Origin of the sequence: Parafrigoribacterium humi, assembly GCF_040227205.1 — a bacterium.
GTDB lineage: Bacteria > Actinomycetota > Actinomycetes > Actinomycetales > Microbacteriaceae > Parafrigoribacterium_A > Parafrigoribacterium_A humi.
In genome coordinates this window covers 1-43,759 of the sequence record NZ_JBELOA010000005.1, presented here as the reverse complement: position 1 = coordinate 43,759, position 43,759 = coordinate 1, and the positions used below count along the sequence as shown (strand labels likewise).

Below are 43,759 nucleotides of genomic sequence, written 5' to 3'. Positions count from 1 at the left end.
AGGGAACGCCTCACCACTGGCGACATACACAACCGGCACCCCCGGAGCAAACGACGCCGCAGAAATAGCCGCAGACGTCGCATACCGATCCGCACCAGCGCCACGCGAGATGGGCGCCGAAACCGAATCAGTTGAAACACTCGAAAGCGACTTGGAGACGTATCCGACCTTGATGCCGGTCACCGTGACCGTGACAACCGACGACACGTCGGCGGGTACCAGGGTGTACGTGTTCCCCGTTGCGCCATTTATCGCTGCGCCGTTCCGTTTCCACTGATATGACAGATCCACTGCCCCAGGCCCCCAGACCTGCGAGTTCGCTGTCAGGACCTGTCCGCTCACCATGGTGCCGGACACACTGGGGACGCTGGAGACCAGCGCGCCCGGGCCGATGGTCACACCGTCGCTCACCTCTGTCACAGCATCAAACCCTGTTCGCGTCCCGGTCACAGCGACGGTGACGGACTTACCAAAATCCGCGACGGTGGGCATAAAGCTCGAGCTCGTCGCCCCGACAATGGCCACACCCCCACGCATCCACTGATACGTCAACGACACCGACCCCGGACCCCACGCCCCCGCAGACACAGACACCGCGCCCCCCACCACAGCCGAGCCACTGATTTCCGGCGCAGAGGAAGTCAACGTACCTCCAGTGACCATCGTCGCGGCGCTGGATTCGGACGTCGGCAGGTAATAGTCCGCCGATCCGGTCACCGTGACACTGAGCAGCGAGCCGGCATCAGTATTGACCGGCACATAAGTCGACGACGTCGCCCCGGCAATCGGCTCACCATCACGCATCCACTGATACGCGAAAGCAACCGTCGCAGGACCCCACGTGCCAGGGGAGACTCCCACGGTCTGCCCAACCTTCACACCACCCGTGAGCACAGGCGTACTCGAATCCAGATCAACCGGTTCGTGCATGCGAGTCTGGATCTCGGCCAGGCCGATATTGACGGTGTTGGCCGAGACCGAGTTCACCGTGAAGAGCACACTACTGGTGGCTCGCGGCGAGAAGGATATGGGGACAGCACTGCCGTCATTCGTCAGGGCGGGAACAACAACGGTCGATCCATCAGAAAACGTCAGCGTGCCTCCCGTCACCTGATCAGCGGTATTGGGTCGGTCAAATAGCACAACTTGGTCGAGTACGACCGGGCTTGCCCAGCTGAGACTCAGCCAACTCCCCGCGCCCCCTCCGAGGGTCGACCACTCGTTCGCGGAGTCATCCGGATAGCCTCCGACGACGCCGTCGACAGCCGCAAGAGCCGGTTGCGTAGGATCCTGTGAACTCGCCTGCACGACTGCGGATCCTGCGATATTCGACCCCGGAACAAAAATTGGCGGGGTGGCCTCATACTGGCGCTGTAACCACGACGCCTCCGCCCGGGCGGCACAGGCCGGAACGGAGTCGCAGGTCTCAGGATCGAAAGCGGCATAGGTGAAGAAGATGGCCTGTTTCTGCGCGATTTGAGACGGCGTCAAATTAGCGGGCTGACTCTCGATAACGTAACCCCGATAGCCCGTGAAAGTGTGCGGTGCCGCATATTTCGCCTGAGCCTGAAGTGTCAAATATGCAACGGTGTGATGATCACTGTGGTCACTGTCGCCGTAGTGACCCACGAAGTCCTGGGTGTTGATGCTCGTGGGCTGAAAGTTGGTCATCAGCTCTGTCAGCGTGTTCCTGAGCTGGTCAATCGTGTAGCTCTGGATGGGAGACGCGATCGAGTGAATCGTGGGGACCGTGTTCTCGAAGAGCCCCTGCAGACTTTCACCGTTGGCGTTGTTGCCATACCAGCCATTTACATAACTGTCGGGCAGGCGCATGAAGACCAGAGATATCTTGGGTGCGGCAACCAGTGTCTCCATAGTGATCGAATAGCCAGCTACTCCGGCATCAGACGTGGTCCAGTCGTCTGCGACACCAGCCATCTGCGCATACGCCGCCTTGGAACCAGCCTCTCGCCCCTGCCAATAGGCGGCGTCAGTATGATCGGCCTCACCAGCCGTGACGAAGACCGTACGCACACACAGTCCGGACTCGATGTCACTCACCAGCGTCGTGGACTGGAAAAGGAGATCATCGTCTTCGTGCGCGACGACGTTCAGCGCCGCTCCCGCTGAGCACAACTCGTCCGCCGACACCGATTGGGGTGAACTGAGCTGGACCGCGACAAGCAGCGTGGCAATAGCCGCGACGCTGGCGATCACCCTGCGTGCGGGTACACGCATGCGTCCAATGTCAGTCACAATTCTTCCATCACTCGGGTACGGGGAAGACATATCTATTGCGGGGAGACGTTGCGTCCAGCCTGAGGGGGTCGTTTTGTAGCTTTACGCAAACAATAGATACGCCCTCATACTAAGTTGAAGCGTCGCACAGTCCAAACAACGGATACGCGCTGACGGAGCGCGTGAAGAGTCTCAACGAGTTCGTCCGGCACTCAAAAGAATCTGCTCCAACCGGGCAATATGTGCGTCGTAGGGGAAGCGCTCCTCGACGAGTGCGCGTGCTGCGCGCCCAAGCTCGGGCTCCCTTTGCCGCCACAGCAACACGCCACGAAGGCCCTCGGCCAACTGTGCCGAATCGCCCACCGGTACCAGGAATCGTGACATCGACCCCAGCAATATCTCCGGGATGCCACCGACCCTGGACGCAACAACCGGCCGCCCCGTGGACAGCGCCTCGATGACAACCCGTCCAAAGGCCTCTTCAATCATGGACGGCACCGCCACTACATCGGCGGCATGAAGATAGGGAACGACATCCTCCTGGCCGGGAAGCCAGCGATACGAGCCCGCGGGCAGGCTTTCGAGGGCGTGCAGGATGTCCTGCTGCTCTTCATCGGGCGCCCAGCCGATGAGCAGAAGCAGGCCCTGCTCCGGACCGAACCCCAGCTGCCGCCACGCCTCTATCAAGGTCAGGACGCCCTTGATAACGGAAACTCTCCCGTAATACATGACGACGGGAATGTCCCTCGGGATCTCGAGTTCCTGACGAACGAGCGCCTTCTCTTCCGACCCGCCAAAGGGATATTGCTCGAGCGACACCGCATTGTGAACCACGGTTATCTTGCTCGGCGGAATTCCGCGAGCAATCCACGAGTCACGAATGAACTCTGACACGGCGACGAAGCTCGTCACCCCCGTGTAGAGGAACCGCGTGAGGCGGAAATTGGGGAGCTGGTGAACGTGACAAACAATGGGAACCCCCGCCACTCGCGCGACAAACTGTGCCCAGATGATGTGCTCAGACCGGTTCAGCCAGAGGACATCCGGTTTCAGGCGCCTCGCCATTCGTGCTGCCCGCCAGTAGTTTCGGATGATCCTCCTGGGAGCCAGCCCGAACACGACAGGCCCGAAGATCTTGACGCCCGCCCTCTCGTATTCAGCCCGCTGCGGTCCGTCTTCTTCGTAGAGAAGGAAGACTTCATGGCCGCGAGAGCTGAGCATCGCGGTGTCTTCAACGGTTGACTTCTCGATGCCGCCGTACTGCGTGAGCCATCGAGCGTCCGTCACGATGCGGAGGCTCGTCTGCCCCGCACTCTTTTCATTGTTGTCGGCGCGCAGATCCGGATTCTGGCGGGCGCTCTTCAACCGCATATACGCCCATGGAAGGCAGCACAATCCGATCGCGAAGCGCGCGATATTCCACTCGAGCGTTTGGGGCAGGAGAACAGACCCGGCGGTCAGAGCGACGGTCACAATGATGCCGACGACAAGTCTCGACGATGGGCCCTGCCATTCCGGGGACTTCGGAAGCACCCTGAGCTGCAGGAAGGCCAGCAGGCCGTACGAGACCAGGGTCGCGAGAGCAGCGCCCGCGACACCGAACTGCGGTACCCACAGGATGTTGAGAACGATATTGACCACCGCGACGACACCGGTGATCGCACCGATGGTCTTTCCACGTCGAAGTGTGATCAATAAGCGCCCAGTACCGACACTTGCCGCAAAGGGGAACGCGGCCAATGCGACCAGGAAGACGACGAGCGTGAGCGACTCCGGACGAAAACTCGGCGGCGCCACTATTCGCAGAAGCACGGGTGATGCCAGAGTAAGCCCCAGAACGATGGGCATCAGAATGCGGTACAGCTCGTCTCGCGCCTCGGCCGCAAGGAGCCAGCGCTCCTTCTCGCTGTGTACTGCAGCAAAGCGCGGCGTCCATGCCGTGCTGGTAAATGTCAGAAGAAGGATCACGGTCGAGCCCACGACATAGGCGACCTGGTATCGACCGACTTCCTCCACACCGAGCATCCGCTGGATGACGATGCGATCGCCTGCGTTCAGTACGAAATAGGCGAGTCCGCCCAGCGCCAGAGGAACGCCGAGTCTGATCGCGCGCCACGTGACGGGCCAGTTGATGAGGCCCCGCAGCGCCGGTCTGACCGCAATGATTCCCAGGAGCATCGCGACCGTCTGACTTCCGACGCATCCCCAGACGTAGATGACCGGGTTGTTCTCCACCAGAACAAGCAACAGCACGCCGACGACCTGACCGCCGACGGCCGCGATGACGCTCACGATGGCGAATGGCCGGAGTCGATCCTCGGCGAGGAGGAGCGCAAGGGTGAGCTGCACGCCGGCGGCAGGCATTGCCCAGACGCTCACGGCGAGGACGAGCCCCTCGTTATGCGAAAAACCGAGAGATGCCTGCCAGAGGGGGGAAGTCAGAATGAAGATCGCCGTGACGATAATCGAAATGACGATCCCGACCGTGACCAGGCCTTTGGCCGCGACACCTCGCTCGCCGTCCTCGGCGTGCTGGAGTACGAGTGCTTGATCGATTCCGAGTATCGCTAGAACGCTGAGCACCTGGAACAGTGCAAGAGCAGAGGCAAGGGAACCAAACTCCGCCGGCCCCATGACATAGGCGAGTATCGGGGAAACAACGGTGCCGACCACCAACTGCAGCGACCAGATGACGACGTACAACAAGCCGCGCCCGAAGAGTCGCGATCTGACGTGTGATCCCTGATCCGCGGAGTCCGGGTCTAGGGCAGACACGAAACGCTCATAATCTCGGGAATGATCGAGGAGCCAGTAGCTATTTGCACGCTATCTTCTCCTCGGCGGGCGCAAATTCACGAGACGGTTTTGCCACCATTGCGGGACCGGGTGAACTTGCGGCACTTCTCCACCCCGCAAATCGCACAGTCCGAACCTTTTCGATAATGCTCGTGAGCGCTGAGTTCATGCCCGCATTCGCACCACACCTCACCGGCATGTGCTTTCTGCCAGGCCCAAATACTCCTACGCCTCTTCACAACGACCTACTGCTCCCCACAGTCGCTGACGTCGCGGGGCCCGGCCCCGGGTGCAAACTCGTCCGCGACCATCACCGTCATACTATCGTCACCCGCGACTCAAACGGCTTGCCATTCGCGTCATTCAGGCCCTAGAATTGCGATTGTCCTACCCCATGAATCGCTTACCCCGATTCAAGGACGGTTGTCCCACCCAGGCAACGTGCAGTACCCCCGACCCGAACGGAATAGTGCTATGCCCGAAATTGTCCAGCTACATCAGCGCGCCCTCCCGCGAATTTCCATCGTGATTCCGGCTATGAACGAAGCCAAGAATCTTGAGGTAATCCTCTCTGAGCTTCCTCCCGTCCACCAAGTGATTCTGGTTGATGGCAACTCTGTTGACGACACGGTTGCGACGGCTCGTCGCGTCATGCCCGGCATAGAAGTTGTTCACCAGACCCGCACGGGTAAGGGCAATGCGCTCGCGTGTGGTTTTGCCGCGGTCACCGGCGATGTCGTCGTCATGTTTGACGCAGACGGTTCTGCCGACCCCACTGAAATCCCCGCATTCGTGGACGCGCTCATGGCTGGCGCCGACGTTGCCAAGGGAAGCCGCTTTTGTGCCGGCGGCGGAAGCGAAGACATCACCGTCTTCCGCAGGCTCGGCAACTTTGGCCTGAACGTGCTCACGAACCTCCTTCTCAAGACTCGCTACACGGACCTGTGCTACGGCTACAACGCCTTCTGGGCCAGTGTGCTTCCGTACCTGGATCTCCCCGATGTCTCGCTCCCGAAGCTCGCCGACGGACGTATGCACTGGGGCGACGGCTTCGAGATCGAGACCGTGCTCACCTGCCGTGTCAAGGCGGCGAATCTCACTGTCACCGAGGTGCCCAGTGTCGAGCGTCTTCGGATCTTCGGAGTCAGCAACCTGAATGCGATCAGTGACGGATTCCGTGTTCTTCGTACGATCCTGCAGGAGCGGTCCCGCGTGGTGAAGGTACCAGGCGTCGTTTCCGCGCGTCCGGCTCACACCCTTCACAAGCCAAGCAAGTCCACGGACCTCTCGCTCAAGTCAGCGTGACCGAGCACCCATCGGTCAGTGTTGTAATCTGCGCGTTCACTCTGCGACGTTGGGATGACCTCGTCGCGGCGGTGACGTCCGCGCGCGCGCAACCTGATGCGACCGAGGTCCTCGTGGTCATTGACCACGAGGAAGAACTCCTCGCCCGCGCCCGGAAGCAATGGGAGACGACCGAAGTCACAGTGGTCTCCAATCGCTATAGACAGGGGCTCTCCGGGGGGCGTAACACCGGACTCGAATTGGCGACGAGCGAGTTGGCTGCTTTTCTCGACGACGACGCTGTTGCCGCAGATGACTGGCTTCGCCTGCTGATCGAATGCTTCGACGATGACGACGTGGTCGGTGCGGGTGGAGCTGCAGTCCCCGTATGGCCCACCGGCAAACCTTCGGCCACCCTGCCACCGGAATTGCTGTGGGTGGTCGGATGCACGTACCGAGGTCAACCCACCGAACGCGCCGAAGTGCGCAACGTTGTGGGGTGCTCGATGCTTTTTCGCAGAGAGCCTCTTCTCGCCATCGGCGGTTTCAACGTCGCCACCGGGCGAATCGGGCAGATTCCCCTCGGCGGCGAAGAAACCGAGGCGTGCATCAAGCTGCGTCAATTGGATCCTCGCAACAAGGTGATCTTCGAGCCCCGAAGCATCGTTCATCACCGAGTGACTCCGGATCGTACGACCTGGCGCTACCTGCGTCGACGGTGTTTCTTCGAAGGGGTTTCCAAGTCCGCGTTGAGCCGGGACCTTGGCCGTCAGGACGCCCTGTCGAGCGAACGAAGCTACGCAGTTCGCATCCTGCCCGAGGCCATGTTCCGCGAGCTGTTCCACGGGCGCTTCGCCTCCGCCTACGCCGTTGTGCTCTCTCTTGCGGCGGCCGGGTTCGGATATCTCTACGGAATCACACGCTCTCGATCACACGCTTCGGTAGTGTCTGAAAGCGAGGCGGCCAGGACGTGACCGTGTATCCAGGACCGATCAGGACAAGGCCGCAGAGTGTCAACAATTGAATTGTCTCCCGCGATGCCAAGCACGCAGGGGCCGGAGTGGCCAGCGGCGTCGTGGGTGGGCAGTGTGGATGCCGCGCTCATCGCGGGGCACGAACGGGTTCACCTACAGGATGCAGAAGGCTACACGCAGGCTCGGCTGCTGGTGAGAGACGCGTCGCAGGTTCGAGGCTTCGTCGACGTCGAAGTGACGGACGGCTTCGTAGACCCGGCCACCCTGGTGCGTGAAATCGATTCGCTTCCGGAGTGCGCTCCGCGAACTGGCACCATACGCCTTCCGCACGTCACCGTGGTCATCTGCACTCGCGACCGCGCTTCTCATCTGCGCGGAGCACTGAAGGCCGCGGTCGAGCTCGACTACCCACACTTCGATGTCGTCGTCGTAGACAACGCGTCACGCACCACGGAGACCGCTGACCTGGTGCGCAACGAGTTCGCGATGCCCTCGGTGACCCTTATTTCAGAACCTGTGCCGGGGCTCTCGAACGCACGCAATCGCGGTCTCAACGCCGCCAGCGGCGAGATCGTTGCCTTCACCGATGACGATGTCATCGTCGACCCGCATTGGTTGACCGAGCTGGCCGCGGGTTTCGATCGTGTACCGGGCGTCGACTGCGTCGCGGGACTCGTGCCGAGCGGCGAGCTTCGTACACGCACGCAGGGCTATTTCGACGGTCGTGTGAGCTGGTCGAAGAATCTGGCGCCCCGCGTGTTCTCCCTCGAAACCCCGCCCGCAGACCTTCCGATGTTCCCGTTCTCGATCGGAGAGTTCGGCACCGGTGCAAACTTCGCACTCCGACGCACCGCGGCACTCAGCCTAGGCGGATTTGATACGGCTCTCGGCGTCGGCACGCGCACCGGCGGCGGCGAAGACATCGACATGTTCACTCGCGTGTTACTCGATGGTCGTACCCTCGTCACGCAGCCGTCGGCCGTTGTCTGGCACCGACACAGGGACGACCTTGCCGCCCTGCGCGTACAGGCCAGGGGGTATGGAACCGGACTCGGTGCCTGGCTCACGAAATTGGCAATGAATCCCAGAACGGCACGCATGGCCTTCGTGCGGAGTCCCCACGCCGTCGGACGCCTCATCTCCCTCGCCTGGCGCAAGCCTGCTCCCTCCGCGGTGGCGCGGGTCGAGACGCCCGATGAGTGGGATCGCGAGGTCTCTCGAGTGGGATGGCTCGAGTTGTTCGCCGTTGCCAGGGGGCCGGCCAGCTACCTCTTACAGCGACGGTCCGACAAGAAACGACTCCGTGCACTCCGTGAGCAGCCAATACCTGAATAGTCGACCTGTTTTGCACGTTATGTGCTTCTCGGCAACTATGGTGTTGACGACGACGACGCAAAGCGGAGCTCACGATTGCCCGCACCGCAAGAATCATGCAATCCGGACGGCAGCGAGAAGCGTGTGATCGGAGAGAGTGCAGGGCGATGAACACACTCGCAGACGACTCCGTCTCTCTCAGCGGTCGAAACGGTCGAAACTGGCTGGCGTCGCGCCGCTTCGAGCTCGCCCTCGCGATCTGCGGGGCCCTGGCCGGCCTGCTGGTGATTCTTGATATCGGCGTCCCTGTATTTGCGGTGTTCATCGTTCTGGCGTGGTTCACTGTTCCGGGCTGGACCTTGGCGCGGCTCACACCCATCAAGAGCGCTTTGGGGCTCCTCTTCGTCGCGATAATCAGCAGTGCGGTGGTGACCGCAGTGCTGAGCCTCATCATGGCGTGGACGGGGTGGTGGGCTCCACAGCCGACCGCCGTCGTCGTCTTGCTCGCGACATCCATCTTCACCGCCGTCACTCCGCGGCTGCGTCACAAGCCCGTCGAACCGCCGGCCACTGCCGCGACCGCGCAACGAACCACCGCGGAGCGACTCAGTGGGCTGGCTCCCGTTGTGGTGGGGATTGTCGCGATCAGCCTGTGGCTCGTGTCGCTGGCGATCACGGATGAAGGCAACATGGGGAAATGGGGCCTGCTGCCCGTTCTCCCCGTCACCTGGTATCTCTCGGTCGGCATCATGCTGGCCCTATGTATCTGGGGACTCCTCTCGCAGAAGAGATTCCCCACCTGGTACATGGCCGGGGCAGTCGGCAGTCTCGTCCTGATGATCTACGGCTCGGCCAACTTAATCGAGAGCTCACCGCGCCTCGTCTGGACATATAAGCACATTGCCGTCACGAGCTATATCGACGCCTACGGCCACATCGATCCATCACTGGACATCTACAACCGCTGGCCAGGCGTGTTCGCAGTCAGCGCGTTCGTGGGCCGAATCGCCGGATACCCGGATCCGTTGTCCTATGCGACCTGGGCAGAACCGTTGTTCGCGCTCATCGACGCGGCTCTCGTCTTCGGGATAGCGCGCGCACTGACCAGTAATTCGCGGATGGCCTGGACCGCCACGCTCGCGTTCTCGCTGTGCAACTGGGTCAACCAGAACTACTACTCACCCCAGGCGTTCGCGTACACCCTGTACCTGTCGATGTGCCTGATCGTGATGACGTTCCTGAGGAGCACTCCACAGCCGTGGATCTCCCTGCTCGAGAATCCCATAACCCGTGCCTTTACACGCTCAACCACGCAAAGGAAACGAAGGGAGAAAGGCACTGCGTCCCGTCAGCGCACCAAGCAGAAACGATGGTCGCTCCGCGAAGACCAATCCCAGCGACGCCTCAGAATCGCCAGCATAGTCGCCGTTCTCGTGCTCCAGGCGGTCATCACGGCCAGCCATCAGCTGACCCCCTATCTCGTCATCCTCGGGCTGTTCCCGCTGATCTTCACGGGCTACGTTCGACCTCGCTGGCTGAGCGTGGGCATCGTCGTGATTCCACTCCTCTACCTCCTACCGAACCTGGGATTCGTCCAGTCCAAGTACGGTCTCTTCAGCGGTTTCAATCTCTTCGCCAACGTGGCCTACACGCCAAGTGCGGCGGTCCGTGTCACCGATGCCGCGGTGTTCGGCGCACGAGCCGCAACGATTCTGTCGATCATCACCGTGCTCCTCGCTGCCCTGGGATGGATACGCAACCTGCAAAAGGGGAACACCGGAACGACCGTCATGGTCGCCTGGCTGGCGGTGGCACCGATCCTCGCGCTCTTTGGACAAAGTTACGGCGGCGAGGGACGGCTTCGAGTGTTCCTGTTCGGAGCGCCCTGGTACGCGATCAGCATCGCGTGGCTGTTCTGGTCAGAGACTCGACACTATCGACGTGTCGTGATCGGATTGTCCTCCGCGCTGGCCGTCATGGTCGCGCTCTTCGTGATCATCTACTTCCAACCAGAGGCAGACTATGCCGTCCCCAAGAGGGAGATCACAGCGGCGCAGTGGCTGGATACACACATCTCGAACGGTGACGCCGGGGTGCAGATGATCGGCAACTTCCCGCTGCTGATCGGGCCGCATTACTCATACTTCAACTCGTGGGCGTCAGGTACACCGATTCTGACGTCACCGATTGGAAATCCGCCGTCGAAGCTCACCGGGCAGACGATCGAGAGATATCTGACACCCATCGAGGTTCCGCACATCTACCTGATCTTCTCGGATGCCCAGACGCTGTACGCGGTGAACCACGAGATGCTCTCAGCCAACGAGATGCGGCGAATCGAGACGAGCGTTGAACACAGCTCCGCATTTGTTCGAGTCTTTGACAACTCGGAAGTACGCATCTACCAGTTCCTGCGGCCCTGAATTACTGGACGCGGGCCATTACTTGATGCGGGGCAGAACGCTTCCACGCCGCCGTGCTTGAACAGAGACACAGAGTGCCGTGCCCGCAGCCAGCAGGCCGATGGCCAGAATCAGCACTCCACCCTCATCGGCCGGGCCGGTAAAGGGAAGCGTCGTCAATTGGCCACAGATGGCCGCGTCGACTGCACCAATCGTGACCGTCCATGAGGACGGCTGTACGCCGTCGCCGGCTACTCGCGGCTTCGCAGTGACGGTGTAGGTGCCGGGCGCCATGTCAGTGCGACTGCTGGTCAGTTCTGTCGCGCCGACAAAGTACTGGACGCGATCCTGGAATCCGGGCTCCTGCACGAAATCCACCGAGATGTAACCGCTCGCGACACCGCCGGCGCTGCAGCTCTGGCTCGTCGCACGTGCGTTCGCCGTCCAATCAGCATCCGTGGGGAGCTGCTGGTTGAACTCGCAGGTGCCAGCGAACGGCTGGACCGTGCGCAGCCAGGGTCCGCTGTCGCCGTCGATCTGCTTTCCTGATTTCGACGCAACCGTCACGCGATATTCACCGGGGGGTACAACGGACTTGGCCGGCGCATTCGGGATGTTGATGAAGGTGTTCGGGGCGGTACCCACGATCGTGTAGGTGATGTCGCTGGTGCCGTTCGTGGCGATATAGCCGTCGACCAGCAATCCCTCGCTGGAACACGTCTGTGCGACCGCTGTTGGCGGAGTCACGGTGGTCGAGTCGAGCGTCGTCACGGGGCCCCCGGGCGAAGGGCTCGCCGGAGGGGTGGTTTCGGCACTCGCAGAGGTTGTGACGCCGGCGAGGGTCATACCGCCAGCCAGCGCCAACGCGGCAGCCATGACGACTAACCTGCGCGACACCGCACGCTGAGTCACAGCGTGATTCGGCAAGAATCGAACGACACGAGAACGCAGCTCGGCGCGCGCATACCTGGGCAGCCAGGGTCGGGACATACGGGTATCCAGACATACTTCATGGCACAGTCGGGGTCAGCGTGAAGATTCGGGTTTCTCCAGCTCAAGTACCGCAGACAACCCTATCTGTCCCCCCATCTGCGGACAAGTGACCACTTGGGGGGGTACATAATCAGTGCACGAACTCCAGAAGGTCATAGCCGATCGTGCGCATCGCGTCCAGTACTCGCAGGCGCGCCGGCAGCCCTGAGTCGGCGAACTGCACCGTGACGGCGTACGCGACTCCGGTGCGCGGGCCACGCAGGAGGCCGACATCCGACCGCACTCCGACATCGGTTCCCGTCATGTTGACGACCTGGATGCCGTGGTCGATCGTGCGGTGCGAGAGCGGATCGAGACCGAACGCACTCGCCACCATCGACAGGTCACTGTGCAGTGAGAGCCAGCCGAGCACGCGCTGGCTCGTGACGTAGTCGACGACGTTGCCTCGGTAGAGCGCGGAGAACAGCCATGCGAGCTCCGCGGTGGATCCGACCGAGAGCTGGGGAGCGTCATCCGGGCCTCGGCGTTCGCGCACGAGATCGAGCAGCGCCGTGCGCGCGAGTCCGAACGATTCCGTTCTCGTGCGCACGGAGTCGAGCCCCACCTGGCGCAGCAGCACATTGGTCGCAAGGTCGTCACTCGTCGCACCGACGAGAGCGGCGAGGTCGGTCACCGGGAGCGCCGGTGCCTGGAGGCTCTGCCAGAGACCATCGCCACCCGTGACATCCGCCGGTGGCTTGTCGAGGATGCCGTAGCCGCCGGCGTCCTGCTCGGTGATGCGAGCAGACACCTCGATGAGCAACAGCGCCTTTCCGATGCCCGCGGTCGGCAGCACGATCCTGTCGTCTATCGAGAGCAGCGTGGCCCCGGTCTGCAGGTCGACGACGTTCGCAGAGACCTGCGCGCCGCCGTATGCGAGGTTGCCGAGCGCGGTGAAACTGCTGGTGAAGTTCTCCGCTCCCACAGCTCCGCGATGGCGCCCCGTTCTGGGCAGGCGCAGACGCTCGCGGCGTTCCTTGTCTCGGGCAACTACCAAATGGTCACTCGTTCGCTTGGGTCGAGCCACAGGTCATCGGCCCGGGTCACACCAAAGGTCTCATAGAACTCACCGATGTTGCGAACGATCTGGTTGCACCGGAACTCGTTGGGGGAGTGCGGGTCGATCGAGATCAGCCGGATGGCCTCCTCGTCACGACTCTTCTGCTGCCAGGCCTGTGCCCAGGAGAGGAAGAAGCGCTCGGCACCGGTCAGGCCATCGATGATCGGAGATTCCGCGTCGCCGAGGGAGATCAGGTAGGCCTTCCAGGCGATTCCGAGCCCACCGAGGTCGCCGATGTTCTCGCCGATCGTGAGCGCCCCGTTGACGTGGTGCTCGGGGATCTGTCGGGGCGCGAGCGCGTCGTACTGCGCGATGAGGGATGCCGTGAGCTTCTCGAACGCGGCCCGATCCTCCTCGGTCCACCAGTCGGTGAGCCGTCCGTCGCCGTCATACTTCGACCCCTGATCGTCGAAGCCGTGCCCGATCTCGTGCCCGATCACCGCACCGATCGCGCCGTAGTTGCCCGCGGCATCCCGGCTCTCGTCGAAGAAGGGGTACTGCAGGATGGCCGCGGGAAAGACGATCTCGTTGAAGCCGGGGTTGTAGTACGCGTTGATGGTCTGCGGGGTCATGAACCACTCGTCGCGATCGAGCGGCTTGCCGATCTTGCCGAGCTCGCGCTGGAACTCGAACTCGTTGGTCGCGCGCACGTTGCCCAGCAGGTCGCTCGCGTCGATCGACAGTGAGGAGTAGTCACGCCACTTCACCGGGAAGCCGATCTTGGGGGTGAACTTGTCAAGCTTCTGCAGGGCGCGCTCTCGGGTGGCCTCGGTCATCCACGACAGCTCGCGAATGCTCTGCCGGTACGCCTCGATCAGGTTGGCTACCAGCACGTCCATGCTCGCCTTCGCCTCTGGCGGAAAGTGCCGCTTGACGTAGATGCGTCCGATCGCCTCGCCCATCGATCCCTCAACCAGGGATACACCGCGCTTCCATCGCGCACGCAGTTCCGGGGTGCCGGTGAGGGTCTTGCCGTAGAAGTCGAAATTGGCGGCGACGAACTCGCTCGACAGGTATGCAGCGTTCGAGCGGATGACCTGCCAGCGCAGCCAGTCCGTCCAGGCCTCGAGGTGGTCGTCATCGAGCAACGACGCAAGCCCCGTCACGAAGCTCGGCTCCCGTACCACGAGCTCGGCGAGCGCGCCATCCGGAACGTCGAGGGCGGTGAGCCAGAGGTCGAAGCCGTCGACCCTGTCCCAGGTCGTGAGGTTGTAGGTGGCCTCACTGTCACGGGTCTTCACGTTGTCCCAGTGCCGCGCGGCGATCTCCGTCTCCAGCGCGACGATGCGGGCGGCGCGAGCGGCGGCATCCGTCACTCCGGCGAGCGCGAGCATCTTCTCGACAAAAGAGAGGTATGCGGCGCGAATGTCCGCGAACTTTTCTTCGCGGTAATAGGACTCGTCTGGCAGGCCGAGTCCGCCCTGCTCAAGAAAGACGAGGTAGCGCTCCGGGTTGCCCGGGTCGTTGTCGACGAACAGTTGGAAGAAGCCGTTGGTGCCCTGCCGCTCGAGCCGGCCGAGGGTGGTCAGAAACCCGTCGACCGCGCCGATCGCATCCACCTCGTCCAGCAGCGGCTTCAACGGTTCGGCACCGAGCTTCTCAATGCGCTCCTCGTCGAGGAAACTGGCATAGAGGTCACCGAACTTGCGTTCTTCGGTTCCCGGCTCGGCGGTCTGCGCCTCGACGATGATGTCGCGCACGGCCTTCTCCGCTTCCTCGGCGAGGATGTGGAAGGAGCCGTAACGAGCCTTGTCGTCCGGAATCGCGGTGCGCTCGATCCACTTGCCATTCACATGACGAAACAGGTCGTCCTGCGGGCGGATGTCGGGGTCGAGTTCCGCAAGGTCGATTCCGGAGCCGAGTGGCACATCCCGGGTCGCGTCGTTCTGTCGGTTCGAGGCAGCGTCAGGACTCATGGACCCAGCCTAAATGCTCGGCGGCGGCGGCCGCCGGACCACCTGCCGCATGCCCGGTTCAGGTCGGAGGACGTTTGGTCGGATTGGCCGGGATTGAAGGAAGTTTGCCCGCGATTCGCGCCAGAACTCCTTCAAGCTGTCACGCCCGCGCCCGCGAGCCGCTGACGCATGGAGGTCGCCGGGCAATACTCTCTGGCAAAGCCCACCAACGCAAAGGAGCTTGAATGGCACTCCCCTGGAAGTTGCACGGAGATGGCAAGAATGTCGCCGCCTCCGAGATCGTCCTGCCCGAAGAACGGTTGAGCTGGCCGAGAACCATCGGATTCGGCGCCCAGCACGTCGTCGCCATGTTCGGCGCGACCTTCCTGGTTCCGCTGCTCACCGGCTTCTCGCCGAGTACTACCCTTTTGTTCTCCGGTATCGGGACACTGCTGTTCCTGATCATCACGCAGAACAAACTGCCCAGCTACCTCGGTTCGTCGTTCGCGTTCATCGCGCCGATCACCGCGGCAGTGGCATCCGACGGGAAGAGCGTGGCCCTGGGTGGCATTCTCGTCGTCGGTGCACTGCTGGCCGTGGTGGGAATCATCGTGCACGTGGCCGGAATCGGCTGGGTCAATGCGACGATGCCGCCGATAGTGGCGGGAACCATTGTGGCGCTCATCGGGTTCAATCTGGCGCCGGCAGCGAAGGGCAACTTCGAGAAGTCACCACTGATCGCGGTGATCACGCTGCTCGCGATCATCCTGATTACGGTGTTGTTCAAGGGGATGATCGGGCGACTCTCGATCGTGCTCGGCGTGGCGGTCGGGTACCTGGCCGCGGTGCTCATGGGCGAGATCGACTTCAGTGGTGTCGGGAAGGCGGCCTGGATCGGATTGCCGGAGTTCATCACGCCGACGTTCAACTTCGCGCACTTCCCGGTCTACCTGATGTTCCTGCCGGTCGTGCTCGCGCTGATCGCCGAGAACGTCGGGCATGTGAAGGGTGTAGGCCAGCTCACAGAGCGCGATCTCGACCCGGTGATCGGTCGCGCGCTGTTCGCCGACGGCCTCGCGACCGTCATCAGCGCGATCGGCGGTGGTTCGCCAACAACGACCTACGGCGAGAATATCGGCGTCATGGCGGCGACTCGGGTCTTCTCGACGGCGGCGTACTGGGTGGCCGGCATCGTAGCCATCCTGCTCGGTCTGTCGCCGAAGGTCGGTGCCGTGATCTTCACCATTCCGCCGGGGGTGCTCGGTGGTGTGACCACGGCGCTGTACGGCCTCATCGGGATCATCGGCGTGCGCATCTGGGTCGAGAACAAGGTCGATTTCAGCAAGCCGAAGAACCAGCTCACCGCGGGTGTAGCCCTGATCATCGCGATAGCGGACTTCACCCTCCATGCCGGCAGCGCGAGCTTCAGCGGCATCATCATCGGCACGGTCGCCGCGCTCGTCGTGTACCACCTCATGAACGGGCTCGGTAAGTGGCGTGGCACGGATGTGAGCACGATCGCGGGCAGCCGAGACAAGGAGACCGTGAGCAGTTAGTCTCCCCGATTCACGTCAATGGCCGGATGTGCGATGTCGCATCCGGCCATTGTCATCCGCCCGACTTTGCCCGTAGGATTTTGCAGGAGTTCTATCATCTAAATACCTGCGCCGATCAGGCGCAGCTTTCACACCAGGAGACCCCATGCCCGACGCATCGTCCGAGTCCACCGACCTCGATGTGCGCGAACTGCCTCACGGCGCGCGCCACAACATCATCTTCGGCAAGCTTGGCGAACTCGAACCGAACGGCCAACTCGTGATCGTGAACGACCACGACCCGCTTCCGCTGCGCTACCAGAGCGAGTCGCTGTGGCCGGGGCGCTACGAGTGGAACTACCTCGAAGAGGGCCCGGTCGTCTGGCGCGTGGCGATCAGCCGTGTCGGCTGAGCACGAACACCATCACTCGGACGACGAGGCGGATGTCCGAGACGCCGATCCGACGGATGTGGTCGACGGCCTGACCCGCGTGCTCGCGAAGGCGTGTCGTGCGCTCGCCGACGCCGGACAGCCGCGCGCGGCCGGAAAGCTCGCCGCCGACGGATGGGTGCTGTTGCGCGAGACGCACGTGAAGCAGGCCGACCGCCTCGACGGCACGATGCACTACACCGCGCGCCTCGAGGCCAAGCCCAAGTAGTAGGCGGGGTCGTCGGTGTTCGCACCAAAGGCTCCGCCCATAGAGGCCCACCACGCCCCCGCCTTCGGCGCGAACACCGACGTACCTCAGTAATCAACGGTAAGAAAGACGGGTCGAGAAGCGCGCGAGGAACGAGCCCGCGTATCGAGACCCTCCTCTCGTTACGCAGCAGTCATGTCGCGCCGCCGCAGAATCGCCAACCCGGCCCAGCCCGCAATCATCGCGAGCAGCGCGATCACGACGATCGGCAGGGCGGTGAAGTCCGCACCCACGCGCGGCACCGCGGTGAACGGCGTGTTCTGCGAGATCCAGTCCGGCAGCCGGAACAGGTCACCGAACATCGACAGGAGAACCGCGACGCCAAAGAGTGCCCAGGTGATCGTTGCGGCGGCCCTCGGGATCGCCGCGGCACAAAGCACCACCACGCCGATCACGAGGAGCACCGAGGGCCAATAGGCGAGAGAGGCCGCGAAGATGCGCCCGGCCTGGCTGGAATCTCCGACGGCCGCCCCGTAGCTCCCCCCGATGGCGAGGCCGCTTAGGCCGAGCAGCACCAGCGAGGCAATCACGGGCACGAGCATCCGCGATGCAGCCCAGCGCACCCGGGAGATCGCAGATGCCCATTGCAGCTCGGCGCGACCATCCGCCTCTTCCGCCCGGATCGTGTCCGCGCTCTGCAGCGCGAACGCGGCGACGAGCAGGGCGTTCGCCATCGTGAAGTACCCGAGCAGCCCGTTGAGCGCATCGCTCGAGTGACCGGTGAACGCCTTCGCGATTGCGGTGTCGGGCGAGAGCAGGTGGAACATCGCGTTGGCCACGCCGCCGAAGAAGAAGGCGAAAACGATGATTCCGAGCATCCAGCCGATGATGGAGCCGCGCTGGAGTCGGAGCGTGAGGCCGATCGGAGTACGAACGAGAGCGGATGCGCCGCGCGGGCCGACGCGTTCGGGCAGGAGTCCCGCACCGAGATCCCGTCGGCGCTCGAGGGCGAGCGCGACCCAGCAGAGCATGACCGCCGCGGCCAGGCACAGCAGGAGTGGCCACCACTCGTTCTCTCCGTAGGAACGCGTCTGCTGGCCCCAGCCGATCGGCGAGAGCCAGGTCACCCAGTTCGCGCGTCCGCCTGTGGCACCGACGTCTGCGCCAGCGCGAAGCAGGTAGGCGACAGCCAGCACGACCGAGGCGAGGCCGTTCGCGCCGCGGCTCGACCTGGTGATCTGGCCGGAAACCGCGGCGACTCCGACAAACACAAGAGCGACGCCGGTGAAGGATGCGCCCATGAGCAACGCGCCACTACCGGGAAGCCCTTGGCTCACGGCAGCACCCGCGCACGCGAGCCCCACGACCGCGGCGAGCGCGGCAGACACGATCCAGTTCGCGAGGGAGTATGCGTGTTGGCCGAGCACTCCGGCGCGCAGCAACTCGGTGCGTCCGTTCTCTTCTTCCGCGCGGCCATTGCGGCTGACCAGGAAGATCACGGCGAAGGACAGCGCAACGGCGACGGTCATCCACAGCTTGATATTGAGGATGCCGCCCAGGGTGCCTGCGGCGTAGGGAAGTCCGGTGAGCGCGGCGATTGCCGGGGTGTTCGCGACGGCGGCGTACGCATCGCGCGCGGCCTGCGTGGGGAAGAGCTCCCGCTGCGAATCGATCACGAGCGGCACCATGCCGGCGAGCACGATCAGCCAGACGAGCATCCGCAGCCAGTTTCGGCGCACGATGAACCGGATCATGGTGCCGAGCCCGGCGTACGGGTTCCGCACCGCTCCGCTGCCCGGTGCCACCGAGGGCGCGGACCGCGCGGGCGACTCGAGCGTGACGCTCATGACGCCACCTCGGCGTCCATCAGTGCGTCCGAGGCGTGCACCCCGTAGTGCCGCAGGAACAGTTCCTCGAGCGACGGCGGGGTGGAGACGAGTTCGCGAGGCGCAAGCGGGGCGAGAGCCGCGAGCACGGCCGGCAGTGCGGCGCTGTCCACTGTGAACGTTGCGCGTGCACCGTCGATGACGAGGTCGTGCACGCCGTCGATTGCTCCGAGTGCGCTGGCGTCTGCATCCAACGTCACTCTCACGGTCGAGCGCTGGAGGTGACGCAACTCTGACAGCGTGCCGGATTCGACGGTGCGACCGTCGCGAATGATCGTGACGGTGTCGCACAGCTTCTCGACCTCGGCGAAGATGTGGCTCGAGAGCAGCACCGATCGCCCTTCGTCTCGGGCCTCTTTGACGCATTCGGTGAACACCTCCTCCATGAGCGGATCGAGGCCGTTGGTGGGCTCGTCGAGGAAGAGCAGCTCCGCGCGGCTGGCAAAGGCCGAGACGAGGCCCACCTTCTGGCGGTTGCCCTTGGAGTAGCTGCGCGCCTTCTTCGTCGGGTCGAGATCGAAGCGCTGGAGGAACGAGTCCACCCGCTTCCGGTCGTGGTCTCCGCGCAGAGCGCCGAGGATGTCGATGGCCTGGCCTCCGGTGAGGTTCGGCCACAGGGTCACGTCGCCCGCGACGTAGGCGATGCGCCGGTGCAACGCGACGGCGTCCCGCCACGGGTCGCCGCCGAGGAGTGTCGCACGGCCGCCATCCGCCCGGAGCAGTCCGAGCAGGATACGGATGGTCGTGGACTTTCCTGCGCCGTTCGGCCCCAGGAATCCCGCGACCGTTCCCGTTCCGACCTGGAGGTCGAGGCCACGCAGCGCGTGTGTGATGCCGTAGTTCTTCTGCAGTCCGTGGACATCCACGGCAAGCGAGCTGGTCATGATGTTTTCTCCGATGCTGGTGAAGTGGTGGGGGTCTGGGGTCTCGCCCGGGTCTCGCCCGGCGGCGCGGTGCGGAACTGCAGGTATTCGTCGAGGAACCGACGGTCGGCGAGCACGCCTTCGGTGTAGACCTCGAGGGTCGGCAGGGTGATCTCCTCGACGAGGCGTCGCACCGTCGGGCCGATGTCGGCCAGGTCGAGCGCGGGTTGCAGCGTGAGCTGAAGCAGAAGTCCGCCCAGACTGGACGTCACCAGGAATCGGGCTCTGGCGCGCGGGTCTCGGCTGGGCCGCACCATCCCGTTCGCAACGCCCTCCTCGGAGAACGCCACCGCCTCCTCAATCATGTTCTCCAGGAACACGACCCCTGCCTCTCCCCCGTCACGCACACTGCGGAGGATGTAGACCATCAGGGGCGCGTAGTCGTCGAGTTCGGTCAGCAACGTCATGGTCTGTGTCGGAGACATGGAGATGCCGTCGACCTTGATCGTGCGATAGCGGCGCAACGCCTCCGCGTCGCACTCCTCGCGCAGTTTCTGCTTCGAGCCGAAGTGGTGGGTGATGAGCCCGGCGCTGACTCCTGCGTGGGCGGCGATGTCGCGCACGGATGCGCTGAATCCGCGGAGGGCGAAAACCTCGAGAGCGGAGTTGCGCAGCCTGGCGCGAGCGCTCAGATCATCGGTTGAGACATTGGATGCTATACGCACGCATAGGATGCTACACACTTGTATAGCCATCGTCCAGCACAATTCGCGCCGGGGTCTCGATACGCGGGCTCGTACCTCGTACGCTATTCGACCGGTGTGAGCGCGGATAGAGTCGAGGATCAGCGTTTTCAGCCCCCGCCCCGTCGATCGCGAGATCCTGCGCCTGGCCGTGCCCGCGCTCGGCGCACTCATCGCCGAGCCGTTGTTCCTGCTCGCAGACTCCGCCATGGTCGGCCACCTGGGAGCAGAACCGCTCGCCGGGCTGGGGCTCGCGAGCGCGGCGTTGCAGACCATCATCGGGCTGATGGTGTTTCTCGCGTACTCGACCACGCCATCCGTCGCCCGCTGGCTGGGTGCAGGTGATCGCCGTCGCGCGATCGCGGTGGGCGTTGACGGAATGTGGCTCGCGCTCGGTCTCGGCGCAACGCTCGCCGCCGTCGGCTGGCTCGCGAGCCCCGCGCTCCTCGGCGCCTTCGGCGCGACCCCGGCCGTCACGGCAGAAGCGCTCGCGTACCTGCGCATCTCAATGTTCGGACTGCCCGCGATGCTGCTGGTGTTCGCCGCGACCGGCCTGCTGCGCGGCCTGCAGGACACCCGCACCCCGCTCTACGTCGCCGGCATCGGGTTCGGGGCCAACATCCTGCTCAACCTCCTCTTCATCTACGGTCTCGGGCTCGGCCTGGAGGGGTCCGCGGTCGGCACGGTCTGTGCCCAGTGGGGCATGACCGTGGTGTACGTTGCCGTCGCGGTATATCACGCGCGAGCGACGGGCGCGAGCCTGCGGCCTCAGCGAGCGGGGATGGCGATCGGGGCGACATCCGGCGGATGGTTGTTCCTGCGCACCCTCAGCCTGCGCGCCGCGATGCTGCTTGCGGTGTTCGTGGCGACCGGCCTCGGCTCGAACGAGCTCGCGGCGTACCAGGTGGCGATGACGCTGTTCGCCACGCTCGCCTTCGCCCTGGACTCCCTCGCGATCGCGGCCCAAGCCCTCATCGGGCAGGCGCTCGGCGCGAGTGATCTCGATGCGGTTCGCGCGGTTCTGAGGCGCTGCCTCGAGTGGGGTGTGCTGTGCGGCGTCGCGCTCGGCATCATCGTCATAGCCACGAGCGACGTGCTCGGGGGACTGTTCACGAGTTCGCCAGAGGTCGTGAACCTGCTCCCGGCGACCCTGGTCATCCTCGGCCTGTCGGTTCCGCTCGGCGGGGTGGTGTTCGTGCTCGATGGCGTGCTCATCGGCGCGGGAGACGCCCGCTACCTCGCCATCACCGGAGTCGTGAACGTTGCGGCGTTCGTACCTATGGCGCTGGCGGTTCTGGCCTGGGCGCCCGCGGATGCCACGGGCCTCGCCTGGCTCATGGTCGCGTTCGCGTTCGGCTACCTCGGTGCCCGCGCGGTCACCCTCGGCTTGCGTGCCCGGACAGCCAGGTGGATGGTCGTCGGCACCGGTTAACCCTTGACGATGCGCCATTTCGTCAACGATGCGCCTGCCATTGCATCCGCATCGTTGACGAAATAGCGCATCGTTCGATCGCCGGCACCTCGCAAGGTCTCGGTGGCGACCGGGCTAGACGGGAACTGGCCCGGTCGTGTTGCCCAGATGGAACCGGCTGACGAACGACATCGCCTCACCCGGTTCGTCGTTCAGCAGCGCCACGACACCGCGACCGGCCGCCCGACCCTTCTCGACCGCGGGCTGCACCATCGTGGTGAGGTCGTGCTCACCCATCCCGTCGAGCCGAACGCCGTCGAAGCCGACGACGCTCACGTCTCCGGGCACCCGCAGTCCGAGCTCCTCCGCCGCGAGAATCACTCCCCGGGCGAGCAGGTCGCTCTGGGCGATGATCGCGGTGGGGCGGGCATTCGCTGGACGTGCGACTCCATCGGCACCCAGCAGGGAATGCCCGGCGATCCTGCCCTCCTCCGGGAGGCTGCCAACGCTCACCCAGCCGGTCGCGTCGGGGAAGACTCCGCGCACTCCACTGATACGCGCGGATGCCGTATAGCCCGTGCTCGCCGCCTCGAGTTTCGGGGTGAGCGGCCCGCGCGTTCCGTTCGGCACGAGCGGCAGCGCAACGATGGCGACCCGCTCGTGCCCGAGGTCCCGCAGGTGTACTGCGAGCGCGTGCGACGCCTCTCGATTGTCGAGGTCGATCGCGAGCACGCCATCCATCGGCTCGGCCTCGACGGCCACGAGGGGGATGCCGCGCTGCCGCAGGATCGCGACGGCCGAGTCGAGGCGGGTGCTGCATCCGATCAGCACGACGGCGTCGACCGGGGCGTTCTCGATGTTGAGCTGCCCGCCTCCCGTGTCGGTGAGCAGCAGCAGGCCGGAGCCGATCGCGCCGGTCTCGTCGGCGAGGCCATCGAGCATCGCAATGTTCATGGGGTCACGGAAGGCGTCGCTCAGCCGGTCTTCGATGACGACTCCGACGATGCCGGAGCGGCCGCGACGCAACGACTGGGCGCGCGGATCCGGGCCGGCGTAATCGAGGGATGCCGCCGCCTGCAGCACCCGCTGCTTCGTCTCCGCTGACACGGGCCCTGCACCGCTGAACGCAATGGATGCCGTCGACCGCGATACACCTGCCAGTTCCGCAACGGCGGCCAAAGTGGGCCTCCCGGAGTGGCTGGAGCTGCTTGCCTCGTTTCCCATGGTTTGGTAGCTTAGTCGAATCGATTCGATCGAATCGATTCGAGGCGACAGTTCCTCGCCAGCAACCCCGTTCATCACGAAGGTCTCCATGTCATCGCCATCTCCGCAGAATGCGGGCAGCACGCTGCACGCCCCCGTCGAGCCCGGGCGCGCCGCGCTCAGTGCCTGGCGTAACGCGCTCTTCGTGATCTTCGCCCTGTGCGGCGTCGGCCTGGCCAGCTGGGCGGCCCGCATCCCGGCCGTGAGCGTCGCGCTCGACATCGACACGGCGCAGGTCGGCGTGCTGCTGTTCGGCATCGCGGCGGGGTCGATCATCGGACTCATCGCGTCGGGCCACCTTGTCGCCAACTTCGGCGCCAGACGCGTCATTCTCGTGACACTGCTCATCGCTCCGGTCGGTCTCGTCCTGGCCGCGATGGGCGTCACGATCTTCGACTCCTTCGCCGTTGCCGTTGCCGGCCTCGTGGTGTTCGGTGCGTCATCCGGCATCTGCGACGTGGCCATGAACGTGTCCGGTGCGGCAAACGAACGCGCACTCGGGCGCACCATCATGCCGATCTATCACGCCTTCTTCAGCGCGGGCACCATTATCGGCGCCGCGCTCGGTGCGGTCGCGGAGTGGTTGAAGGTGCCGCTGGAGATCCACCTCGGCGTGCTCGCCGTGCTCATCGTCATCGTCGTGATCTGGGTGGTGCGATTCCTGCAGCCGGAGGGCGGCGGCACGGATCACGCGGTCACACCGGAGGGCACGGACAATTGGCGGGGGCGCCTCGCGATCTGGCGCGACCCCCGCACTCTCCTGATCGGGCTCATCGTGCTCGGGATGGCGTTCACGGAGGGGTCGGCGAACGACTGGCTCTCCTACGCGATGGTCCACGGACACGACACGGACGCGACGACAGGCGCGGTTGTGTTCGGCGTCTTCGTCACGGCGATGACGGTCGGGCGGCTCTCGGGGGTCAAGCTGCTCGATCGTTACGGGCGCGTGCCGGTGTTGCGGGCATCCGCGGCGCTTGCCGCTCTCGGGCTCCTGATGCTCATCTTCGTGCCCATCGTCTGGGTCGCCGTGATCGGGGTCGTGTTCTGGGGCCTGGGCGCCTCGCTCGGCTTCCCGGTCGGGATGTCCGCGGCCGCGGACGACCCGCGCAAGGCCGCAGCGCGCGTGAGTGCCGTCGCGACCATCGGGTATGTGGCATTCCTGGTCGGGCCGCCGGTGATCGGGTTCCTCGGCAACCACTTCGGCATCCTGCACGGCCTGCTCCTCGTGCTCGTGCTCGTGGCACTGGCGGGAATCGTCTCCTACGCCGCGCGCGAGCCGCAGGCCACGCGCCCGGTCGAGCAGCCCACGACACAGCTCGAGTAATCTATTGACTTTCGATAGGTGCCTATCGATACTCGATGGGTGAATGAACTCTCGCGGCCCGCTCCGGCTCTTGTCGTCGTCACCCAGTCGCTCCTGGGGGTGTTGTTCCTCGTCGGCGTTGCAGCGATCGTGATACTGCCCGGGTTCTCCGCAGAAGTCGCTGCAGGCCTCCCGGAATACGCTGCGTTACGCACGCCTCTCCTTGTCTCGTCGATCGCCATCACGGTCGTCGCCCTCGTCGCGCTCGCCTGCATCACCCTGGTGCTTCGATCCCTCCTTCGGCGCGCGATCCTGATGCGCTCAGAGTTGGACGAAGTCGTCTGATGGCGATCCGAATCTCCATCGATCGCGTGCTCGCCGAGCGCGGGATGAGCGTCGGCGACTTCGCGGACGCCATCGGCATCACCCCGACGAACGTCGCAGTGCTCAAGAACGGGCGCGCAAAGGCGGTGAGGTTCTCCACGCTGGACGCGATCTGTCGGGTACTCGACTGCCAGCCCGGCGACGTGCTCCACTACGAGGACTGACTAGTACTCTGGGCGAGTGCGCCTCGTCATTGCCCGCTGCTCCGTCGACTACGCGGGAAAGCTCTCGGCCCACCTGCCGCTCGCGACCCGGCTTCTCGTGCTCAAGGCCGATGGCAGCGTGCTCGTGCACTCCGACTCCCTCAGCTACAAGCCGCTCAACTGGATGAGCCCGCCGTGCCTCATCTCCGCGATCGTGCCCGACCAGGAGCAGGCGGATGCCGGCGTCACCGAGATCTGGAAGGTCGCCCAGGCGAAGACCGCTGACCTCCTCGTCATCTCGATCCACGAGATCCTGCACGACAGCGAACACGAGCTCGGCATCGACCCCGGCCTGCAGAAGGACGGCGTCGAGGCGCACCTGCAGAAGCTCCTCGCGGAGAACATCGAGCTGCTCGGCGCCGGCTACCGACTCGTTCGCCGCGAATACATGACCGCGATCGGACCGGTGGACATCCTCGCCCGGGACGCCGAGGGCGGAGCGATCGCCGTGGAGATCAAGCGCCGAGGAGAGATCGACGGGGTCGAGCAACTCACGCGGTACCTCGAGCTCATGAACCGCGACCCGCACCTCGCGCCCGTCGCCGGCGTGTTTGCGGCGCAGGAGATCAAACCACAGGCGCGCACCCTCGCGGAGGACCGCGGCATCCGCTGCCTGCTGCTCGACTACGACGAGATGCGCGGCCTCGACGACGGACACCTTCGCCTGTTCTGAGCGCGCACGCGGCGCCAGCCCGGTGCCACGCCGATAGCCGTGCGCGATATCAAATGAGACCGTCCTCGGCCCGTTAGGCTGTTGGTGAGCGGTCCACCCGAATGGCTGCGAACAGGCAAACGAGATGTGGGTGGGTGCGATGGATGCCGCGAGCGCGAGTTCCGACGCTCTCGGTACCTCCGGATCACTGCATCCCAGCGAATCGCCCAATCGAGGCCTTGCTCCGCTATTACGGTTGTGGCGGGCCAGGGTAAGCGCACGGCTCGAGCTCGTACCACGCCCGTACGACGAGCCTCACACGAGCGCGCCGGGCCCGAACAGCGACCGGATCCTGGTATATGGTGCCGGACTCGCCGTCGGCTGGGGCGTCACCACGCACGGACTCGCTCTTCCTGGATTCCTTGCCAGGGCGCTCACATCACTGACCGGCAGAGGCACCGACGTCGACGTTGTCGCGAGTCCCGACAAGCGCCTGAAAAATGCCCTGCGCGAGTTGCAGGCCTTGCCGCTCTGGCGCTATGACGCGATCGTCGTCGTGCTCGGCGTCAACGAAGCCCTCGAGCTGGCCTCATTGAAGAAGTGGCGTAGGAACCTGTCCTCGACCCTGTCGACCCTGGCCCAAACAGTGGGTGTGCCCGTGGTGATCGCGGGGATTCAGACGATCCGATCCATTCCCATCTATGACTCCGTATTCGGCGGAATCGCGGACGCCCAGGCGTCGGCACTCAACCGCGTTTCGGCAGAGGTCTGTGCGGAAGCATCGCAGAGCATCTTCGTGCCCCTCTCGGACCTCGCATTCCCACCGTCAGACCGGCACAGGGTTCCGGACGACTACGCCGAGTCCGCGAGGGTGTTGGCTACAGCAATGCTGCCCGCGCTCGACGCACGGCGACACTCATCCGATGACCCGCACCGGCCCTTCCCCCACGACCACGACCGGGCAGAGGCAGATCGGCAGGACGCAGTCGACGCGCTCGATCTCTCCGAGGACTTGGTGACGCCCGCAATCGAGCGCCTCCTGAACATCGCTCAGACGTCGCTCCAGGTTCCTGCGGCAGGACTCACCGTGCTTGATGGCGACACCCAGCGGATCCGCGGCACTGCGTGGCCCTCGCTCGTCGAGTTGCCACGAGTCGGGTCGTTCTGCGACACCACTATCCGTCAACGAGGAGGGATGGTGGTTCCTGACGCCTTGAAGGACGAGCGATTCTGTGACTACACGCTCGTTGTCGACTACCCACACATCCGCTTCTATGCCGGCTATCCTCTGGAGTCGCTTCGCGGTGAACGCATAGGAGCGCTGTGCGTTTTCGACACCGAGCCGCACCCGGCCGATGACGCTGACCTGGCGCGGCTGCGGGATCTCGCCCTGCTGGTGCAGCGCGAATTGCGCGAATACCGCTAGACGCTCCACTCGGGATGGGCGCGGCGAGAACGGCATTCCATCTCTCCTATGCTGGTCAGGATGAGTACCAGGTGGAGTTGTATCCTTTTCGACCTCGATGGCACGATTCTCGACTCCGCACCAGGGATCACCGAAACACTCGCCTATATGTTCCAGACACTGGACCGACCCGTGCCGAGCCACAGCGAGCTGCTTCGCTATGTCGGCCCGCCCATCCTCGATTCGTTCCGCGATCTCGCGGGGATGACGCCCGAGCAGTCGCAGGAGGCACTCGAGGTGTACCGGGAGCGCTACCTCGAACGCGGTGCGCTGGAAAGCACGGTGTATCCGGGCATTCCGCCACTGCTGCGGCAGATCCATGAGAGCCCCATCCCGCTCTCGCTCGCCACCTCGAAGCCGGAACTGCCCGCCACTAAGATGCTCAATCTCGCCGGGCTCACCCGCTACTTCGACGTGATCGCCGGTGCCTCGGAAGACGAGGTGCGCAGTCGCAAGGCGGATGTCGTGGCCGAGGCCCTGAAGCGACTCGAGAGCCTCGGCGCAGACACCTCGAATCCCGTGATGGTGGGAGACCGCGAGCACGATGTCTCCGGCGCCGCTGAGCACGACATCCCCACGATCTTCGTCAGCTGGGGCTACGGCAAACCCGCCGAGTCAGAGGGCACGATCGCCGTCGTCCACACCACGACCGAACTACACTCCCTGCTGCTCGACTGAGCCACACCATCCGCGCAGCTTGACGAAGCCCAGCGCACCCGCGACTGTAGAGGAATGACCTCCCTCACAGTTCTTTTCATCGGCGGCACAGGCACGATCAGCAGCGGCGCGAGCGCCCTCGCGGCGCAGCGCGGTATCGACCTGACCATCCTCAACCGCGGCGAGAACTCCCGTCGGCCCGCGCCGGCAGGAGCCGAACTGCTGAGGGCGGATGTGCGGGACCCCGCCTCGGTGCGGGCCGCCCTGGGCACCCGGGAGTTCGACGTCGTCGCAGACTTCGTGGCGTTCACCCCTGAGCACGTGAAGACCGATCTCGAACTGTTTGAGGGACGCACCGGACAGTACGTGTTCATTTCCTCGGCCTCCGCATACCAGAAGCCGGTCGCGCGCCTGCCGATCACCGAGTCCACCCCGCTGCGCAACCCGTTCTGGCAGTATTCGCGCGACAAGATCGCGTGCGAGGACCTGCTCGTGGGCGCCTACCGCGAGCGCGGATTCCCGGCCACGATCATCCGCCCGTCGCACACCTACGACCAAACGAGCCTTCCGCTCAACGGCGGCTGGACGGCACTCGACCGGATGCGTCGTGGAGAGCCCGTGATCGTGCACGGCGACGGCACCTCGCTCTGGGTGCTCACTCACACGCGCGACTTCGCGAAGGCCTTCGTGGGGCTGCTCGGGCATCCGCAGGCGATCGGCGACACCTTCCAGATCACCTCGGATGAGGTGCACACTTGGGACCAGATCGCCGGATATTTCGGAACGGCGCTCGGCGTCGCGCCGAACATCGTTCACGTGACCTCGGATGCGATCGCCGCGGCCGACGCAGAGATGGGTGCAGGTCACCTGGGCGACCGCTCGCACTCCGTGATCTTCGACAACAGCAAGGTCAAGGCACTCGTGCCGGACTTTGTCGCGACCACCCCGTTTGCCGAGGGCGCGCGCGAGATCGTCGCCTGGTACGACGCCCACCCGGACGAGCAGAAGGTCGACCCCGAGCTCAATGCGCTCTTTGACCGCCTGATCGCCGCCGCCTGACTGCTGCCGCCCCGCCCTGCCTCGGCAGCGGCAACAGTCACCGCGCCAGCCGCTCCACGATGCCGCCGAAGGTGCCGGGGAGCGCCGCCGCCAACGGAACGATCGCCGACCGCAGCGGGGAACCCGCGAGCGCGACCAGTCCGGCGGTGAGCACGCGAAAGTCTCGCGTGCGCTGCGTCCAGGCGCGCTCGTAGCCGGCCACGTCATCCGCCGCGATGCACGCGACCGCGGCCTCCGCCTGGGCGAGCCCGACGCGGATGCCCTCCCCCGTGATCGCGTCGATGTACCCTGACGAGTCCCCCACCAGCAGCACCCGCCCCACCCGACGGCGACGCGTCCGCTGCCGGAACGGACCGGCGCCCCGCAGCGAACTCACCGCCCGTGCGCTCTCCAGCCGGGCAGCGAGCGCGGGTATCGCCGCGAGTGACGCAGCGTAGTCCAGCTTTCGCGGCCCGAGCAGCGCGACCCCCACGGTGTCGGTATCGACAGGCGTCACGTAGGCCTCGACCGTCGACGTCCAGTGCACCTCGACCAGGTCGCTCCAGGGCGGCACACGAAAGTGCTGGCGAAGTCCGTAGCGGCGATTCGAGACAGGTGACCTTTCGACGCCCAGCAACGTCCGCACGGTCGAGTGCAGCCCATCCGCGCCGATCAGGTAGCGCGAGCGGATGCCGGCGGCCACGACCCCCGCCACATCCTGTTCCAGCCCGGTCACCTTCGCCACCACGAACCGCGCCCCGAGCGAAGCGGCGCGCGCGACGAGCGTGGACTGCAACAGCGTCCGCCGCACTCCCAGACCCTCGCCCCGAGCGAAGCGATGGTCGACGCTCGCGCGGGCACTGCGATAGCCGATCCCGCGAATTGGATGCCCTTCGACAACCACCCCGAGTCGCTCAAGCGCCACGACGGCGCCGGGCATGAGCCCCTCGCCGCAGGCCTTGTCGATCGGTGCCTCGCGCTGCTCGACGACCGCAACCGTGAGCCCCTGCATCCGTGCCTCGATCGCGGCCGCAAGGCCGACCGGGCCTCCGCCGACGACCAGCAGGTCGACGTCCTCGGTCACGAGCGCGCGGCCGGCTCGAGGGACGCGAGCGCCCGGTTCTCCGTGGGAATGCGAAAACCGAACAGCAGGATCGCGTTCAGAACGGTGAAAGCGACCGCCGTGATCCACGCGGTATGCACGAATGGCAATGCGATGCCCTCTGCGATCACGGCGAGATAGTTCGGATGCGGCAGAAAGCGATACGGGCCGCGCGTCACCCGCCCGAGCCCGGGCACCACGATCACGCGCGAGTTCCACTGCCGCCCCAGCACCGCGATACACCAGTACCGCAGCACCTGACAGACCAGAGCGATCGCGAGCATGGGCCAGCCGAGCCACGGCAGAAACGGCCGATTGCCGAAGTACGCCTCCGCGAGGCAGGCGAGCAGCAAGCCCGTGTGCAGCACGACCATGAACGGGAAGTGGCCCCGGCCGTACTCACGACCGCCGCGCTCGAACGCCCAGCGCGCATGGCGGGTGGAGAGCACCAGCTCCCAGAGCCGCTCCACACCGGTGAGCAGGATGAGCGCGGTGAACCAGATCATGCGCTCGCTCCCGCGTCGATTGCCGGCCAGCGCAGCAGCACCAGCTCTCCGCTGATTCCGGGGCCGAGCGCGAACAACAACGTCTCCGTTCCCGCGGGCCGCACCCCGGCATCCAGCTCCGCCGAGAGGATGTGCAGCACCGACGCGGACGACAGGTTGCCCACTTCCGCGAGCGAGCGCCAGCTGTTCTCGAGCGCGCCCTCGGCCAAGCCGAGCGCCGTCTGGAACGCCTCGAGCACGCGCGGTCCACCCGGATGCGCGACAAAGCCATCCATGTCGGCAAGAGTTCGGTCGTTCGCGGCCAGGAATCCCGCGACATCCGCCCCGAAGTTCTTCTCGACGACCCCCGCCACCTCCGCCGTGAGCACGATGCGAAATCCGGTCTCACCCGCGGTGAAGCCGAGCACGCCCTCGGTATCGGGGTAGAGCTGGCTGCGCGAGTCGATCACGTCTGGACCGGTCACCGGCATCCGTTCCGCGCGCTCGGCTCCGACCATGACCACCGCGGCAGCGCCATCACCGAAGAGCCCGGTCGCCACGATGTTGGCCATCGAGTCGTCGCCGCGCTGGAAGGTCAGCGAACACAGCTCGACCGACACCAACACGGCGACGTCTCGCGGATGCCCGGCCAGATAGTCATTGACCCGCGCGATCCCCGAGGCTCCCGCGACACAGCCGAGCCCGAACATGGGCACTCGCTTGATGTCGGTGCGCAACCCGAGGCGGGACACCAGCAAGCCATCGATGGACGGGGCCGAGATGCCGGTGACCGAGGTGAACATCACGAAGTCGACCTCGTCCTCGCGGAGCCCGGCCGTCGACAGCGCAGAGTGCACAGCCTCACCCAGGAGCTCGACCGCGACCTCGATGAACAGCTCGTTCGACTCCGTGAAGCTGTGGAGGTCGAGATAGCTTTCGATCGGCATGACCAGGTGGCGCGTGCGCACCCCGCTCGCGGCGTGCATCCTGCGCAGTATCGCGAGCTTGCCCGGGTCGCTCGTGATCATGGGCGCGATGGCGCTCGTGATGACGTCCTGCGGGTAGCTGTGTGCCGGCAGTGCCGTGGCGACGCTGGCGATTCGGGCCATGTCGCACGCTAACACGACGCCCTGCCCAGACGGAGCGGAATTGACAATTCGGGGCGCCAACGAGGGTCAAGCTGAACGAGTCCTGTCGAACTTCTGAACTCTCTTGTCTGCCCCCAGACAGGGGGGTATGGTCAGCCTTGAACGGTAGTTGTAACAACTAGCGGGGGTGATGAAGTGGCGCAGGTACAGGATCTGAACCCGCGAGAAAAGCATTCCGCGGATTCTGGTGAAATCATCGCGGGCCCTCTCGGTGGAATGACAGCGCGAGCGGCCAGGGAACAGCACGCAGCACTGAAACGGGAAGCCTCCGATTCCGTGTGCGTTCACTACGGTGGCAGGCAGTTCGTCACCACCTACGAGATGGCGGGAATCTTCTTGCGCAGGGCGCAGAGACTCATCGACGCGGAGGATGCGGAGCTCGTCCCCCTCGTGTTCGAGGGTGGTCTCGAGTTGCTCTACGTCTCGTCGGCGATGCCGTTCTCGGTTCACGATGTCGACAGCGAGCCCGCGGATGGCACACATCCGAGTTCGACGACCACGGGAGCGCGACCCTCGGAGGTGGCGTGATGGACCAGGAGCTGCCGCGCCCGTCTCGGTCCGACATCCGGCTGGATGAGGCCGACGCTGGCCAGTGGAAAGTCGTGGATCGGCGCTTTCGCGAAACCAACCCGCGCGCGCTGCTCGGATTCATCAAACAGGTCGATGGAATCTTCGCGGCGACGGATCTGCGTCACGCGGGTGATCCCGTGCGGTACGACAGCCTCGACGCCGCGATTGCCGAGTTCCTCCCAGCCTCGGCGCGCACACCGAGCCTCATGGACGCAGAACAGAGCCATTTCTGACGCGCACTCCTGGAGAGCGACGCGTCAATCGATCGAGAAGGGAACGATCATGCCCGGACGACGGAATCCCAGCCTGAAAGACCCGGATCTCTACGAGGAGCTCCGCAAAGACGGCAACTCCAAGGAGAAGGCCGCACGCATCTCCAATGCGGCGGCCAAGCGAGGCCGTTCGGCCGTGGGGCGCAAGGGCGGCGAATCAGGATCGTACGACGACTGGACCGTCGACGAGTTGCAGGACCGCGCGCGAGAACTCGGCCTGCACGGCTACTCGAGAATGCGAAAATCCGAACTCGTCGACACCCTGCGAACACACTAGTCGCGGGGCGAAGCCCGGCCGAGGCCTCTGCCTCCGTCTCTGCACGGAAGCGGAGGACATCCGCTAGCTCAGTTCTGCGTCCTTCTTGAAGTGCGCCACGACCGGGCCCGCCGCGAAGGCGAACACGAGCAGGGCGAGCACGCCATAGGAGAACGGTCCATACGACGGCTCCCCGACCAGCACGGGCAGGTTCTGCAGGATCACGGCCAGGAATACCAGCAATCCGACGAGCCCGATGATGGGAGCGACGACTGTCTTCCAGCGACCCAGTGAGTGGGTGTCTCGACGGAAGATCGCGATGATCGCGACGCTCGTGATCACGAGGAGCAGCACGACACCGACAGAGGAGATGCCGCCAAGCCAGGTGTAGAACTGATTGATCGGATCGAGCCGGAGCAGTGCGGCAACGGCCACGAGCACGGCGACCACGATCGCGGTGAGCAGGGATGCCGTGGACGGCGACCCGAACTTCGGATGCGGCTGCGACAGGCGAGCGGGCAGCACGCCCTTGCTGGACAGCGAGAAGAAGTAGCGCGTGACGAAGCTGTGGAACGACAGGATGCACGCGAACAGGCTCGTGGCGAAGAGCACCTGGATGATGTGCTCGCCCGCAGTGCCGAGGTACTCGTTCGTGGTCGTCGCGAGAATCGTCCCGGCGTGCTTGCCCGCCTTGGCCACGATCGTGCTCTGGCCGTTGGCCGAGATGAGCACCCAGCTCGAGAGCGTGTAGAAGGCCCCGATGAGGATGAGCGCTATGTAGGTCGCACGAGGAATCGTGCGCTCCGGGTTCTTCGCCTCGTCACGGAACACCGCGGTGCCCTCGAAACCGATGAAGCTCAGGATCGCGAACAGCACGGCGAAGCCGGGTGCGCCGGAGACGATCTGGCTCGGGTCGATGATGCCGGTCGAGTAGCCCTCGGGGCCACCGCCGGAGAAGATCACCACGGCGTCGAGCACGAGCACGATGATGACCTCGGCGATGAGCAACACGGCGAGCACTCGGCCAGACAGCTCGATGCGGAAGTAGCCGAGCGTCGAGACCACTGCGAGACCGAGAGCCGCGTAGATCCACCACGGAATCGCCGGGACGCCGTAGGACTGCAGCACGCCATCCACCGCCGGTCCGAACAGGCCGAACACTCCGGCCTCGAGCGCGATGTAGGAGAGCAGGGCGACGAAGGCCGCTCCCAGGCCGGACACTCGCCCGAGACCCTTGTCAACGTAGGCGTAGAAGGCGCCGGCCGAACGCACGAAAGGCGTCGCCGAGGTGAAGCCGACCGCGAAGAAGAGCAGCACAGCCGTGGCGATCACGTAGGTGAAGGGGAAGCCCGCGCCGTTGCCGCTGGCGATCCCCAGGGGCACCGGGCCGCCGATGACACCGAGCGGCGACGCAGCCGCCACGACGATGAAGACGATGCTCGCGACCCCGAGTGAGCCGCGCAGTCTGCGCGGGCCGGATGCGGTGGGCGGCGCTTCGGCGATGGGCGCTTCGTCGATTGTGTCGGTCATGGCTCTTCCTTTGCACGAGGGGACGGATCGAAACGCTAGCGGGAGAGCCGCACCGCCCGTGGCCGCGTTACTTCGTGTTGCGTCCTGCGTTACGCCGTGTGTCGGTCGGGCGTCTCATCCGGGCGGAACACCCGACAAAACCACCTCAGATGGTTACCTTGGAGGCGGCGTGGCTGGCGGACACACGTGGGCCCGAGCCGAGCTTTTCGCGCAGGGTTCCCGGCGCGTACTCCTTCTTGTAGCGGCCCCTGCGCTGCAGCTCTGGGATGAGCAGCCCGGTGATCTGCTCCCACGACTCTGGGACCGCGGTCGCCGCGAGGTTGAACCCGCCGACACCGGTCTCGTCGACCCAACTCTCGAGCTGGTCGGCAACGGTCTGCGCCGAGCCGACGATCACCGGCCCGTCACCGCCGAGCCTCGCGTACTCCGCGATCTCGCGAATGGTCCAGCTACGACCCGGATCGGATGCCGTGAAGGCCTTGATCACGGAGCGGATGGCGTCGCTGTGCTGGTCTTCGAGGGTGCTGTCCGGCGTGAGAGTCGAGAAGTCGATGCCCGTCCAGCCGGACATCAGGGTGAGCGCGCCCACGGCATCCGCCACCTCGAGGTAGCCCTCGAACAGGCGCTGCGCCTCGGCATCCGTCTCGGCGACGACAACCGTCTGCTGGTTGATCACGCGCACGCCGTCACCGCCCCGGCCGGCAGCGTCGAGGGCCGCGTTCAGCGCCGCGATCTGCCCGCTGAGCACGGTCTTGCTCGGTGCGGCGACGAAGATGGCCTCCGCGTGCTTCGCCGCGAACGACATGCCCCTGGGTGACGCCCCGGCCTGGTAGATGAAGGGCGTGCGCTGGGGAGACGGCTCGCTGAGGTGCGTTCCCGGCACGGTGAAGAACTCGCCGCGATGGTCGATGGGGCGCACCCTGGCGGGGTCCGCGTACACGCCGGTGACGGCATCCGCGAGCACGGCGTCGTCATCCCAACTGCGCTCCCACAGCTTGTAGCAGACCTCGAGGTACTCGTCGGCGATGTCGTAACGGCGGTCGTGCGCGACCTGCGTGCTCACGCCGAGGTTGAGCGCTCCGCTGTTGAGATACGAGGTGACGACGTTCCACGCGATGCGCCCGCGGGTGAGGTGGTCGAGCGTCGACATCCGGCGCGCGAAGGGGTACGGATGCTCGAAGGAGACGGATGCCGTGACCCCGAACCCGAGATTCTTCGTCGCCGCCGCCATCGCCGGAATGAGCTGCAGCGGATCGTTCACCGGAAACTGGATGCCGCCCCTGATCGCCGCATCGCTGCTGCCGCCGTAGACGTCGTAGATGCCGAGCACGTCCGCGAAGAACACCGCGTCGATCGTGCCGCGCTCGAGCGTCTCGGCCACCTGGATCCAGTAGTCGATGTCGAGGTAGCGTCGGCTCTCATCCCGCGGGTGCCGCCAAAGTCCGGGCGAAAGGTGCCCGATCGAGTTCATGGTGAACGCGTTGATGACGAGCTCGTGCGGGGAGGTGGGCATGCCTGGTCTTTCTCTATTTCTTCTTGCCGACGCCGACGTACCACTCATACGGCGGTTCGGCCCGATTCACGAGGTTGTCGCCGATGATGCGCGCCTTGAACGCTGTGGGGTTGTGCGAGGCGACCGTGCGGGCGTTGCGCCAGTGCCGGTCGAGCGCCACCGAGGTGGAAGTCGCGGATGCGCCGAGCGCGTCGAACAGCTGTGTCGCGGCCCGCAGGGAGACCTCGGTCGTGACGATCTGCGCCCGCGCGGAGGCGAGTTCTGCCGCCTCCTTGGCCCTCGCGGCGAGCGCGACCTCGCCCCTCAGATCGTATGCGCGCTGCAACACCACGGCCGCATGCTCGACCGCCGCCTCCGCGGTGAAGGCGTCCACCGAGACGCGGCCGACGATCTCGAGAATCTGCGGGTCTTCACGGGTGAGCGGGGAGTTGCCGTGGCTGAACGCCCGCGACCTGGTCGTGACCTGCAGCACGACATCCCGCTCGACGGCCTTGGCGATGCCCGCCTGCACCGCAGTGAGCACGAGTTGGTAGAGCGAGGTCTGGTAGGAGAACCGCTCGCTGAACGGGAACACGTGGTCCGCGTCGACGGGCGCCGCGTCGAAGACCGCGGTTCCGCTGCCGGTGAGCCGCTGGCCGAAGCCGGCCCAGTCGTCGGTCACCACCACCCGATCGGATGCCGTGCTGACGAGCGCAGCTACTTCCACGCCATCCGGGGTCACCGCCGTCGCGTCGATCCAGTCGGCGAAAATGCTGCCCGTCGTGTAGTACTTGCTGCCGGTGATCGTCCAGTCCGCGCCATCCGGAGTGAGGCGGGTGTTGGTGGCGCCGAGGGCGACCGATCCGATCTCGGTGACGCCGTTGCCCACGAGTTCGCCAGCGACGAAGCGGCGCAGCCACTCATCCCTGGCCGCGCTCGGCTGCGCACAGAGGCGGTCCTCGACGAAGCCGATGTGACCGCGAAGCGCCTGCGGGATGTGCGGGTCAACCGCAGCAAGCTCCACCAGCAGCCGGAACAGCTGCGGGAGGCTCGCGCCGTCGCCACCGAACTCGCGCGGCACCCGCAGGGCGAGAAAGCCGGACTCCTTGATCCATCCGATCTGCTCGAAGGGCAGCACCCGATCGCGCTCCCGCTCGAGAGCGCCCTCGGCGATGCGCGCGAACAGTGGCGCGTAACGCTCGAGCAGTTGGTCTGTGGTGACAAGGTCACTCATTGCGTTCCTTATGTATAGAGCGAGACGGGCTGAACGGTGCCGTTCAGGAAGTGCGCGCCGACCTCGATCTTCTTGTAGTCGACCGGATCGTGCAGGCTGTGGGTGCGCACGTTGCGCCAAAGCAGATCGAGCCCGATCGAGTTCCTGGTGGAGCTCGCACCGGTCACCTCGTAGACGCGAGCCGAGACCTCGAGCCCCACCTCGGTCGCGACGATCTTGAGCTTCGCGATCGCGAGTTCCGCCGCCGCGCGGTCCTCGGCCGCGGTGGCTCCGGCGAGCGCGACGAAGTCGTCGAAGCGGCGGTTCAGCGAATCGGCGAGTGCGGCAACGGCCGCGGTGCGCGCGACGAGCTCACCGACGACGCGGTGCACGATCGGGTCATCCGCGTAGCGGTCGACCGAACTGAGGAACCACGCGTTCGACCGCGCAAGCGTCAGGTCGCGCGCCTGGTTCAGGGCCGCCTCCGCGACCGCGAGATAGAGGTTACCGAAGAGCAGTTGAACACCGGGGGTCACGAGCGAGGAGAACGGCTCGCCGGTGTCGACGCCGATCACGTCTGCCGGCGTCACGAGCACGTCGCTGTAGCGAACGGATCCGCTGGCCGAGGCGCGCAGGCCGAGGTTGTCCCAGTTGTCCAGGTATTCGATCCCGTCCCGGCGGGAGTCGATCGCAAACACGACGAGCCTGCCATCGTGGATCCCTCCCTCGGCGATCGCGCCGGCGATCACGACATCTGCCACCGCGACTCCTGTCGCGAAGTGCTTGAGGCCGCTCATCCGGTAGTTCTCGCCGTCCGCAACGAAGCTGAGGTCTGGGCTCACGGGGTTGAACGAGTCGCTCCACACCCACGTGGCCTCCGCGCTGCGGCGATACCAGCGCGCCTGCGCGTTCTCGTCGGTTCCGTAGAAGGTGATGCAGGCCTGGTTGAGATAGTGGTAGCCGAGCAGGATGCCGAGCGAGGCATCCGCGCGCGCGATCTCGCGCACGACGCCGAACGCGGTCTCCCAGTGCGCGCCGGAGCCGCCGAACTCGGTCGGCACCAGCAGGTTGATGAGCCCGGCCTTGCGCAGCACGTCGAGTTCTTCACGCGGAAGGGCGTTGTCACGGTCGCGGTGCAGCGCCGTGGGCGCGAGGGACGCTGCGAGCCGCGAGGCCACGCCGATCCACTGTTCGCGCTCGGCAACGCTCGCGTTGCCACTCCAGGGGCTCCGGGTGAAGGTGGCGACCGTGCTCATGCGATTTCCCGTCCAGACGAAGTGCTCCCGCCATGATGGCAATCATGATCGTTCGGGCCAAAAGGAGCTGCAATACGGCGTAACTGTGACGCGCGGCCGTGCTCTCGCCTTCCACCCGCGACGGAGTCAGAATGGACTCATGGATGAACTGCGCACCTGCCCCGACTGCGGAACCGTACTGTGCCAGTCCGGCAACGACTGGTCCTGTCCGGAATGTGGTCCGGTCTCCTCGAACTGAGCTGTCCCCGCGCTGCCTCGCGCGCATCCGTCGCATAGTAGAACCACTCGGCGATACCTTCAGGCCGCGGCGCCGGTCATGATGGCCACGGCCTCGGTCATCGAGTGTGATTGCGGCGTGATGGTTGCCGCACGCTTGCCCAGCCGCTGGACATGGATGCGATCCGCCACCTCGAACACCTGGGGCATGTTGTGGCTGATCAGGATCACCGGAATCCCCCTGTCTCGGAGATTGCGCACGAGTTGCAGCACCTGGTTGGACTCGCGAACACCGAGTGCCGCCGTCGGCTCATCGAGAACGACGACCTTCGATCCAAATGCGGCGGCGCGGGCTACTGCGACAGCCTGCCGCTGTCCGCCGGAAAGATTCTCCACCGGAACCGTGACGTCCTGCAGGGTGGCGATGCCGAGACCCAGCACCTCTGCCTTGGCTTTCGCTCGCATACCCTTGGTATCGAGCATCCGGAACACTGAACCGAGAATCCCCTTTCTGCGCTCCTCCCTGCCGAGAAAGAGGTTGGATGCCACGTCCAGCGCCGGCGATACCGCAAGCGTCTGGTACACGGTCTCGACGCCCGCCTCGCGCGCATCCTGCGGACGTTTGAAGTTGACCTGACGCCCGTTGAGGAATATCTCACCTTCGTCCGGGATCTCTGCTCCCGTGAGGCACTTCACGAGTGTGGACTTACCCGCGCCATTGTCACCGATGATCGCGAGCACCTCGCCGGCATACAGTTCGAGACTCACGCCGTCGAGGCCGACGACGCGTCCGAAGGTCTTCACGAGTCGCTTTGCCTGCAGTACCGGCTCACGGGTTTCTGCGCCAGCCGTTGCGGGATGGGCTGAGTCGATGGTCGTCATTTGCGCACCTTCCGGATCCACTGGTCGATTGATACCGCGACAATGATGAGGATGCCCACGGCGAGTGTTTGATAGAGAACGTCGAGCCCGGCGAGTGCCAGTCCGTTGCGGAATACACCGACGATCAGGGCGCCGAGCAGGGAGCCCCAGATCGTGCCTCGCCCGCCGAACAGGCTGGTACCGCCGATCACTACGGCGGTGATCGAGTCGAGGTTGATATCTGTGCCGGCGTTCGGGCTGGCAGCGTCGGCGCGGCCGATCTGGATCCAGGCGCCGATCGCGGTGATCGCACCGGCGAAGATATAGACGCCCATGAGGACGCGGTTGACGCTGATGCCGGCCAGCCGCGCGGCCTCCGGGTCGTCGCCGACCGCGTAGACGTGCCGACCCCACCCGGTCTTGCCAAGAATGAACGCCACGATGATGTAGAGCGCGAGCATCATCACAACGCCGTAGGTGATATTGACCCCGCCCACCGCGAAGGTGGCGCCGGTCGCTGTGATCATCCCCGGGATGCTCGTGCCCGTCACCGATGCGCTGTTGGAGTAGAGAAGGGTGAGCGCCAGGAAGATACTCAACGTTCCCAGGGTCACGATGAACGGGGGCAGGTTGAGCCTGGTGACCAGGAAGCCGTTGAGCGCGCCGGCCACGAGCCCGACGAGAAGTCCCGTCAGTAGCGCGAGCGGCGCGGGGAATCCGTTCTGACTCGCGGTCTGAGCCATGACCATCGAGGCAAGGACCATCATCGCGCCGACCGAGAGGTCGATGCCCGCGGTGAGGATGATCACCGTCTGTGCTATCGCAAGAGTCCCGACAACAGCGACCTGCTGAGTGATCAGCGACAGGTTGTTGGCGTAGAAAAATCGCGGATTGAGTATGCCGAAGACGACTACGGCGATGACGATGACGATCCCCGGGCTCAACGCGGGATATCTGTGCAGGGCCTGTCTGACGCGGCCGAGTGGCGTCTGGCGATCGAGGAACTCTGTCGCGAGATCAAGCTGGTTCGTGGACGGATTGGCGTCAGTACCCTGTTGGCTCACGATATCTCCTGAACTTCTCTGTTCGTGTCTTCACTGTATGAGGAGGCGGCAGGTACGTACAGCCACGCCGCCTCCTCAGAAACCTGCGTGCTACTTGCCCCAGCAGATCTTTGCGCCCTCGGCGCTGCTGATGCTCTTCAGCCCGGGAACGGTCTTGTCGGTCACCAGCTGGGAGCCGGTGTTGAAGAAGTCGAGCCCAGCCGACGTGGCCGGCTTCTTGCCCGTCTTGGCGAGCGTGACGATGGCTTCCATTCCGAGCTGCGCCATCTTGGACGGATACTGCTGGCTCGTCGCTCCAAAGATCCCTTCGCCGACTTCCTTGACTCCGGTGCATCCGCCGTCGATGGTCACGAGGAGAGTGTCCTTCTCGATGCCCTTCGCCTTGAGTGCCTGGTATGCGCCGTAGGCAGCTGGCTCATTGATGGCGTACACGACGTTGATGTTCGGGTTCTTCGACAGGAGCGTCTCCATCGCGGTGCGTCCGTCTGCCTGGTCGCCGTTAGAGGGCTGGCTGCCCGCGATGACGTAGTCTCCGCCCTGGCCACCCGTGTACTTACCGGTGGGAGCTTCATCGCCGTTCTTGTTCGGATTGTTCAGCGGGATGCCCATTCCCTTCAGGAACCCCTGATCGCGGTCGTAGTCGACGGTCGCAACCTGGTTGTTGAACAGGTCGACGAGTCCGATGATCGCCTTCTTACCCTTGAGCTGAGCTGCGGTCCACTGGCCGATCGCTTCGCCGGCGGCACGGTTGTCGGTGGCGAAGGTGATGTCCACGGCGTTCGCGGGGGTCGGCGCGGTGTCGAGCGCGATGACGTAGATACCGGCCTTGCGCGCCTTCGCGATCGCCGTGTTGACGGTCTCGTCGATCGGTGTGATCAGGATGCCCTTGTCCCCGCGCGAGATCGAGTCTTCGATTGCCTGGATCTGGGTGGCAGCGTCGCCGTCCTTCTTGCCCGCGGCAAGCGTCAGCTTGACTCCGTCTTTGGTCGCTGCCGCCTTCGCCGCGTCATCCATTGCGACGAAGTACGGATTGGTCGTGGTCTTGACGATGAGCGAGATACCGACCTCGCTCGAGGAGCCTCCGGAACCGGAGCCTGAGGAGTTCGCCGAACACCCGGTCATTCCAAACGCCGCGAGCACTGCGATAGAGCATGCAGCCACGAGGCTTTTCGCTATCGGTCGTGCGGCTGTGCGATTCAACATTGAATTCCCTCTTTCTTGAAGCATTTGCATGCCTGACAACGATGTCATTAGATATGTGTATGGCACTTAGCCTCTATAGTCAAGCCATAACAAAAATCGGAGACAAATCGTGACACCGTTGTCAGAGCCGCAATCCGCGGTTCATTCCCAACGTCCCACTATGCGCCACGTGGCCATGCTCGCCGGAGTCGGCATCAAGACCGTCTCCCGTGTGATCAATGGCGAACCCAATGTCTCCGCCGAGACCGCCGCGAAAGTGCTGGCGGCGGCGCAAAGCCTCCATTACGTTCCAGACCCGCACGCGGGCAACCTCCGGCGCAGCGACCGGCAGACGAAGACGATTGGCCTCCTGGTCGGCAATGTCGGCAACCCCTTCGCGGGCGCCCTGCACCGCGCAATCGAAGACGCTGCATCCGCACGTGGCGTCGCTGTGTTTGCGTCCAGCCTCGATGACGACGCCGACCGCGAGCTCGCGATCGTCTCGACTTTTCTCAGGCGCCGTGTCGACGGCCTCATTCTCACGACCGCCAGCAAGAACCAGTCGTACCTGATTCCCGAACAGGAACGCGGCACAAAGTTCGTGTTCGTGGACCGGGAACCGGTAGGAATCGACGCGGATGCCGTGGTCAGCGACAACGCACTCGGTGCGTCCATCGCGACCAGGCACCTCATTGCACACGGACACCGCCACATCGCGTTTCTCGGCGACCGTTCCGAGATCCAGACGGCGCGAGAGCGGCGCCGCGGCTTTCTCGAAGAATTGGGGCGAGCCGGTATTTCCACGAACGGCGTGACCGTCGTCGAGGGTCTCTTCAATGAGGAGAAGGCCCGCTCGGCAATGACAGCCCTGTTGGACAGCTCGAACCCGCCCACGGCGGTCTTCGGCGGCCAGGACCTCATCACCATCGGCGTGGTCCGCGCGCTACGTGATCGGGAGATGCACAGATCGGTTGCCCTCGTGGGCTTCGACGATTTCGAACTCGCCGACCTGCTTGAACCAGGTATCAGTGTCGTCTCACAGGATCCACGTCGCATCGGCGCGCTTGCGGCCGAGCGACTTTTTTCGCGACTGGAGGGAGATAAGCAAGCCGAGCAGACCTACACCGTGCCGACACGACTGATTACACGCGGCTCCGGCGAGATCCCTGTGAGTGCCCCATGACTCGCGTCCAACAGTTGCCGTATAGAGGATGATCGCGGTGAGTCCGCTGAATGAATCGCGCGAGATTGTCGACGTGGACGCAGGCCTTTCCGTCCTCACAGGGAGGATCAGCGCGCAACGACGTCCCGATCGTCGTCTTCTGATCGGGATCAGCGGCGCTCCGGGCGCGGGCAAGTCCACCCTCGCCGATCGTCTGGTGACCATCCTTGGCGCGCAGGCCATCGCAATTCCCATGGATGGTTTCCATATTGCGACGGCGGCACTCCCCACTCCCGGGCATCTGGATCGGAGGGGTGCCATTGACACCTTCGATGTCTCGGGCTTCCTCACACTGGTTACCCGGATACGCGATGACGTGGAGGACGTCGTCTACGCTCCGGCTTTTGACCGTCGAATTGGAGAACCCATCGCCGGGATGATCCCGGTCACCCGACACCACCGGGTCGTCGTCACGGAAGGCAACTACCTTCTCTCGCCAGAGCCCGGCTGGCGCGAGCTCCGCGGCTTGTTCGATGAGATCTGGTATCTCGACCTGGCCCCGGAGATCAGGCTTTCGCGTCTCGCCGCACGCCACATCCAGTTTGGCAAATCACCCGAGGCGAGCTGGGCGATGGCGGTCGGCTCTGATGAAGAAAATGCACAGCAGATCGAGTCGGTGCGCGATCACGCTGACCTTGTGATCCGTCTCAGTTGAGCTTCGGGGTAGTGGGCGGAACCGTGAACGATCCCTCCACCACGGTCTGGGCGATCACGACCGCCGACTCGTTCACTGCTCCGCTTGCCGCCTCATCCCTGGCTTATAGGCAAGAAGGTGTGGATGGGTTCTTGATCTGGGCCCGGGATTGCGGGGCTGGATCGGGGTTGTTATGGTCCGCGACCCTTAGTCGTGGATC

At 64.8% G+C, this 43,759-nt stretch carries 39 protein-coding genes; 20 read left to right on the top strand and 19 right to left on the bottom strand.

Going from position 1 to position 43,759, the window contains the following annotated elements; translation table 11 throughout:
* Positions 1 to 2,217: DUF7402 domain-containing protein (locus ABUA28_RS09675; protein WP_349903877.1), on the bottom strand; the 2,217-nt coding region annotated here is incomplete at its 3' end.
* Between the two features lie 213 nt (positions 2,218 to 2,430).
* A complete protein-coding gene (locus ABUA28_RS09670) occupies positions 2,431 to 5,013 on the bottom strand; it encodes a glycosyltransferase (protein ID WP_349903875.1) in 2,583 nt (860 codons plus the stop codon).
* Between the two features lie 495 nt (positions 5,014 to 5,508).
* Between ABUA28_RS09670 and ABUA28_RS09665 the strand changes: the two genes are divergently transcribed.
* The 4 genes from ABUA28_RS09665 to ABUA28_RS09650 all read left to right on the top strand — a co-directional run bounded on the left by ABUA28_RS09665 (position 5,509) and on the right by ABUA28_RS09650 (position 11,029).
* Positions 5,509 to 6,339 carry a glycosyltransferase family 2 protein gene (locus tag ABUA28_RS09665; protein WP_349903873.1) on the top strand — a complete coding sequence of 277 codons (831 nt, stop codon included), beginning with the start codon at positions 5,509 to 5,511 and terminating at the stop codon, positions 6,337 to 6,339.
* Positions 6,336 to 7,292: a glycosyltransferase family 2 protein gene (locus tag ABUA28_RS09660; RefSeq protein WP_349903871.1), complete on the top strand. Its 957-nt coding sequence runs from the start codon at positions 6,336 to 6,338 to the stop codon at positions 7,290 to 7,292. The genes ABUA28_RS09665 and ABUA28_RS09660 overlap by 4 nt, the downstream gene beginning before the upstream one ends.
* Before the next feature lie 63 nt (positions 7,293 to 7,355).
* Positions 7,356 to 8,627: a glycosyltransferase gene (locus ABUA28_RS09655; protein WP_349903869.1), complete on the top strand. Its 1,272-nt coding sequence runs from the start codon at positions 7,356 to 7,358 to the stop codon at positions 8,625 to 8,627.
* Positions 8,628 to 8,773: 146 nt separating this feature from the next.
* Entirely contained in the window at positions 8,774 to 11,029 is a 2,256-nt protein-coding gene (locus tag ABUA28_RS09650; protein ID WP_349903868.1) for a hypothetical protein, read from the top strand.
* A gap of 18 nt (positions 11,030 to 11,047) precedes the next feature.
* On the opposite strand, the gene ABUA28_RS09645 is transcribed toward ABUA28_RS09650, so the two are convergent.
* From ABUA28_RS09645 to ABUA28_RS09635, 3 genes are all read right to left on the bottom strand, one after another.
* Positions 11,048 to 11,884: a hypothetical protein gene (locus ABUA28_RS09645; protein ID WP_349903867.1), complete on the bottom strand. Its 837-nt coding sequence runs from the start codon at positions 11,882 to 11,884 to the stop codon at positions 11,048 to 11,050.
* A 247-nt stretch (positions 11,885 to 12,131) separates the two neighbouring features.
* The gene (locus ABUA28_RS09640; RefSeq protein ID WP_349903866.1) at positions 12,132 to 13,037 is read right to left on the bottom strand and encodes a serine hydrolase; all 906 of its coding nucleotides are present in this window, start codon (positions 13,035 to 13,037) and stop codon (positions 12,132 to 12,134) included.
* Positions 13,031 to 15,016, bottom strand: a complete 1,986-nt coding sequence (locus tag ABUA28_RS09635) for a M13 family metallopeptidase (protein WP_349903864.1) — start codon at positions 15,014 to 15,016, stop codon at positions 13,031 to 13,033. Before ABUA28_RS09635 ends, ABUA28_RS09640 begins: the two co-directional genes overlap by 7 nt.
* Before the next feature lie 224 nt (positions 15,017 to 15,240).
* Here ABUA28_RS09635 and ABUA28_RS09630 point away from each other — a divergent pair, with 224 nt between their 5' ends.
* The 3 genes from ABUA28_RS09630 (at position 15,241) to ABUA28_RS09620 (ending at position 17,189) form a co-directional block, all read left to right on the top strand.
* A complete protein-coding gene (locus tag ABUA28_RS09630) occupies positions 15,241 to 16,551 on the top strand; it encodes a uracil-xanthine permease family protein (protein WP_349903862.1) in 1,311 nt (436 codons plus the stop codon).
* A gap of 145 nt (positions 16,552 to 16,696) precedes the next feature.
* Positions 16,697 to 16,942: a DUF2249 domain-containing protein gene (locus tag ABUA28_RS09625; protein ID WP_349903861.1), complete on the top strand. Its 246-nt coding sequence runs from the start codon at positions 16,697 to 16,699 to the stop codon at positions 16,940 to 16,942.
* Entirely contained in the window at positions 16,932 to 17,189 is a 258-nt protein-coding gene (locus ABUA28_RS09620) for a hypothetical protein (RefSeq protein WP_349903859.1), read from the top strand. Before ABUA28_RS09625 ends, ABUA28_RS09620 begins: the two co-directional genes overlap by 11 nt.
* Before the next feature lie 161 nt (positions 17,190 to 17,350).
* Here the strand turns inward: ABUA28_RS09620 and ABUA28_RS09615 are convergent, their stop codons facing one another.
* The 3 genes from ABUA28_RS09615 to ABUA28_RS09605 are packed head-to-tail and all read right to left on the bottom strand — an operon-like array spanning position 17,351 to position 20,642.
* The gene (locus ABUA28_RS09615) at positions 17,351 to 19,015 is read right to left on the bottom strand and encodes an ABC transporter permease (protein WP_349903858.1); all 1,665 of its coding nucleotides are present in this window, start codon (positions 19,013 to 19,015) and stop codon (positions 17,351 to 17,353) included.
* Positions 19,012 to 19,938, bottom strand: a complete 927-nt coding sequence (locus ABUA28_RS09610; protein ID WP_349903857.1) for an ABC transporter ATP-binding protein — start codon at positions 19,936 to 19,938, stop codon at positions 19,012 to 19,014. The genes ABUA28_RS09615 and ABUA28_RS09610 overlap by 4 nt, the downstream gene beginning before the upstream one ends.
* On the bottom strand, positions 19,935 to 20,642 hold the full coding sequence (locus tag ABUA28_RS09605) for a TetR/AcrR family transcriptional regulator (RefSeq protein ID WP_349903856.1): 708 nt from the start codon (positions 20,640 to 20,642) through the stop codon (positions 19,935 to 19,937). Before ABUA28_RS09605 ends, ABUA28_RS09610 begins: the two co-directional genes overlap by 4 nt.
* Positions 20,643 to 20,811: 169 nt before the next feature.
* Between ABUA28_RS09605 and ABUA28_RS09600 the strand changes: the two genes are divergently transcribed.
* Positions 20,812 to 22,092, top strand: a complete 1,281-nt coding sequence (locus ABUA28_RS09600; RefSeq protein WP_349903855.1) for an MATE family efflux transporter — start codon at positions 20,812 to 20,814, stop codon at positions 22,090 to 22,092.
* A 114-nt stretch (positions 22,093 to 22,206) separates the two neighbouring features.
* Here the strand turns inward: ABUA28_RS09600 and ABUA28_RS09595 are convergent, their stop codons facing one another.
* Positions 22,207 to 23,295, bottom strand: a complete 1,089-nt coding sequence (locus tag ABUA28_RS09595) for a LacI family DNA-binding transcriptional regulator (protein ID WP_349903854.1) — start codon at positions 23,293 to 23,295, stop codon at positions 22,207 to 22,209.
* An 88-nt stretch (positions 23,296 to 23,383) separates the two neighbouring features.
* Here ABUA28_RS09595 and ABUA28_RS09590 point away from each other — a divergent pair, with 88 nt between their 5' ends.
* From ABUA28_RS09590 to ABUA28_RS09560, 7 genes are all read left to right on the top strand, one after another.
* Positions 23,384 to 24,658: an MFS transporter gene (locus tag ABUA28_RS09590; RefSeq protein ID WP_349903852.1), complete on the top strand. Its 1,275-nt coding sequence runs from the start codon at positions 23,384 to 23,386 to the stop codon at positions 24,656 to 24,658.
* A 39-nt stretch (positions 24,659 to 24,697) separates the two neighbouring features.
* Entirely contained in the window at positions 24,698 to 24,982 is a 285-nt protein-coding gene (locus ABUA28_RS09585) for a hypothetical protein (protein WP_349903851.1), read from the top strand.
* On the top strand, positions 24,982 to 25,185 hold the full coding sequence (locus ABUA28_RS09580; RefSeq protein WP_349903850.1) for a helix-turn-helix domain-containing protein: 204 nt from the start codon (positions 24,982 to 24,984) through the stop codon (positions 25,183 to 25,185). Before ABUA28_RS09585 ends, ABUA28_RS09580 begins: the two co-directional genes overlap by 1 nt.
* 16 nt (positions 25,186 to 25,201) lie before the next feature.
* Positions 25,202 to 25,897, top strand: a complete 696-nt coding sequence (gene nucS / locus ABUA28_RS09575; RefSeq protein ID WP_349903848.1) for an endonuclease NucS — start codon at positions 25,202 to 25,204, stop codon at positions 25,895 to 25,897.
* Positions 25,898 to 26,027: 130 nt separating this feature from the next.
* Positions 26,028 to 27,302 carry a GAF domain-containing protein gene (locus tag ABUA28_RS09570; RefSeq protein ID WP_349903847.1) on the top strand — a complete coding sequence of 425 codons (1,275 nt, stop codon included), beginning with the start codon at positions 26,028 to 26,030 and terminating at the stop codon, positions 27,300 to 27,302.
* A gap of 60 nt (positions 27,303 to 27,362) precedes the next feature.
* A complete protein-coding gene (locus ABUA28_RS09565) occupies positions 27,363 to 28,019 on the top strand; it encodes an HAD hydrolase-like protein (protein WP_349903845.1) in 657 nt (218 codons plus the stop codon).
* 54 nt (positions 28,020 to 28,073) lie between these two features.
* Complete coding sequence (locus tag ABUA28_RS09560; protein ID WP_349903844.1) at positions 28,074 to 29,057, top strand: SDR family oxidoreductase; 984 nt, start codon at positions 28,074 to 28,076, stop codon at positions 29,055 to 29,057.
* 37 nt (positions 29,058 to 29,094) lie between these two features.
* Here ABUA28_RS09560 and ABUA28_RS09555 read toward each other — a convergent pair whose 3' ends face one another.
* Genes ABUA28_RS09555 through ABUA28_RS09545 form a run of 3 tightly spaced genes read right to left on the bottom strand, consistent with a single transcriptional unit; the run spans position 29,095 to position 31,732 of the window.
* Positions 29,095 to 30,120 carry an NAD(P)/FAD-dependent oxidoreductase gene (locus tag ABUA28_RS09555; RefSeq protein ID WP_349903843.1) on the bottom strand — a complete coding sequence of 342 codons (1,026 nt, stop codon included), beginning with the start codon at positions 30,118 to 30,120 and terminating at the stop codon, positions 29,095 to 29,097.
* On the bottom strand, positions 30,117 to 30,644 hold the full coding sequence (locus ABUA28_RS09550) for an isoprenylcysteine carboxyl methyltransferase family protein (protein WP_349903842.1): 528 nt from the start codon (positions 30,642 to 30,644) through the stop codon (positions 30,117 to 30,119). The genes ABUA28_RS09555 and ABUA28_RS09550 overlap by 4 nt, the downstream gene beginning before the upstream one ends.
* The gene (locus tag ABUA28_RS09545; RefSeq protein WP_349903841.1) at positions 30,641 to 31,732 is read right to left on the bottom strand and encodes a type III polyketide synthase; all 1,092 of its coding nucleotides are present in this window, start codon (positions 31,730 to 31,732) and stop codon (positions 30,641 to 30,643) included. The genes ABUA28_RS09550 and ABUA28_RS09545 overlap by 4 nt, the downstream gene beginning before the upstream one ends.
* A 255-nt stretch (positions 31,733 to 31,987) precedes the next feature.
* Here ABUA28_RS09545 and ABUA28_RS09540 point away from each other — a divergent pair, with 255 nt between their 5' ends.
* The 3 genes from ABUA28_RS09540 to ABUA28_RS09530 are packed head-to-tail and all read left to right on the top strand — an operon-like array spanning position 31,988 to position 32,890.
* On the top strand, positions 31,988 to 32,299 hold the full coding sequence (locus tag ABUA28_RS09540) for a hypothetical protein (RefSeq protein ID WP_349903839.1): 312 nt from the start codon (positions 31,988 to 31,990) through the stop codon (positions 32,297 to 32,299).
* Positions 32,299 to 32,574, top strand: coding sequence for a hypothetical protein (locus ABUA28_RS09535; RefSeq protein WP_349903837.1), 276 nt, complete (start codon positions 32,299 to 32,301; stop codon positions 32,572 to 32,574). The genes ABUA28_RS09540 and ABUA28_RS09535 overlap by 1 nt, the downstream gene beginning before the upstream one ends.
* Before the next feature lie 49 nt (positions 32,575 to 32,623).
* Positions 32,624 to 32,890, top strand: a complete 267-nt coding sequence (locus ABUA28_RS09530) for a DUF7218 family protein (protein WP_349903835.1) — start codon at positions 32,624 to 32,626, stop codon at positions 32,888 to 32,890.
* 63 nt (positions 32,891 to 32,953) lie between these two features.
* On the opposite strand, the gene ABUA28_RS09525 is transcribed toward ABUA28_RS09530, so the two are convergent.
* The 7 genes from ABUA28_RS09525 to ABUA28_RS09495 all read right to left on the bottom strand — a co-directional run bounded on the left by ABUA28_RS09525 (position 32,954) and on the right by ABUA28_RS09495 (position 41,704).
* Entirely contained in the window at positions 32,954 to 34,399 is a 1,446-nt protein-coding gene (locus ABUA28_RS09525; RefSeq protein ID WP_349903833.1) for an APC family permease, read from the bottom strand.
* Between the two features lie 145 nt (positions 34,400 to 34,544).
* Positions 34,545 to 35,912 (bottom strand): LLM class flavin-dependent oxidoreductase, encoded by a 1,368-nt coding sequence (locus ABUA28_RS09520; RefSeq protein ID WP_349903832.1) that lies wholly within the window; start codon positions 35,910 to 35,912, stop codon positions 34,545 to 34,547.
* A gap of 13 nt (positions 35,913 to 35,925) precedes the next feature.
* Positions 35,926 to 37,125 (bottom strand): acyl-CoA dehydrogenase family protein, encoded by a 1,200-nt coding sequence (locus ABUA28_RS09515; RefSeq protein WP_349903831.1) that lies wholly within the window; start codon positions 37,123 to 37,125, stop codon positions 35,926 to 35,928.
* Between the two features lie 8 nt (positions 37,126 to 37,133).
* Complete coding sequence (locus ABUA28_RS09510) at positions 37,134 to 38,360, bottom strand: acyl-CoA dehydrogenase family protein (RefSeq protein ID WP_349903829.1); 1,227 nt, start codon at positions 38,358 to 38,360, stop codon at positions 37,134 to 37,136.
* Between the two features lie 297 nt (positions 38,361 to 38,657).
* Positions 38,658 to 39,458 (bottom strand): ATP-binding cassette domain-containing protein, encoded by an 801-nt coding sequence (locus tag ABUA28_RS09505; RefSeq protein WP_349903827.1) that lies wholly within the window; start codon positions 39,456 to 39,458, stop codon positions 38,658 to 38,660.
* Positions 39,455 to 40,501: an ABC transporter permease gene (locus tag ABUA28_RS09500; protein WP_349903825.1), complete on the bottom strand. Its 1,047-nt coding sequence runs from the start codon at positions 40,499 to 40,501 to the stop codon at positions 39,455 to 39,457. The genes ABUA28_RS09505 and ABUA28_RS09500 overlap by 4 nt, the downstream gene beginning before the upstream one ends.
* Positions 40,502 to 40,591: 90 nt before the next feature.
* Positions 40,592 to 41,704, bottom strand: coding sequence for a substrate-binding domain-containing protein (locus ABUA28_RS09495; protein WP_407075434.1), 1,113 nt, complete (start codon positions 41,702 to 41,704; stop codon positions 40,592 to 40,594).
* Positions 41,705 to 41,864: 160 nt separating this feature from the next.
* Between ABUA28_RS09495 and ABUA28_RS09490 the strand changes: the two genes are divergently transcribed.
* Positions 41,865 to 42,866, top strand: coding sequence for a LacI family DNA-binding transcriptional regulator (locus tag ABUA28_RS09490; protein WP_349903821.1), 1,002 nt, complete (start codon positions 41,865 to 41,867; stop codon positions 42,864 to 42,866).
* A 28-nt stretch (positions 42,867 to 42,894) separates the two neighbouring features.
* Positions 42,895 to 43,560 carry a nucleoside/nucleotide kinase family protein gene (locus ABUA28_RS09485; RefSeq protein ID WP_349903819.1) on the top strand — a complete coding sequence of 222 codons (666 nt, stop codon included), beginning with the start codon at positions 42,895 to 42,897 and terminating at the stop codon, positions 43,558 to 43,560.
* Positions 43,561 to 43,759 lie beyond the last annotated feature (199 nt).

Bases quoted from the DNA above. Each gene is read 5' to 3' on its own strand.
- ABUA28_RS09665 (WP_349903873.1), top strand. From the start codon at position 5,509: ATGCCCGAAATTGTCCAGCTACATCAGCGCGCCCTCCCGCGAATTTCC.
- ABUA28_RS09625 (WP_349903861.1), top strand. From the start codon at position 16,697: ATGCCCGACGCATCGTCCGAGTCCACCGACCTCGATGTGCGCGAACTG.
- ABUA28_RS09595 (WP_349903854.1), bottom strand. From the start codon at position 23,295: ATGGGAAACGAGGCAAGCAGCTCCAGCCACTCCGGGAGGCCCACTTTG.
- ABUA28_RS09565 (WP_349903845.1), top strand. From the start codon at position 27,363: ATGAGTACCAGGTGGAGTTGTATCCTTTTCGACCTCGATGGCACGATT.
- ABUA28_RS09530 (WP_349903835.1), top strand. From the start codon at position 32,624: ATGCCCGGACGACGGAATCCCAGCCTGAAAGACCCGGATCTCTACGAG.
- ABUA28_RS09515 (WP_349903831.1), bottom strand. From the start codon at position 37,125: ATGAGTGACCTTGTCACCACAGACCAACTGCTCGAGCGTTACGCGCCA.
- ABUA28_RS09610 (WP_349903857.1), bottom strand. From the start codon at position 19,938: ATGACCAGCTCGCTTGCCGTGGATGTCCACGGACTGCAGAAGAACTAC.
- ABUA28_RS09535 (WP_349903837.1), top strand. From the start codon at position 32,299: ATGGACCAGGAGCTGCCGCGCCCGTCTCGGTCCGACATCCGGCTGGAT.
- ABUA28_RS09560 (WP_349903844.1), top strand. From the start codon at position 28,074: ATGACCTCCCTCACAGTTCTTTTCATCGGCGGCACAGGCACGATCAGC.
- ABUA28_RS09645 (WP_349903867.1), bottom strand. From the start codon at position 11,884: ATGGCTGCCGCGTTGGCGCTGGCTGGCGGTATGACCCTCGCCGGCGTC.
- ABUA28_RS09540 (WP_349903839.1), top strand. From the start codon at position 31,988: ATGACAGCGCGAGCGGCCAGGGAACAGCACGCAGCACTGAAACGGGAA.
- ABUA28_RS09490 (WP_349903821.1), top strand. From the start codon at position 41,865: ATGCGCCACGTGGCCATGCTCGCCGGAGTCGGCATCAAGACCGTCTCC.
- ABUA28_RS09630 (WP_349903862.1), top strand. From the start codon at position 15,241: ATGGCACTCCCCTGGAAGTTGCACGGAGATGGCAAGAATGTCGCCGCC.
- ABUA28_RS09520 (WP_349903832.1), bottom strand. From the start codon at position 35,912: ATGCCCACCTCCCCGCACGAGCTCGTCATCAACGCGTTCACCATGAAC.
- ABUA28_RS09650 (WP_349903868.1), top strand. From the start codon at position 8,774: ATGAACACACTCGCAGACGACTCCGTCTCTCTCAGCGGTCGAAACGGT.
- ABUA28_RS09505 (WP_349903827.1), bottom strand. From the start codon at position 39,458: ATGACGACCATCGACTCAGCCCATCCCGCAACGGCTGGCGCAGAAACC.
- ABUA28_RS09545 (WP_349903841.1), bottom strand. From the start codon at position 31,732: ATGGCCCGAATCGCCAGCGTCGCCACGGCACTGCCGGCACACAGCTAC.
- ABUA28_RS09655 (WP_349903869.1), top strand. From the start codon at position 7,356: ATGCCAAGCACGCAGGGGCCGGAGTGGCCAGCGGCGTCGTGGGTGGGC.
- ABUA28_RS09495 (WP_407075434.1), bottom strand. From the start codon at position 41,704: ATGTTGAATCGCACAGCCGCACGACCGATAGCGAAAAGCCTCGTGGCT.
- ABUA28_RS09590 (WP_349903852.1), top strand. From the start codon at position 23,384: ATGTCATCGCCATCTCCGCAGAATGCGGGCAGCACGCTGCACGCCCCC.
- ABUA28_RS09525 (WP_349903833.1), bottom strand. From the start codon at position 34,399: ATGACCGACACAATCGACGAAGCGCCCATCGCCGAAGCGCCGCCCACC.
- ABUA28_RS09550 (WP_349903842.1), bottom strand. From the start codon at position 30,644: ATGATCTGGTTCACCGCGCTCATCCTGCTCACCGGTGTGGAGCGGCTC.
- ABUA28_RS09580 (WP_349903850.1), top strand. From the start codon at position 24,982: ATGGCGATCCGAATCTCCATCGATCGCGTGCTCGCCGAGCGCGGGATG.
- ABUA28_RS09485 (WP_349903819.1), top strand. From the start codon at position 42,895: ATGATCGCGGTGAGTCCGCTGAATGAATCGCGCGAGATTGTCGACGTG.
- ABUA28_RS09615 (WP_349903858.1), bottom strand. From the start codon at position 19,015: ATGAGCGTCACGCTCGAGTCGCCCGCGCGGTCCGCGCCCTCGGTGGCA.
- ABUA28_RS09510 (WP_349903829.1), bottom strand. From the start codon at position 38,360: ATGAGCACGGTCGCCACCTTCACCCGGAGCCCCTGGAGTGGCAACGCG.
- ABUA28_RS09635 (WP_349903864.1), bottom strand. From the start codon at position 15,016: ATGAGTCCTGACGCTGCCTCGAACCGACAGAACGACGCGACCCGGGAT.